The sequence below is a fragment of the Arthrobacter oryzae genome, assembly GCF_031454875.1.
Classification (GTDB): domain Bacteria; phylum Actinomycetota; class Actinomycetes; order Actinomycetales; family Micrococcaceae; genus Arthrobacter; species Arthrobacter oryzae_D.
Genome location: NZ_JAVDRQ010000007.1, coordinates 1 through 56,915, shown reverse-complemented (window position 1 = coordinate 56,915; position 56,915 = coordinate 1). Strand labels below are relative to the sequence as shown.

The window sequence follows — 56,915 nt, the reverse complement described above, 5'->3', positions numbered from 1 at the left end:
CGCTGGCGGTTCTTGTGGTCGGTGTAGGTCTTGAAGGCCTGCCGGGTGGAGTCGAGGTCGGAGACCTGGGAGACGGGAACGTCCCACCATGATTCGGAGCTCGGGGCATCCAGCAGGGGGTCGGACTCGACATGGATCAGGATGGGCCCGCCGCGCTCCGGGGCTGCCTTCGCGTCGCGGATGGCCTGTTCGAGTTCGGCGATGACCTTCTCCCCCGGTTCGATCCGGATGACCTTCACGCCGAGGGACTCGGCGTTCAGGGCCAGGTCCACCGGCAGCGTCTCGCCTTCGTCGAAGCTGTGCTGCTCCTCGTTCAGGGCCCGGTACTGGGTACCGAACCGCTGCGAGCCGAGTGATTCGGAGAGGGATCCGATGGAGGCGTAGCCGTGGTTCTGGATGAGGACCACGATCAGTTTGATCCGTTCGGCGACGGCGGTGACCAGTTCGGTGTGCATCATCAGGTAGGAGCCGTCCCCCACCATGACCACGACGTCGCGCTGCGCACCGCCCGCTGCCGCCTCGGCCAGGGCGGCGCGCTTGACGCCAAGCCCGCCGGGGATTTCGTAGCCCATGCAGGAGTAGGCGTATTCCACGTGGTAGCCGAACGGGTCCCGGACACGCCACATCTTGTGCAGGTCACCCGGCAGCGACCCCGCGGCGCAAATGACGACGTCCGCCGCGTCCATGGCACGGGACGTGGCGCCGATGATCTCGTTCTGGGCCGGCAGCGGCGTGAACCGGGTATCAAAGGCATCGTCCACGGTGGCGTCCCATCGCTTCTTCTCCGCAGCGACCTGCTGTTCCAGGTCGGCACCGACGCGGTAGCCGCCCAGGGCCTGATTCAGCTTGACCAGTGCCTTGCGGGCGTCGGCCACGATCGGCAGCGAGGTGCCGTGCTTGTACGCGTCGATGGCGGCGACGTTGATGTTGATGAACTTCACGTCCGGGTTCTGGAACGCGGTCCGCGAGGCGGTGGTGAAGTCCTCGTAGCGCGTGCCGATCCCGATGATCAGGTCCGCTTCGGCTGCGATGGCGTTGGCCGCCGTCGTGCCGGTGGAGCCGATCGCACCGAGAGAGAACTTGTGGTCCCACGGCAGGACGCCGACCCCGGCCTGGGTGTTGCCCACCGGGATGCCCGTCAGCTCGGCGAACGTCGCGAGTTCGTCGTTGGCGTAGGCGTAGAGGACGCCGCCGCCAGCAATGATGAGCGGGCGCTTCGCGGCACGGATGGCCTCCGCGGCGCGGGCGATGTCCCCGTCGTCGGCGTCGGGGCGGCGGATCCGCCATTCGCGTTCGGCCAGGAATTCCTCGGGCACGTCGAAGGCCTCGGTCTGGACATCCTGCGGCAGCGAGATGGTGACGGCGCCGGTTTCGGCCGGGTCCGTCAGGACCCGCAGGCCGTGGTGGAACGCCGAGAAGAGCTGCTCGGGCCGGGAGACCCGGTCGAAGAACTTGGACAGCGGCCGGAACGCGTCGTTGACGGTGATGTCGTACGCGTAAGGCTGCTCAAGCTGCTGCAGGACCGGGTCCGCGGCCCGGGTGGCGAAGGTGTCGCTCGGCAGCAGCAGCACCGGCAGTCGGTTGGTGGTGGCCAGGGCCGCCCCGGTGAGGAGATTGGAGGAACCGGGCCCGATCGAGGTGCTGATCGCGAACGTCTGGCGGCGGCGGGTGTGGCGTGCGTAGCCCACGGCCTGGTGCGCCTGGGCCTGCTCGTTGCGGCCCTGGTAGTACGGCATGATCGTGGGATCGAGCTGCTGGTACTGCTTGAGGGCCTGGCCGACGCCGGCAACGTTGCCGTGCCCGAAGATGCCGAACGTCCCGGGAATCAGGCGTTCCCGGTATTCCAGCCCGCCGACGGAATCAACGGTGTACTGCTTGGAAAGATATTCCACCACGGCCTGGGCCACGGTCATTCGACGGGTTCCGGCTGCGCTGCCAGTTCTGATCCCCATGGGAATTACTCCGATACTTCTGCGGTGTGGGCTGATGCGGTGTGGGCTGATGCGGTGTGGTGAAGGAGGGAGGCGGCAGTGGCCACGGCGCCGGCAACATCGCCGTCCTGCGGATACAGGAGGGTCCGGCCGACCGTGAGGCCCTGCACGCCGGGGAGGGCCAGGGCGGCTTCCCAGGTGGCGAAGACTTCGTCCTGGGTGCCTTCCGGATCTCCGCCCAGCAGCACCGTGGGCATGGTGGTGGCGGCCATGACGCGCTCCATTTCGGCCACCACGGGTAGCTTCATCCACGTGTAGGCGCTGGTGGAACCCAACCCCTCGGCGATGGCGATGGACTTGATGACGGCGTTGGTGGACAGGTCGTTGCGGACCTTGCCGTTTTCGCGGACGGACAGGAAGGGCTCCACCATCGCGATCAGCTTGCGTTCAGCGAGGGAGTCGATGGCCTTGGCCGTCGCTTCCAGCAGGGCCACGGTGTCCGGGTCGCTCAGGCAGATGCGCGTCAGCATCTTCCCGCCGTCAGCACCCAGGGCTTCCAGTGCCGCGGCGGTGTGCCCGGTGAAGCGGTCATCGAATTCGTTGACCAGGCCGGAGAGTCCGCCTCGGTTCATCGATCCGAAAATCAGTTTGCCGTCGAGTGCCCCGAGCAGCAGCAGGTCATCCATGATGTCCGGGGAGGCGAGCACGCCGTCCACGTCCGGGTTGGCCAGCGCAATCTGCAGCCGGTCCAGCAACTGCCGGCGGTCGGCCATGGCCACGGGGTCATTGCCGACGGCGAGGGCGCCGCGGGCGGGGTGGTCAGCAGCAACGATAAAGTTCTGCCGGCCGTACTTGAGCCCGGGGGGGCGACGCCGCGCCTTGGCAGCACGGGCAACAGCGTCCGGATCCTCCAGGCGGATGGTGCTCAGGTGCGCGTAGCGGCGGGGATCATCGTCCAGGGCATTGTTTGAGGCGACGGGTGTGAGGGTCACAGCGCTGCTCCTTCGGTGATGAACTGACCGGGGACCAGGCGGCCGCGTTCGGCCAGCAGCGAGGTGACTTCGGCCGGCGTCGGCATGGCGTCGGCGCAGGACAGGCGGGACGCGACGATCGCGCCGGCGGCATTTGCGTAGTCCAGGACCTGGGCCAGGGGCCAGCCGGACAGCAGCCCGTGGCAGAAGGCTCCGCCGAAGGAGTCACCGGCGCCGAGGCCGTTGACGGTCTCCACCGGAACGGGGGCAGACACCACGCGTTCGGTGCGGGTCTTGGCCATCACGCCTTCGGGGCCAAGCTTGACGACGGCGATTTCGACGCCGGCAGCCAGGAGCCGGTCCGCCTGCTCGTCCGGGGTTCCCTCGCCCACGGCCACGGCGCATTCCTTGTCGTTGCCGATCGCCACCGTTACATGCGGCAGGATCCTGGCGACCTGGGCCCGGGCTTCCTCTTCCGAGGCCCAGAACATGGGGCGGTAGTCCAGGTCGAGGATGGTGTACTGGCCCTCTTTCAGGCCGGCGTGCGGGCGTGCTTCATGGGCTTTGACGTGTGCCTCGCGGCTGGGCTCCTGGCACAGGCCGGTGACGGTGGACCAGAAGATCCGCGCATCCCGGATGGCGTCCAGGTCCAGCTCTTCGGCCGTGATCTGCAGGTCCGGGGCCGTGGGGAACCGACCGTAGAAGTAGAGCGGGAAGTCTTCCGGCGGCTTGATCGCACAGAAGGTGACCGCGGTGGGCCATTCCTTCACCGGCGTAACGAACGTATCGTCCACGTTGAACTTGCGCAGTTCACGGTGCAGGTACTTGCCGAAAGCGTCATCGCCCGTGCGGGTAACCACCCCGGCCCGGCGGCCGTGCCGCGCGGCTGCGACGGCCACGTTGGCGGGTGAACCACCGAGGTACTTTCCGAAGGACGTGACGTCCTCCAGATCCACCCCGATGTCGTTCGGGTAGATATCAACGCTGATGCGCCCGATCGTGAGCAGTTCATGGGTCACGGTAATCGCGGACCTTTCTGGTTTGAACTCTGTACCTCTGAACAGATAGAGCTCCGGTTCCTGGCGGACCCCCGTGAGCGGGGCCACAACCACTACTTTGCCCTACAATTATTGTCCTGTCAAAGGTTTGTACTGACATATTTACAACTTGCCATAGCTGGCAGATCAAGACCCTTCGAACAGCTCGGCGGCGGCCAAAAGCCCGGGCTATTTACGCGGAACAGCCAGTTCGCCGGTGACATACTGAGCCTGCCCAAAGCCGAACGACCAGTCGCCCGCGCCATTCTCGACGTACCCGATAAACACATCCTCACCAGCCACACCCAGCCCGGCCAGCCGGGCGGCGATCGCGGCAAAGAGGGACTGCTTGGCTTCCTGGCTCCGCCCACCCTGCGTGAAAATCTGAATCATCACCACGTCCGGCGTGCGCTCAAAGCCGAGCCCGGCGTCCTGGGCGAAGATCTGCCCGCGGGGATGTTCGGTGAGGATATGGAAGTAGTCGCGCTCCGGAATCCCGTACTCCGCAAGGATCGCATCGTGGATCCCCCGGCTCAGCCGGCCCAGGTCCTCGGGGCTACGCCCTTGGTTGACATCAATTCGCACGAGCGGCACGTCCGACTCCTTCAAGTAGTTTGTCCTGACATACTAACAAACTAATTCAGCGGACGACAAGCGGTCTGGGGCGAATTGCCTCTTGTGGCGGACCCAAAGTGGGAGTAGCTTTAAACAACCGAAAGGTTGATAAAGCAATTGATTGACTACGTTTGATTGACTACGGGGCGGGGGAATGGCAGGTCATGGACACCGGCGACGATGAACTGCTCGACGCGGCCTTCATGGCCCTCGCTGATCCGGTCCGCCGCCGCATCATCTCCCGGCTCAGCCGGGGACCGGCCACCGTAAACGAACTGGCGGAACCCTTCGCGATCACCAAACAGGCGGTCTCGAAGCACATCCAGGTCCTCGAGCAGGCGCAATTGGTCACCCGCACACGTGACGCCCAGCGCCGGCCCGTCCACCTGAACCCCGCACGGCTGGAGGCGCTCACCGCATGGATTGACCAGTACCGGTTGGTCCGCGAGAAGCAGTTCCGCAGCCTCGATGCCGTGCTCCAATCCAGGGCCGCCGCACGCGGCACACAGGCAAAGGACCCATCATGAGCAACGAACTGAAACTCAGCATCCCTGAAGGGCAGCCCTTCATTGACTACGAGCGGGAATTCGACTTCCCGGTGGCGGACGTGTTCCGCGCACACAAGGAGCCTGATCTGATCGTCCAATGGCTCGGCCCGCGGGGACTCAAGATGGACATCAACCAGTACGACTTCCGCACCGGCGGCAGCTACAGCTACATCCATACCGGCCCGGACGGCGTTGCCTACGAATTCAGCGGCGTGTTCCACACAGTCCGCGAAAACGAGTTCGCCGTCCAGACCTTCGAATTCGGCGGCTACCCGGACGTTGTCAGCATCGAGTTCCTTACCTTTGAGGACCTTGGCGGCAACAGGTGCCGCATCGTGGGCCACTCCGTCTACCCGAGCCAGGAGTCCCGTGACGGCATGGCGCAGTCCGGCATGGAAGGCGGCATGACGGAGGGCTATGAGCGGCTCGATGAACTCCTCGGCGGCGCCGTTGCGGCCAACCGGGATGCCGGGAGTGGAACGGCGTGAGCAATGCACTGAGGCTCGTGGCCCCGGAGGATGTTCCGTTTGTGTACTCGGAGCGGGAGTTTGATTTCCCGGCGGCGGCGGTCTTCCGCGCCCATGTGGATCCCGAACTGTTCCGGCAATGGATCGGACCGCGCGAGCTGACCACTCGGATCGACGAATTCGATTGCCGTCCGGGCGGGGCGTACCGCTTCGTGCAGGAGGGCCGGGACGGCCGCGAGCATGCGTTCCGCGGCGTCTTCCACACCGTCCGCGAGAACCGGTTCGTGCTGCAGACGTTCGAGTACGAGGGCTACCCGGATGTGGTCACCCTGGAGTTCGGAACGTTCGAGGATTTGCCGGATGGACGCTCCAAACTCACCGGCAGGTCCGTCTACCCCAGCGTGGAAGCCCGCGAAAGGTACCTTGCGGACGGCAGGAAGCCGGCATAGCCGCCGGCTACGAACAGCTGGACGAGCTCCTCGGCTCCTAGCGCGAACGGACAGTTGGGGCCCCTCGCCCGCGGGCCCCAACTGTCCGTTCGCGCTGCACCGGAGGTGGGCGGGCAGTAGCACCTGTTAAAAGTACGACGGCGTCCGGTCACCTTCCCTGGGGAAAGCGGCCGGACGCCGTCGTGTCCCCACGCGCTCCCACTGCTCGAAAGCTCGCAGCGGGACCCTCGCACCTGGGGGCCCTTCTTTTGGTGCCTGAAAGAGGCAGGACCTAGAGGGCTGCGAAAACCTCGCGCAGGAGCTTGGCGGTCTCGGACGGCGTCTTGCCGACCTTCACACCGGCAGCCTCAAGGGCTTCCTTCTTGGCCTGGGCGGTGCCCGCGGAACCGGAGACGATGGCGCCGGCGTGGCCCATGGTCTTGCCTTCCGGAGCGGTGAAGCCGGCCACGTAGCCGACAACCGGCTTGGTGACGTTGGCTTTGATGTAGTCCGCGGCGCGCTCTTCAGCGTCGCCACCGATCTCGCCGATCATCACGATCGCCTTGGTCTCGGGGTCGGCTTCGAACGCTTCGAGGGCGTCGATGTGCGTGGTACCGATGACCGGGTCGCCGCCGATGCCGATGGCGGTGGAGAAGCCCAGGTCACGCAGCTCGTACATCATCTGGTAGGTCAGGGTGCCTGACTTGGAGACGAGGCCGATGGGGCCCTTGCCCGTGATGTTTGCCGGGGTGATGCCAACGAGGGCTTCGCCGGGGGTGATGATGCCGGGGCAGTTCGGTCCGATGATGCGGGTGACCTGCTTGCCGTTGGCGTCGACCTTGGACTGCGCCAGCGCCCAGAACTCAGCCGAGTCCTGGACCGGCACGCCCTCGGTGATGACGACGACCAGGCCGATGCCGGCCTCGATGGCTTCAACAACGGCGTCCTTGGTGAACGCCGGCGGCACGAAGACGATGGAGACGTCCGCGCCGGTCTCGGCGATTGCTTCCTTGACGGTGCCGAAAACGGTGATCTCGTTATCGCCGTGCAGGACCGTGGTGCCGGCCTTGCGGGCGTTGACGCCGCCCACCACATTGGTGCCCGCCTTGAGCATCAGGGCGGTGTGCTTGGTGCCTTCGCCGCCGGTGATGCCCTGGACGATGACCTTGGAGTCCTTGTTCAGATAGATAGACATGGTGCGTCCCTTTACTTAGCTGCGTTGGCGAGCTCGGCGGCCTTGTCGGCGCCCTCGTCCATGGTGGCGGCCAGGGTAACCAGCGGGTGGTTGGCCTCGGCCAGGATGCGGCGGCCTTCTTCGACGTTGTTGCCGTCGAGGCGGACAACCAGCGGCTTGTTGGCGGAGTGCCCCAGCTCAGCCAGTGCACCCACGATGCCCTTTGCCACGGCGTCACAGGCGGTGATGCCGCCGAAGACGTTCACGAACACGGACTTGACCTGCTCGTCGCCCAGGATGACGTCCAGGCCGGCTGCCATGACCTCGGCGGACGCTCCACCGCCGATGTCCAGGAAGTTGGCGGGCTTGACGTTGCCGTGGTTTTCACCTGCGTAGGCGACGACGTCAAGGGTGGACATGACCAGGCCGGCGCCGTTGCCGATGATGCCCACTTCGCCGTCCAGCTTGACGTAGTTGAGGTCCTGCGCCTTGGCCTTGGCCTCGAGCGGGTCAGCAGCATCCTTGTCTTCGAGGAGTGCGTGCTTGGGGTGGCGGAAATCGGCGTTCTCGTCGAGGGTGACCTTGCCGTCAAGGGCAACGATCTCGCCGGCGCCGGTCTTGACCAGCGGGTTGACCTCAACCAGGGTTGCGTCTTCCTTCTTGAAAACGTCCCACAGCTTCAGGATTACGTCGGCGACTTTGCCACGCAGTTCCTCAGCGAAGCCTGCAGCGGCAACGATTTCATCGGCCTTGGCCTGGTCGATTCCCACAGCGGGATCGATGGCGATCTTCGCGAGCGCCTCGGGGCGTTCGACGGCGAGCTGTTCGATTTCCATGCCGCCTTCAACCGAGCACATGGCCAGGTAGTTGCGGTTGGCCCGGTCCAGCAGGACGGAGAAGTAGTATTCTTCGGCGATGTCCGCGCCCTGGGCGATCATGACCTTATTGACCGTGTGGCCCTTGATGTCCATGCCCAGGATGTTGGTGGAGTGCTCCAGAGCCTCATCGGCGGTCTTGGCGACCTTAACGCCGCCGGCCTTGCCTCGGCCACCGACCTTAACCTGTGCCTTGACGACAGTTACGCCACCGATCTTCTCGGCAGCTGCCTTTGCTTCTTCAGGGGTGTGCGCCACGATGCCAGCAAGCACGGGTACACCGTGCGCCTCGAACATATCGCGCGCCTGATATTCAAACAGGTCCACGGTTTAGTGTCCTTCTACGTCGAAGTAGTTTCTGTACAGCCGGACCCCACGTAATCGTGGTTACCGGGCTGCGGAATAAACGCACCCTGCGGCAGGTTTGGAAACGAGCCACACGGCGCAATGCTCCTCTCGGAACTCTAGTCCTTTCTGCGGACCGGCCCGTTCCAGAGTACCTGTTATGTGAGTAAGGACACTATTCTATGGAGCGTAGAAAAACCCCTAGATTACGGGCTTTTTGGCGCCTCCGAGGGCGTCGCTGAAGCGTTTTCGGGGCCGCCGGAAACCAGTTCGTAATGGTCCCGTGAGATGAAGAAGGCAACACCCGCCGAAACGTTTCCGCAGGCCACGCCGCTGTTGTAGGCCGAGCAGCGCAGGCCGTTCCGTTCAAGGTTCTGGCCGTCCTCCAGGACGGGCAGCTGGGATACGGGTCCGGCCTTGGTGCCCTTGGGGCCGAATTCGGCTTCCATCTGGGTCACGCCGGAGCGGCATTCCCCGTACGTCGCATTGTCCGGCGTGAGCAGTGCCGCGCCACCCAGGTAGCCAAGGCCGGTGCCGGCGCAGTCGTCTGTGACGTCCGTGACTTCGGGTTTGGGGTACTTGGCCAGCTCGCAGTGCGCCACCGGAACAATGGCGTGCTTGTTGTTTTCCGGGTCGCCGAACCCGTTCTCTTCATACGGCAGGTTGACGTGCTCGCCGCGGGCCGACGTGAGGGAGCAGACGGTGTTGCGGTCCGCCGTGACGAAGCTGAGGGTGTCCTCGCCTGCAGAGAACGGATCGGCGTCCGTCACGGGGGCCTGCTTCAGCTGCTCCAGCACGGGAAGCGGCGGCGGGGGCACGTAGTCAGGGTCCTTCTGGGTGATGGTGCACGCCGTGCAGGCCATCAGGATGAGGGCGGCCAGGATCCCCGGTACAGTCCGTCGCATGGCACCCATTATGCCGGTTCAGTCAGGGGCCGGCAGCGCGTGCTCCGGGTACAGCTCATTGAGGTTGCCCGCGCGGTGTTCGATGGCGCGGCGAAAAGGACCTTCATGGTCCCCCCGGACCTCCGCTCTGGGCTGCGACGCCCCGACCCTGCGCCGCGAAGCTGCGGTGCTATGCGTCCAGTTTGGTCAGCGGCGCGTACCGAAGCAATAGCCGCTTTTCACCGACACTGAACTTCACTTTGGCTACGGTCTTGTCCCCGGCTCCTTCGAGTGCCAGGACAGTCCCGTTGCCGAAGCTCGTGTGGTTAACCTTGTCCCCGACGCTGACGGCAACGATTTCCTTTTGCGGCTGGACGCGGTTCTTTGCGACGGCGGCCGGAACATCGGCATTGAAGCCGGCGGAAGGGCTGGCCGCGTTGCCGCGGGCCGTGCCCGCACCCCAGAACGATCCGCCGTACCGGCTGGATCCGATGGAAGCCCCGCTCCCCCAGCCGCCCACCTGCCGGGACGTGCCTTCACGCCGCCACTCCACCAGTTCTGCGGGGATTTCCTCGATGAACTGGCTGGCCGGGTTGTACTGGCTCTGGCCCCACATGCTGCGGACTTCCGAACGGGTCACATAGAGGCGCTTCCGGGCTCGGGTCAGGCCCACATAGGCCAGCCGCCGTTCCTCCGCGAGCTCCTTGGGATCCGTGGCCGAGCGCTGGTGCGGGAAAAGCCCGTGTTCCATGCCGGTGAGGAACACCACCGGGAACTCCAGCCCCTTCGCGGTGTGGAGGGTCATGAGCGTCACGACGCCCAGGCGTTTGGCCTCGGCAACCGCGGCCGCCAGGTCATCGGCGGTGCCCGCCGGCGCATCCGGGATCTGGTCGGCGTCGGCCACCAGGGACACCTGCTCCAGGAAGGCGCCCAGGGACCCCTCGGGGTTCTCCTGTTCATATTCCCGCACGACGGCGACGAGTTCCGCGAGGTTCTCCACCCGGGACTCGTCCTGGGGGTCGGTACTGGACCGGAGGCCGGCCAGATACCCCGTTTGTTCCAGGACTGCTTCCAGGGCAGCAGCCGCGCCCGAGCCGCTGGCCACCTCGGCGAGGTCGTCCAGGAGCTTCACGAAGCCCAGCACTGCGTTGACGGAGCGGGTAGCCATGCCCGGGGCCTGATCGGCACGGCGGGCAGCGTCCATGAACGAGGTCCGTTCACGTTCGGCCAGCGCGGCCACGGCGCCTTCGGCGCGGTCGCCGATGCCGCGCTTGGGTTCGTTGAGCACCCGGCGCAGGTTGACGTCGTCGTCGGGGTTCACCAGGACGCGCAGGTACGCGAGGGCGTCCTTGATTTCCTTGCGCTCGTAGAAGCGGGTACCACCCACCACCTTGTACGGCAGGCCGACGCGGACCAGGACGTCTTCGATGGAGCGGGACTGTGCGTTGGTGCGGTAGAAAATGGCGACGTCGCCGGGGCGCAGATTGTCCTCGTCCTGGAGCCTGTCGATTTCCTTGGCGATGAACTGGGCTTCGTCGTGTTCGTTTTCGCCCACGTAACCGATGATTTTGTGGCCTTCGCCTTCGGCGGTCCAGAGCCGTTTATCGGGCCGGTTGGGATTCCGGGAAATCACCGAGTTGGCGGCCGTGAGGATGTTCTGGGTGGACCGGTAGTTCTGCTCCAGCTTGAGGGTGCGGGCGTTCGGGTAGTCCTTTTCGAACTCCACGATGTTGCGGATGTCGGCGCCACGGAAAGCGTAGATGGACTGGTCCGAGTCGCCCACCACAGTGAGTTCGGAGGCCCCGGGACCCTCGCCCACAATTTCGCGGACCAGTGCGTACTGGGCGTGGTTGGTGTCCTGGTATTCGTCCACCAGGACATGCCGGAAGCGCCGCCGGTACGATTCGGCGAGCGCCGGAAACGCACGGAACATGTAGACGGTTTCGGCGATGAGGTCGTCAAAGTCCATGGCGTTGGCCTGGCGCAGCCGCTGGGTGTAGCCCTTGAAGACGTCGGCCACGGCAGATTCGAAGGGATCGTTATGGTTGGCGGACGAGGTATAGGAATCGGCGTCGATCAGCTCATTCTTGAGCGCCGAGATCTTGTGCTGGATGGCCTTGGGCGCGAACTTTTTCGGGTCCAGGTCAAGGCTCTTGGACACCTGCGTGACCAGCCGCAGCGAATCCGCGGAATCGTAAATGGAGAAGTTGGACTTCAGGCCAACATTGGCGGCTTCCTGCCGGAGGATGCGCACGCAGGACGAATGGAAGGTGGAAATCCACATGATCTTGGCGCGGCCCCCCACCAGCGCCTCGATGCGTTCCCGCATTTCCGCCGCAGCCTTGTTGGTGAAGGTGATGGCCAGGATCTCACCGTGATGCGCCCTCCTGGTGGCGATCAGGTACGCAATCCGGTTACTGAGCACACGGGTCTTGCCGGATCCCGCGCCGGCGACGATGAGCAGCGCGCTGCCGGTGTGCTTGACTGCCTCTTCCTGCTGGGGGTTGAGGCCCTGCAGGAGTTCGTCCACGCCGGGCAGCTTCGGACGTGCCCGTTCACCCTCGGATTCCGGCCCGCCGTTCCCGTAGCGAGCCGGATCTTCCCCGGTCCCGGGGCGCGACTTGGTGAGCGCTGCCGCTTTCGGGGCAGCCTTGAACGGTCCGTCAGCATACGGGTCAAACAACATATCCATGGTGCTATAAGTCTAGGCGGTGGGGCCGACACTCACTTCCGGGCCGGGCCGCGTTCGCCTCAGCCGATGAACCGGCCTTACTCCACGGAGCCGGACTCCAGGGCGGCGCGGAGCTGCCGGACCGCCGTCGTGCCCCCTGCGATGAACCACTCAAGTCCGTTGACGCGGACGACGTCGACGGCGCCGCCGGCAGCCACCACAATGGCTTTGCCGGGGAGCCAGTCCCATTCGGGGCAGCTGTGCTGGAACCAGCAGTCGAGCTCGCCGTCGGACACCCGGCCCAGGTCGCAGGAGCCTGATCCAAACATCCGCAGCGACGCGGCAGCCGTTGCCGCCGCGTGCCAGGGCATGGCGCACAGCGGGTCCGCGAGCCAGGTGGGATGGATGTACGTTGCGGCGCCCTGCTCGGCCAGCGGGTTCACGGTACGCGCGGCGCCGTCAGCGTGGAAGGAGGTCAGCCGTTCACCGTTCAGGGTGGCGGGCCGGGTGGTTCCACCCAGCCAGAGCTTGTCCTCTTCGGGCTGGAAAATGGCTCCCAGAACCGTCCCGGCTGCGTCCTTGAGGGCGAGCGCGGAGCACCAGTAGGTAGAGCCGTGCAGGAAGTTGTAGGTGCCGTCCACGGGGTCGATCACCCAGGTCCGGCCGCTGGTCCCAAGCACGGACGCGCCTTCCTCCCCCAGGATGCCGTCGTCCGGTCGGCAGCGCCGCAGCTGTTCAAGGACGTAGGCTTCGGCGGCGTGGTCGGCAGCGGTGACGACGTCGGACACCGAGGTTTTCTGCTGCCCCTCCAGTCCGCCCTGGCGCATCATGAGGGCCAGCATGCCCGCTTCCCGGACAAGTGCCTCGGCCAGCTGGTAGTCGTCCAGTCCCGCGTTGAGTTCCGCCGCGCTGTGCCTGCCAAGTTTGTGTCTTCCAAGTTCCGTCACGCGTCCCAGCCTATCCGGGGCCGCACACACGGAACAGGAGCAGCGATAATGAACCCATGGCCAAGACCCCAGCACAGCGGATCAAGAAACACGGCGCCAACGCCTCCGTTCCCCAGCACCATCTGCCGCCGGTAATCAACCCCACCACCCAGCGGTCGCCGGAGAAGGCGCGGAACAACAGCAACGTGATCCTCATAGCCGGCGTGGTGGCCAGCCTTTTCCTGTTCTGGTACCTGAATCTGCTGACGCTGAACCAGCTCACGCAGCTATCCGGCGGCCTGCCCATGCCCGATTCGCTGATCGGCGGCTTTGACCAGGGATTCGCGGACCAGCTCAGGGCGGCCATGAATGAGGAAGCCCGCGGCCAGCTCAACTATGTCCACAAGACGGCAGGCACCCTGTTTCCGCTGATCTTCGGCTTCACGTGGCTCCTGCTGATCGGGACCAGTGTTGCCCGCAAAACGCTCCGGTGGGCACTCTGGGCGCTCCCGCTCCTCTTCGCCGCAGTCCGGCTGTGGGGAAATGTCGCCATTGATTCCATGATGTCGGCGTCCACGGCCGACGGCGGCCAGGTTGCCTTGGCCTCGGCCCTCACCGTTGCCGGCTGGGTGCTCCTGGTGCTGAGCCTCCTGGCGGGCGGCGTTGCGGTGTTCCTGGGACGCAAGGCCGGGAAACAGCAGTAGGCACGCTCCCGGCTGCCCGGCGCACCCCGCCACGTCTCCGGACCTCTGTCTCCGGGGGACCTCTCCCCATACCGATTTTGCTTTTCGCCGCGTAGCGTGGCGGATACAGCTGTCCATTGGGGTGGACAACTCAACATTGGGGGAACCATGGGGGAAGTACGGTCGGATCCGCATCTCAATATCTTTGAGATCAGCGGTCTCGCTTGGGCAACGACAGTCAACAAAGCGGCCGCCGTCCTGGCGGCCGAACCCGGCGGCTTCGCCAGCGCCGCTGATGTATTGGCCGCCGGGGCCGCCGGTGAACTCAGCCCGGAGGACACCCGGATGGTCGATACCGAACTGGCACGTGCCGGGATCGTGGATGCGGCCGGCAACATATCAGCGCAATGGGTGCTGGCGGTCTGGACGTCGGCTTTCGCTCCCATCAAGGTCACCACCGTGTCCCAGGCCGGGCTGGAATCTTCGCACTGCGAGCTGGGACTCGCTGGCGGCCGCGGCGTCGCGGTGTCCTACCGGCGCCGCCTCAGCCGCACAACAACGCTCGGCGCAGAGGTAGCGGAAGTCAGGAACGCCGTCGAAATCTCCTTTTTCCGGGCGGAAAACGCCTGGGCTGCGGCGGCCCGCAGCCTGCCGGCCATGGCCGAACTGCATGCCGCCCCGTCCGAGGACACCGGCTTCGACGGCGAGCGCACAACGCTTCCGCTGGCAGCCGATGCTTGCTCCCCCACGGCAGTCACTGACGGTGTACCGGCCGCCATCGCACATGCCCGCTGTACCGTGCGTTTGGGCGTGGCGGCGTCGGACCCCGGCAGCGGACGGACGCGCTACAGCGCGGCAGTGTGGGCGCTGGCGGACCGGCTCTATTCGCTGCGCACTGAGCCGGGCACAGAGAACCTGTCCGCCGTCCACGTGCCGGCGGGCGACGTCGGCCGTGATTTCGCTTGGCGGATCCTCGGTGCCCGCGAATTCCTTGCCAGCTCCTCGGCGCAGGCGGCCTGACGATGACTCTTTATGGAATGGACGTTGAGTCCGGCCGGCGCCTCAGCGAAGACTTCGCCCGGGCCAGCGAGCGGCTCCTTGCACTGAGCGGCAGCATCACACCTCTGGTGAAGACCACACCGTGGCACGGGCCCGACGGGCAGAAATTCCAGGAGGACTGGAAGGGGCATCGGCAGCAGCTGATCGGAACGGCGCATGCCCTCAAGGCGGCGTCGAACGCGGTGAGGCGCAACGTCGAGGAGCAGCTCGTTGCCAGCGAAACACGCGGCGTGGAGGCCGGGCAGCCGGGGAACGCGGGCGTCCCCTCCTTGTTCGACCGGCTGGTCGGTGGCATCGCAGGCGGAGCCGGGGATCTCTGGGACGGCGCCGGCGACTTCATCAGCACCGTGGAAGATTCGGCCAGGGCGGGCTGGAACCTTTTGCAGGACGTTGCTCCGCCCGGGATCGGAAACCTCATGGATGCCCACGCAAACCTTCATGACCGGCTCGGCAATTTCGGCGACATGGGCTGGCGCTGGTTGAGCACAGGCGAACCGCCGTCCATTACCGAGTTCGGCTCCAATACTGTGTTGCTGGCCGCTGCGGCCGCCACCTTGGGCATCACCGCCAGGACCTTGGGAGCCTATAACCCGCACCTGTTCGACGACGGGCGGCCCGTGGCCGGCGATCCGATTCCGGTGGGCGTGGGCGACCCGGGCGCAGCCGACGAAGGCGTCCGCCTGAACACTCCGGTCCCGTCAACGGTCAGCGCCATCATGGACGGCACCATCGCCGCCTACAGTGACCAGGGCCAGCCGGGGACCCCGGACACCGGAGTCCGCATCACCGCCGTCCACAAGCCAGGCGAGCCGGACGCCTACATCATCAGTATTCCCGGGACCACCCGTTGGTGGCCGGACGGTGCAAACAACCCGACGGACCTCACCGGGAACCTGGAGCTTGCCGGCGGGAACCTCTCCACCGCGGCCGAAGCGGTCCGGTTGGCGATGGAAAAGGCAGGTATTCCGCCCGGAGCCCCTGTGATGCTGTCCGGACACTCGCAAGGCGGCATGATCGCCGTTAGCCTGGCGTCGAATTCCGAATTCACCGACAGATTCAACGTCACGAATGTCGTGACCTTCGGCTCACCAATAGATTCGACGCCGATCCCTGCCGATATCGATGTCCTTGCCTTGCAACACGCTGGAGATCCTGTTCCAAAGGTGGATTTGGGTGACGCCGCCGTGGCCCCTGACGGCCGAATATCCCTCACCCAGGACAATGTGGCCACGAAGGTCACGCTGCCCAACCCTGCCGGCGATCCCGGTGTGGCGAATATGAATTACCACGATGGCGGCAAGTACGTGGAGTCCGTCGCTGAGCACGAGGCAAGCGGGCAGATCGCCGAGTACAGTCAAAAGGCGTCAACCCAACAATTCACCACCTCGGATCCCGGCCAGGTAACATCCACGGTGTCCAATTTGTCCCGAAAGCAGTGAGTATGCGCGGCTTCCGTAAAATCATCACCCGAGCACTGATCTTGGGTGCGCTGGCCATTGCGCTCTCAGGGTGCATTTTCGGCGGGGCATCGCGGGCTGACCGCCTGGAGTCTTCCTTGCGGGACGCCGCCATGTCCGTTCCGGGGATCAAGTCCGTCAGCGTCAATGCAAACGCCAACACGTCGGGGAACTTCATCGTCGTGAAGCTCGTCGGGGATACCGATGACAAGTCCGAGCTCACGGAAATCCTCAGGGACGCGATCCCTGCCCTCCTGGACAGCATCAAGGATCTGGAATCCGGTACCTTCGGCGTCAGTATATTCTCCCCGGACGACTCCGTGTCGGCAGAGCCGGGCGAGCTCGGATATTCCGGGTCAAGCTCGCTGGTCCGTTACCGCGAGTTCTTTTCCGAATAGGCGCCCCGCGCGGCAGCCTTCCGGGCTTTCAGTTCCTGACGCACCCGCTGGCCGATCACCAGGCCCACAGTGGCCAGGCCGATGGTGACGGGATAGCCCATGAACCGCTCCAAGGTCCCCGGCTCCGGCACGTCCATCCCGGTGACACCGCCGAGGCCCAGCGCCACGAATGAGGTGGCCCCGCAGGCCAGGATGAACCAGCCGAGAGGCGACTGCCGCAGCCAGAGCGCACCCAGCAGCAGCAGCGCGAGGGCTCCCCCGATGAAGAACATCAGGGCACCGGCCAGGTGCACGCCGAAGAATCCGGCATCCTCGGGGACCACTCCCACGATGATGGTCCCGGTGCCCGCGACGAAGGTCAGAACCTTGGCTCCCACAGCTGCGAACCACGGCGAACGGCGGGCCGGCGCGACGGGGATGCGGACGCCGGGCCGGGCGGCAATGCACAGCAGCGCCGAACTGAGGAGCAGCGCTCCCAGCAGCATCCCCAGTCCCTGCACCACGAACGAGGCGTTCATCAGCACATGCAGGGGCGAGCAGACATTCCTGTCCTCGTGGATTCCACAGTGAATGGCGCCGAGGTCGCTGATGAATCCGGTCCTGCGGCTGTACGGTTCCGGTCCCGCCCATGCACCGATCACCGCGGCTTCGGCAACGAAATACTGCAGGACACTCAGCTTCGCCCAGGCCCCGAAGTACTCCCGGGTAGAGGCGATGTCCGGGAGGAACCCGGCCCGGGAGGACGTTGCTGGTGTTGCTGCAGTCATGCCAAGAGCGTAGTACGCGCTTGTACCTTGTATGCTTGTATCCGTGCCCGAACAGGACGGCCTGTGCCAGCCGGTTCGGACGCCCGCCCTCGTAGCTCAGTGGATAGAGCACGGCTCTCCTAAAGCCGGTGTCGTTGGTTCGATTCCAATCGAGGGCACTTGAACTTCCAGCCGCAGGATGCAGCGAAGAGTGCACCGCCGAACGACCTGCTGCGAGAGCCGCAGGATTTCGGTCTGCGTGCCTACCTGCTGGGCAGCTGGTCGGTAGAGCGCACCCTCTGGGACCGCAGCGCCGACGCCAGGGGGACCTTCACCGGTGTCGTCCGCTTTTCCCCGAATGACGACGGCGGCCTCGTCTTCCACGAAGAGGGCACCATGCGCTGGCCTACCCCGGCGGGCGGCTCGTTCACTGGCCCCGCGAGCCGCGACTACATCCTGCATTCCACCGCTGACGCCGATGCCATGGACATGACGTTCCCCGACGGCCGGCCGTTCCACCGGATGAGCTTCCGGGATGAGTCCAGCCATGATGAGCACTGGTGTGACCCGGACACCTACCGCGTCACCTATGCGCTCAAAGGGCCCGATGAATTCAGCTATTCCTGGGACGTACATGGGCCACGCAAGGACCAGCTCCTGGTATCCGTCCTGCGCCGGCTGGGGCAGGACGGGCCGGCACCGGACGTGGCCGGCCCCAATGGGCTAGGGTCGTAGCCGTGAAAGACCGAATCATTGTTTCCGCCGTCTGCGTCTATGACGGCACCGGCCGCCTGCTGACCGTCCGCAAGCGCGGGACGGACAAGTTCATGCATCCCGGCGGCAAACCCGAGCCCGGCGAAACCGCAGCCCAGGCCGCTTCGCGCGAACTGCTGGAGGAGGTCGGCATTGACGTCGCCCCCGAAGACCTCCGGCACATGGGCGTCTGGCTGGCCGACGCCGCCAACGAGGCCGCTACGGACATCGAAGCAACGGTTTTCACCGCCCCCGGTGCCTGGACCGCGCACCCCTCGGCCGAGATAGCCGAAATCCGCTGGCTGGACCTGGCGGCCGACCTGCCGGATGACCTTGCTCCCCTGCTGACCGACCACGTCCTGCCGGCCCTGGCGGCGGACCGCAGGTAGTTTGCGGCCCTAGAACTCCGGGACGGCCTCCTGCACCACAGCATTCGCCTCCGCGAACTGCGTGCGGTACAGCTCCGCATAACGGCCTTCCTCCGCCAGCAGCCCGGCGTGGGTGCCGCGCTCCACGATGCGGCCGTCCTCCACCACCAGGATCATGTCCGCGGCGCGGATAGTGGACAGCCGGTGGGCGATCACGACGGCGGTACGGCCCTCGAGCGCTGCCCCCAGCGCAGCCTGGACGGCGGCTTCATTGGTGGAATCCAGGGCTGCCGTGGCCTCGTCCAGGATGACGACGCGCGGCTGCGCAATCAGCAGCCGGGCAATCGTGAGGCGCTGGCGTTCGCCGCCGGACAGTCGGTAGCCGCGCTCCCCCACCACAGTGTCGAGGCCGTCCGGCAGCGACCGGATCATGTCCTCGAGCCGGGCCTGCCGAAGCACCTCCCACATGTCCTCTTCAGTGGCCTCCGGACGGGCCAGCCGCAGGTTGGAGGCAATGGATTCGTGGAACAGGTGTCCGTCCTGCGTCACCATGCCCAGCGTCGCCCGCATCGAGTCAAAGGTGGCGTCGCGGACGTCCAGGCCGCTGCCGGGCACTGTGCCGCCGAGGCGCACGGCGCCGGAATCGACGTCGTACAGCCGTGACAGCAACTGGGCGATGGTGGACTTGCCGGCCCCCGAGGAACCCACCAGGGCAACTGTCTGGCCCGGTTCCACGCGGAAGCTGATGCCGTGCAGCACTTCTTCGCCGCCGCGGGTATCCAGCGTGGAGACGTCCTCGAGCGATGCCAGGGACACCTTGTCCGCGGACGGGTAGGCGAACCGGACGTCGTCGAACTCCACCGAGACGGGACCCGGCGGCACCTCGACGGCGTCGGGCTTCTGCTGGATCAGCGGCTTAAGGTCGAGGATCTCGAAGACCCGCTCGAAACTGACCAGGGCGCTCATGATTTCCACCCGGGCGTTGGAGAGCGCGGTGAGCGGCGCGTACAGACGGGTGAGCAGCAGCGCCAGCACCACGACGTCGCCCGCGGCGAGCTGACCGCCAAGCGCAAGCCAGCCGCCCAGCCCGTACACCAGGGCAAGCGCCAGTGCCGAGACCAGCGTTAGCGCCGTGACGAATGTGAACTGCAGCATCGCGGTGCGCACGCCGATGTCCCGGACACGGCCGGCACGGACGGCGAACTCGCGGGATTCCTCATCGGGTCGGCCGAAGAGCTTGACCAGGGTGGCACCCGGAGCTGAGAACCGCTCGGTCATCTGCGTGCCCATGGCGGCGTTGTGCTCGGCGGCCTCGCGCCGCAGGTCAGCCAGCTTCGAACCCATCCGGCGGGCCGGGATGAGGAAGATCGGCAGCAGGATCATTGCCAGCACGGTCACCAGCCAGGACTTGCCCAGCATGACCACGAGGGTGAGCGCCAGGGCCACCACGTTGCTGACCACGCCGGACAGGGTGCCGGCGAAGGCCGACTGGGCGCCGATGACGTCATTATTCAGCCGGCTGACCAGGGCCCCGGTGCGGGTGCGGGTGAAGAAGGCGATGGGCATTTTCTGGACGTGGTCGAACACCTTGGTGCGCAGGTCCACGATCACGCCCTCGCCGATGGTCGAGGAGAGCCAGCGGGTCACGAGTCCCAGTCCGGCTTCCGCCACGGCCACGACGGCGATGAGCACTGCCAGCCGGATCACAACGTCGGCACCCACGCCGGCGATGATGGCATCCACCACCTGGCCGGCCAGGACCGGGGTGGCCACGGCCAGCACGGCCATGGCGATGGACAGCAGCACGAACGCGATCAGTTTGCCGCGGTGCGGCCGGGCGAAGCCGAACACGCGCTTCAGCGTGGCCTTGGAGAACGGCTTGGAACCGCTGGAGGCCCGCGTGATGTTGTAGAGGGAGCTCCACGCTACCCGGTCCATGCTCATCGCGACTGGCCTTTCATGGTGAGCAGTTCGGTCACAACACCGTCCTCCACGTTCCAGCGGACGTCCAGGCGCACGTTTTCCAGCAGCCTGCGGTCGTGCGTCACCAGGAGCAGGGCGCCTTCGTAGCTTTCCAGGGCCTCTTCGAGCTGCTCGATGGCGGGCAGGTCCAGGTGGTTGGTGGGCTCGTCCAGGACCAGCAGGTTCACGCCGCGCGCCTGCAGCAGCGCCAGGGCCGCGCGGGTCCGTTCGCCCGGGGAGAGCGAGCCGACCGGGCGCGACGTATGGTCCGCTTTGAGGCCGAACTTGGCCAGCAGGGTCCGGACCTCCGCCGGCGTCAGCTCGGGCAGGACAGCTTCGACGGCATCGCCCAGGTTGAGGTCACCGGCCAGCAGGCCACGGGCCTGGTCGATCTCGCCAATGGCCACGGAGGCGCCCATGGCGGCGTTCCCGGAATCCGGCTCCCGGATCCCCAAGAGGAGGCGGAGCAGCGTGGACTTGCCGGCCCCGTTGGGACCGGTGATGCCGATGCGCTCTCCGGCGTTGAGCTGCAGGTTCACTGGCCCCAGCGTGAAGTCACCCTGGCGCACTACGGCGTCGCGCAGCGTTGCCACCACGGCACTGGAGCGCGGCGCCTGGCCGATGCTGAACTGCAGCTGCCACTCCTTGCGCGGCTCCTCCACCTCGTCGAGACGGGCGATCCGCGACTCCATCTGCCGCACCTTCTGGGCCTGCTTCTCCGATGATTCGGTGGAGGCCGCGCGGCGGATCTTGTCATTGTCGGGGCTCTTCTTCATGGCGTTCCGGACGCCCTGGGAGCTCCACTCACGCTGCGTCCGGGCGCGCGAAACGAGGTCCGCCTTCGTGGAGGCATACTCCTCGTACCTCTCCCGGGCGTGGCGGCGGGCAACGGCACGTTCCTCCAGGAACGCCTCGTAGCCGCCGTCGTACACCGCCACGGAGTTCTGGGCGAGGTCCAGCTCCACGATGGTGGTGACACAGCGGGCCAGGAACTCACGGTCGTGGGACACCAGGACCACGCCGCCGCGGAGCCCCTGAACGAACGCCTCCAGCTTGGCCAGGCCGTTGAGGTCAAGGTCGTTGGTGGGTTCGTCGAGCAGGACCACGTCGAAGCGGCTCAGCAGCAGGGCAGCCAGCGCCACGCGTGCGGCCTGCCCGCCCGAGAGCCCTGTCATCGGCGCCTCCGGCCCCACGTCCAGACCCAGGTCGGCGAGGACCGGCGCGATCCGTTCGTCCAGGTCCGCCGCGCCGGAGGCCATCCAGCGGTCGAACGCCAGGGAGTAGGCGTCGTCCGCGCCGGCGGCACCCGAGCCCAGGGCCTCCGCCGTGGACTCCATATCTGCCGTTGCCTGTGCGCAGCCGGTCCGGCGGGCGATGTAGTCCGCCACGCTCTCGCCGGCAATGCGTTCGTGTTCCTGCGGCAGCCAGCCAACGAAGGCGTCGGCCGGGGCCAGGCTCACCGATCCGGCCAGCGGCTGGTCGACGCCTGCCAGCAGTCGGAGAAGGGTGGATTTGCCGGCACCGTTCGCCCCGACAACGCCCACGACGTCGCCCGGGGCTACGGTGAGGGAAAGTTTTGAGAAGAGTGTGCGGTGGTCGTGACCGCCCGAAAGATCTTTGGCAACAAGGGTTGCAGTCATTAGTCCATCCTCTCACTGCGGCCCAAAACGGCCTGAATTCCCGCCGGGCATGAAAGAACCCGCTGGTCCGGACTTGGGGGGTGTACGGACCAACGGGTTCGACCATCTAGCATAGTTCATATACCCCCCGCCGTAAAATCGTCTGTCGCTACTCCAACCGCCGCACCCCGCAGGAAGCCATCCATGCCACTCCCCGCCAAGGCGTTTCAACGCTGGCTTCACGGAATAGCGCCGCAGGCGAGCACTGCCGATATCTGCAGGATTTCCGGGATCAAGCGGACCACGCTGGCGCAGCAGCTGGTCCGCGGCAAGGTGACGGAAAGCACCGTTGTCAGCATCAGCCGGGCCTTCAACATCAATCCCGTGACGGCGTTGGCCACTTTCGCAAATTACAGCGAGCTTGCCGGAAGCCCCGTGCTGCCCACGTCCGCGGAGCTGGTCAGCCAGATCGCCACCATGGACCTCCTGAGTGCAGTCATTGCCCGCTCCGCCGGTGCTGCGGGCGGCGGCGATGCGGCCGGCGGCGATGCGGACAAGCCGCCTGCTCCGCCGCTCACGTCCGCGCCGCATGCGACCTCCGTGAAGAACTGGGTTGACGCGATCGACGACGGCGAACTCCGGCACCGGGTGTCCGCCGCCACCGGGATTGCTCCCCAGAACTACTCCGCACAGCTGACAGCCAACCGGCTGACCCCGGAGCTGGCCATCGCCACGTCACGGGCAGCCGGCGTCGGGCTGACGGGCGGGCTGGTGGCCACGGGGATGATCACCGAGTCGGAGGCCGGCTGGCCGCCCGGCGCGCGGCAGGCCGCCCTGGATGCCCTGACCGACGGCGAGCTCGCAGCCCTGGCCGGCGACCGGCTGCAGGCCCTGGGGAAGACCCTCAAGCGCCAGGAACAAGACCAACAACAAACCAAAACGATCTGGGAGAACCTCGGATGATCGAGATCCTGCAATGGTCCACCCTGGCCGTCTGCTGCGCCGCTGCGGTGGCACGAATTCCCAGTGCGGTCAGGGGCGAAAACAGGTCACTCTTCTACATCTTCGTGCTGGCCACACTGGCGATCCTCCTGAGCATTGACGGCCCGTACGTTGCCATCGACAGCCTGCTCGGCGGCAGGAATATCGCCAACCTCATACTGCGCTTCGTGCTCTTCGCGGTCATCTTTTTCATCGGGCTGCGTTGCGTCAACGCCTTCGGCGCCCATCAACAAAAACGCTGGCTGGTAGGCAGGCCGGGAATGCTGGTATTTGGCCTCACAGCCGGCGTCATGGTCATTTTTTTCGCCATGATGGATGCGTCCGGCTCCTCGGCCGGGCTCACCGGGGTCTACGAGCGGAGCACCCGCAACGCCCACCTGGTGGAGTATTACGGTGCAGCCGGGCGCGCCTACCCGGCCTACGTTTCCCTGGTCCTCCTCCCGGCCATGGTGAAGGCGGTCGGCAGCCGGCTGCCGGTGCTGGTGCGGGTGGGCGCGCTCCTGCTGGCCGTCGGCGGTGTCTGCCTGACCGTGAGCCTGCTGTTCCCCTTCTTCCCCGCGCCATTGACGCCGCTGAAATTCATCATCAACTACGGAGCCGCACTGTGCTTTGTTGTGGGCCTTGCTGCCTTCTGGATTGCCCGGGTCCGGGCAACCCAAGCCGCCCCGCAAAAGTCATCTACCGCAAAGTAGATACAGGCCTTTCACAAAATCATTAGAACGTGAGAGAATCATGAATGTGTGAAAGTGGCCCCTGTCTGGAGTCGCGAATGGGGACAATCCGTTCGACGCCGGGCGGCCGCTGAGCGCTATTGGGGGGATGAGTGGTGGCGGGCCGTTGGGGACCGCCCCCACTCAGCCGCTTAACCGGCCAGGCCCGTCAGCGGGCGAATCGCAAGGTCACCAGTTGGAACGGGCGGAGCGTCAGCTTCGCGGAATCCAGGCCCGCCGTCACGCCTTGCCCCGCAACCGGACGCTCCAGCAGATCCACTGCGTGCACTTCCCGGGTGTCGAAGTTGGCCGTCACCATTCCTTCGGACCGCTCCCCCAGGGATTCGTACAGACGCACGATCACGTCGCCGGAGCCGTCTTCGGCCAGCTTCACCGCCTCCACCACGATCCCCTGGTTGAACACCGTGAACAGCGGACGGACCGCGTGGCCGCCTGTCACGATGCGCGGGGCAAGATTGGTCCGGTAGCCCTCTTCCACGGCATCCGCGATGCCCGCCCCGGGCCTGATGGTCACGAGGAGCTCATGCCGGCCGCGGTCCGCGCCGGGATCCGGGTACTTGGGCGCGCGCAGCAGCGACGTGCGCACCGTGGTGGTGGTGCCGCCGTCGTCCCGCACGCTGCGGGTGACATCGTGGCCGTAACTGGAAGCGTTGGACACCGCCACGCCATAGCCCGGCTCCGCTACGTGGATCCAGCGGTGGGCGCAGATTTCGAACTTCGCCGCCTCCCAGGACGTGTTGGTGTGGGTTGGCCGGAAGACATGCCCGAACTGCGTCTCCGACGCTGAGCGGTCCGCCCGGATGTCCAGCGGGAAGCCGATCTTGAGCAGCTTTTCCCGTTCCTGCCAGTCCACGGCGGTCAGGATGCTCAACGAAGCGGACCCCGCCTCCAGCGAAATCCGCTGGGTGATGGCTGACGATCCCGCCAGCCGTTCCACCACCACGACGGCGTCCCAGCCGCCGCGCTCCAGCGTCACCGAACGCGCCTCGGTCAGTGAGGTGACGTTCCGGCGGTAGAACTCGTCGATGTCCCAGGCGTCCCACTCATTGGGTGTATCGCGGTGAAGTTCCAGGTGGTTCCCGAACTGGCCCGGGGCGATCGCTTCGCGGCCGCTTGCATGATCGAGCAGCGAGGTCAGGAGTCCGTTGGCGTCCAGCACAGCCCTGATCACGCCGTTATCCAGGATGTAGCCCCCGCCGGACTCGGTCACCGTCACCGGGCTGTCGCTCCGGACGGGTTCGGCAGCGGCCAGCGCCGGAACACCGCTGCGTTCGTGCGGTGCCGCGTTGAGCAGGAACTCGCTGCTGCCCTCTCCGAGTGCCGCCCGCGCGGCCCGGGCGATGATGGCCTCAAGGGCGTCCCCGATGGCTGCATAGTTCCGCTCTGCGTCCTGATGGACCCAGGCGATCGAGCTGCCGGGCAGGATGTCATGGAACTGCTGAAGCAGGACCAGCTGCCACAGGCGCTTCAGTTCGGCCGCCGGGTAAACGAAATCGCCCGCTGTGCGGACGGAGGCGGTGGCGCACCACAGCTCGGCCTCCCGGAGCAGGTGTTCACTGCGCCGGTTGCCCAGCTTGGTCTTCGCCTGGCTGGTGTACGTTCCGCGGTGCAGTTCCAGGTACATCTCCCCCACCCACACAGGCAGGGACGCGTACTCAGCCTGGGCCTGTGAGAAAAAGCTGGCGGCAGATCCGATCCGCACTTTCGGCGAGCCTTCAAGGTTTGCCGTGCGGTGGGCTGCGGCAATCATCTCCCGGGTGGGTCCGCCGCCGCCGTCGCCGTATCCAAACGGGACCAGCGAGACGGTGCCGCGGCCGTGGTCCCGGTAGTTCCGTTCGGCGTGCGCCAGTTCGCGGCCGCTCAGTTCCGAATTGTAGGTGTCAACCGGCGGGAAATGGGTGAACAGCCGGGTGCCGTCGATCCCTTCCCAATTGAAGGTGTGGTGCGGCATCCTGTTGACCTGGTTCCAGGAGATCTTCTGGGTCAGGAACCACTTGCTGCCGGCCGCCTTCACAATCTGGGGCAGCGCGCCGGAGTAACCGAAGGAATCAGGCAGCCAGGCCTCCTGGCAGTCCACGCCAAATTCATCGAGGAAAAACCCCTTGCCCTCGATGAACTGGCGGGCCATGGCCTCGCCGCCTGGCATGTTGGTGTCGGATTCCACCCACATGCCGCCCACGGGTACGAATTGGCCGGCCTTGACCTTCTCCCGGATCCGGCCGAAAAGCTCCGGGTAGAACTCCTTCATCCACGCCAGCTGCTGCGCGGAGGAACAGGAGAAAACGAAGTCAGGAAATTCGTCCATCAGGGCCACGACGTTGGAGAACGTGCGGGCACATTTGCGCATGGTTTCCCGGACCGGCCACAACCAGGCGGAGTCGATGTGCGCATGCCCCGTAGCGACCAGCTGATGGGCCGAGGCGTACGCAGGGCGGGACAGCACTTCGGCCAGGGCCGCACGGCCGGCCGCCGCGGTCCCGGAAACGTCGTCCGGATCCATGATGTCCAGCATCCGTTCCAGGGCGCGGAGGATCTCGTGGCGGCGCGGCAGTTCCATGGGGAGTTCGTGCATGAGGCCGCTTAGGGTCCAGACGTCCTGCTGCAGAGCCCAGACAGTCTGGTTGAGTTCGGCGATGGCGATGGTGCCCAGCCGGTAGGTCGGTTCCTGGCCCGCGGTCGCCTTGTCGCCGTACGGCATGGCGGCAAAGGTCCAGCCCTGCGCCACGTCAGGGTTGGCGGCGGCCTCGACGTAGAAGTCCACTGCCATTCCGCTGCCCAGGAGCTTCAACGGAATGTACTGGTTCCGCGGCGAAATAGCCTTGATGATGGTCCCGTCCGGCCGCCACGCGATACCCTCGCATTGAAAGCCCGGAAGCTCCCGGGTGAAGCCGAGGTCCACCACGATTTCCACGGCGGTATCAGGCGCCGTTCCCCATGAATCGGGCACCTCGCCCTGCAGCCTCAGCCATTTGGTGCTCCACGGGCGGCCCCACGGTGCCCCGTGTTCCAGAGGTGTGAAGTCTTCGCGCAGGGCCTCCATGACGGAAACGGGCTCGTCCGGAACGTCCCAGCTGCTCAGGTTCAACGGGACGCTGCGGGTATATACCGCGGTGTCCACGCGTTCGCGCATGAAGCGGTCGAGACGGACTTCCGTGATGCGGCGGTCGTCGTGCAATGTGGTCCTCTTTAATGCCGGTGGCCTGGGAGCTGACAGCTGGTTCGCGGTACGTGCCTGGCCGCTAGGCCCAGCTTATGCGCACGCCCCGGAACTCAGCCGAAAGAGCGGTCCGGCGCGTCCATTCGATGGATAAAATCTACTGCGCCCGGCCCGATAATCCAAGCACTCTGACCTATCCGGACACAGGCGCGGGGGCCGTGATCCGCTGCTGTCCGGCATAGACATTGATCGTGGTGCCCCTGCTGAAACCGGCCAGCGTCATGCCGCTGGCTTCAGCCAGTTCCACAGCCAGGCTGGAGGGCGCACTGACCGCCGCCAGCACCGGGATGCCAGCGAGGGCCGCCTTCTGCACGAGTTCGAACGAGGCCCGGCCAGACACCTGCAACACCGTGCCCGACAGTGGCAGCAACCGTTCCCGGAGCGCCCAGCCCACCACTTTGTCCACGGCGTTGTGCCGCCCCACGTCTTCACGCAGGCACAACAGCTCAGTGCCGCCGTCGTCCGTGATCCTGAAGAGCCCGGCGGCGTGGACGCCTCCGGTGGCCTCGAAGACCGCCTGTGCCGCGCGAAGTTTGTCCGGCAGCCCGGACAGTGTTTCCACGGGCACAGTCAGCGGGTCCCCCGCCGGGCTGAAATGCGAGGACTTCCGGACGGCGTCGATGGAATCGGTGCCGCAGATGCCGCACGAGCTTGAGGTGAAGATGTTGCGGCCCCTGTCGGGGAGGACGACGTCGGGGCGCAGCTGCGCTTCCACCACGTTGAAGGTCTGCACGCCGTTTTCGTCCTCGCCCGCGCAAAAACGCAGCGAAACGAGCTGCTCGGGCGCCCAGATAATGCCTTCGGAGACCAGGAATCCGGCCACAAGGTCGAAATCGTCGCCCGGCGTCCGCATGGTGACGGTAAACGGAAGTGAGCCCAGCCGGATCTCCAGCGGCTCCTCCACCGCCAGCACGTCCTCCCGGTGCCGCACGGGGAATTCGAGGGACTGCGGTGAACCATCCAGGACAAACCGGTGGATCTTGCGGCGTTGGGTCATGCGGGCCACGATGTGCTCCTAACAGTGCGGGATATGACCATCATTGCAAGCCGGGACCGGATTAGCCCAGCAGCGCACTCCAGTCCACGGGACCGTCGGATGCTGCGGGCTTTCGGGTGGCCTTGCGGGGAGCGGCCTTGGGTTTCGCAGCGGCCGGTTCCGCCGGCTGAAGCGGCGCGTTCCAGGGCAGCGCGAAGGCGGGTACAGCCTCCCCCAGCTGCACGCCGTGCGGCGGAACCACAAGGACGCCGTCTGCCGCCGCCAAGCCTCGCATCATGCCCGGACCGGCGTGCCGCGCCGGTGATGCCATGCCGTACAGGAGTCTGTACGGCATGAGCCGGGTCCGGCCCGGATCCGGTTCGATCATTGTTCCGCAAGGCACTTCGACTACCGGCGGCAGCGTTCCGTGGTCCAGGGCGGCCAGCAGCGGCGCCCCCACGGTGCAGAGCGCCATCATCGCGGCAAGCGGATTGCCGGGCAGGCCCAGGATGAAGCGGCCGTCGGGCAATTCGGCCAGGACCGCCGGGTGCCCGGGGCGCATGGCGATGCCATCGATCAGCAGGCGGCCGCCCAGTTCCGCGACAGCCCGGCGGAGGTGGTCGGTTCCGGAACGGCCGGTTCCGCCTGTGGTGATGACGACGTCGGCAGGCGCCTCTTCCGCTGCAGGCTCCCCTGCTTCCTGGGCGAGTCCTGAGCCTTCATCCGGGCCGGTGTCTTCCAGGGCGGCAAGCCACTCGTCGTAGTCGTCGCCGATTTTCTCCTGCCCCGCGCTGATGCCGCCGAGCATCTCAACCACGGCTCCAAGCTGCGGGCCGAACGTGTCGCGGACTTTGCCCGGCGCGGGGAGGCCTGCGGTGACCACTTCCGATCCCGTCAGCAGGATCTTCACCACGGGTTTTCCCTGCACGCGCAGGGCGTCATGGCCGGCGAGCGCCGCGAGGGCAAGGTGGGCCGGGTTGAGGACTGTGCCGCTTTTGACCAGGACGTCACCGGCGGCTGCTTCCTCGCCCGCCTTCCGGATGTGCTGGCCGTTCTTCGGTTCGCCGGGCCGTGCTGCCCCGCCAAGCGCCAGGACCGGGAGCCCCTCGTCGTCGGTGGTTATCGCCCCGCTCTCGCTTCGGAGTACAGCCTTCGCTCCGGGCGGAATGAGGCCGCCGGTGACGATGGGGCTGGCCTGGTGCGGTGCGAGCCGATGACCCGGCTCCGCCAGGATCCAGGGCCCCGTGCCGTTGACCGCCCAACCGTCCATGGCGGACGATGCGTAGTGCGGCATGTCCTGGAGCGCGGTTATGTCCGACGCGAGTGTCCGGCCCAGTGCTCTCCTGAGCGGCACCAGCCCGGGGGGAATGGGTGTTGCGCAATCGAAGGACGCCTCCCGGGCTTCCTTCCAGGTGTGCGCCAAATGGCTGTGCCCGGCATCGGCGGATCGGGAGGCCGCTGATCCGGCATCCCCTGGTCCGGCCCCTGATTCGGGAACCTCAGATCCGGTATCGTCGGAAGCACCGCTGGCGCCTCCACTACGAAGGGGATCGGCGGGCGCTGAGCCTTCCTCCCGTTCAGGTACGTCGCTGGCGGCGTCGCGGCCGTCCGGCGGCGCAGCCGTCATGCGCCGGTGTTCCCAGTGCTGACCGACGGTCCGGTGGCAGCGTCGGTCGGCAAGGAGCCGGACCCTGCCGGATCGGCCGGTGAGTCCGATGCGTAGTCCATTGCCAGTGCCCGTGCCACTCCCAGGGCCGCCTGCATTGAGACCGAGTCAGGGGCCTGCCCCGATCCCGATGCCATTCCCGCGGCGAAGCCCGCGATGAAAGTGGTCAGCGGCGCCGCCGGCCGCACCACGGAGTGTGCCGCGACGCCGGCCAGCGCAAGCACTTCATTGACGTCCACCTCGACGTCCTCCAGCTCGAAGGCCTGCAGCAGTGCCCGGCACCAGTCCTCCAGCGTTTCTTCCTGGCTTTTCACTGTTGCCTCCAAACTCAAATTCAGTTGCGGCGCCACTGCACGGTCCCCCACCAGTGGTGGATTATGATCCCTGGCGGGACACCCCTAACGCGGTGGCATCGTCCCATGTGTCCACGTCATCCGTGGCGCCCTCAGGGACGGTAACAGCCCGCACGTCAAGCCTAGCAAGGAGGGCGAAGACTGATGCCCCCGTCAGCCCCCCGCCGCTCTCCATTTCGCCTACAGCACGTTTTAGCGCAGCCGTGCCATAAAAGCCGGCAAGCGGCTGTTTGCGGCCGTCCGGCGAAACGGCCATGACTCCTTCAGTTTTCGTCGGGTGCGGGCCGTCATGGGCCAGGGCGGCCCGCAGGGCGGCGACCGCCTGGGCCGCTTTGGGCATGTCGCAGGCAAGGATCAGGGTCATTGATGCCCGGAGCGGGCCGCGGGCGCCATCAAGGGCCGCCAGACCCGCAGCAATGGCCGCAGCAGGTCCCGCGAATGCCGGTTCCTCGCGGCACGACAGAACGCCCGCGGGCAACGTCCCCGGGTCCGGTCCCACCACTACCGTGGCGCCGGCACCGGCGGACGCTGAGAGCGACAGCGCAAGGAGGGTGGCGCCGTCGTACAGCAGCTGGGACTTGGGCACGCCGCCGAGCCGCGATGACCGCCCGCCGGCCAGGATTAAGGCATCAAACTCCACATGGCCAGCCTAGCCCCGGATCCCCGGGGCGGGCGCCACCGGTCAGGCGGCCGATTCGGGCAGGAGAAAGGGGTCCCACGCAGGCGTGGGCTTTTCCAGCTCCTTGATCTGCCAGATGGTGCCGTGCGGAGGCGCCGGCACAAACCGGAGCTTCCAGCCCATCTCCGCCGGCGTGTGGTCCCCCTTGACGTTGTTGCACCGCAGGCAGGCGGCCACGAGGTTTTCCCACGAGTCGGCGCCCCCTCGCGATTTCGGGTGGACGTGGTCAATGGTGTGTGCTGCCTTACCGCAATAGGCGCAGCGGTGGCCGTCACGGCGGAGCACGCCCCGGCGGCTCACAGCCGTGATGGTGTTGTACCGGGGCCGGATGTAGCGGTTGAGGAGAATCACGGACGGACGGCCCAGAATCTCCTGCGGCCCGACGACGGGATCGTCGCCCTCGGCCACCACGCTAGCTTTTCCGGTCAGCACAAGAACCAGCGCCCGGCGGAAGGTCACAACCGCCAGCGGTTCATATCCAGCATTAAGAACGAGAGTGCGCATGCACATACCTCTTCACGGCCGCACCCGTCAGGGGCTCGAGGGCCGGCTGCCCTCTGCTTGTCCGGGCTATGGATCGACAACACAAGAGTAAACACTCAAGTGCCCGATCACCGAATCGCGCCATTACCATACACTCAGTGTCGGTAAAAATTCACCTGCCGTAAACGCAAAAGAACCCCTGCCTGATGGCAGGGGTTCTTCTGGCAAACGTTAGCCGGAGGCTTTAGCCGCCAACGCGGATGAAGACGGGGCCGGAGCCGACGTTGACGCTGAACAGTGCGGTGGTTCCACCGTTCCAGCCACCGTGTACGGCCTGGCCGTTGCCTACGTAAACAGCGATGTGGGCCATGCCCATGCCGCCGTTCTGGTAGTAAGCGAGGTCGCCCGGCTGTGCCTCGGCAGCGCTGACGGTGCGGCCCAGGGACAGGTAACCTGCCGGCCAGCCGTGGTAGTTGACGCCCACAGCGGCAAGCGCGTTGGTGGCCAGGGCGGTGCAGTCCTGGGCGACACCGAGCTGGGCGTATGCGGCGGCTGCAATCGAGGCACCGTTTCCGCTGGCGGCGGCGGGAGCTGCCGGGGCGGCCGGGGCGGATACGGTTGCTGCAGCAGCAACGGGAGCGGGAGCGGCTTCGGCGGGGGCCTCGGGAGCAGCTTCCTGAACTTCGACGGCCGGCTCGGGAGCCTCAACGACCGGGGCCGGGGAGGTGGAGACGGACGGCTTCTCGAAGGAGATGGCGATGCTGGAAGCGGCCGAGATGTTGGCCGGAGCGGAAGACTGAACTTCCAGGGTGGAAGCGGAGGTTGCTTCGCGCTGGACGTTGGTGTCAGCAGCGTTGGCTGCAATACCGCTCGTCAGGACCAGACCGGAAGCAGCAGCGATAACTGCAGCCTGACGGCCCATGCCGCCGGCGTTGTTGCCGACAGCCTTTGCAATGACAGCAAGCGAGTTGGTTTTGGCAACCTCGGCGCGGTGCCGTGCGATGGCACGTGTAGTCATTATTACTCTCTTTCGTTTTCCTCAGACTGCGTGGCAGGCCGCGGTTTTTGGACGCTCCGGCATCTTGGGGGTAAGCCGGAACGGCCCGAATGGATTTTTAGCGAAGTACGCGCACTTCAGCGAAGTGAAGCGCGTGTTTTAGCGAAGCGTGTAGAACGCAGACGTGCCCGTGGCGGACACAGCGTGCAGGATGGTGCCCTGCGAGGGGTTCAGCGCGCTGATCATCATGCCGTTGCCGACGTAGATGCCCACGTGAGCGCCGCCGTTCTGCATGACCAGGTCGCCCGGCGCCGGGTTGGCGGTAGGCGTCATGGCGGTCCATGCGTTAGTGCGGGGGATGCTGATGCCGGCCTGGGCGTAGACCCACTGGGTGAAGCCTGAGCAGTCCCAGCCGCTGGGGGTGGTACCGCCCCAGACGTAGGGGCTGCCGATCCCGGTGTAGGCGATCGCGGCGAGGCCCGATGCGGCAGCGGAGGAAGCGGCGTCGGCGAGCTTGCCGGCTTTCGCTTCTCCCTCAGCCTCAGTTGAGGTCTCGGTGGCTTCTGAACCGGTTGACTGGGCGCTTACGGTTTCAACCTTGGGCGCTGCCTTCGTGGTCACTGCCGGACGCTCGAAGGTAACAGTCGCTGTAGGTTCCGCGGTGACGGCCAGCTGGACCGACTGTGAGCCGGACTCGGTGGAAGCGGAAACTCCCAGGTTGGAGTCTGCGGCGTTTGCCGGCATTCCAACGCTGAGGATCAGTCCGGACGCAGCTGCAATGACAGCCGCCTGGCGACCTACGGTCCCGGCGTTGGCAGTAACAGCCCTGGACACGGAGTTCAACGGGTTCGTACGAACCGTTTGCGCACGGTGGCGCGCGGAATTGTGACGTGAAGACACGAAGGTAGCCTCTCCCAATGCCTACGAGGTGAGCTGTCGGATTCGGATGGGAGTCACCCGGCCGCTCGGCTTCCTGGGAAGCTTCGCGACTTAACCCCAAGGTCTTCTTGCGAAGACCAAAATTGGTTCCCCCGCCTCTGCCAGACGATGTAATGCGAACGGACCTTGAGCGGTGGCAGAGTTAGGCAATCCACTCAAGAGCGCCAACTTCGGAAAAGTTGGCGTGCTTTAGACGGTACAGGAATTCCGCACGAATGTCACATTCAGGTCACGGCATGTCACAGGAATGCGAGAGTGTTCCATCGGCTTGGGTTAGAGCCAGCCAGTGGGGTCGACGACTTCGCCGTTGACCATCACTTCAAAGTGGAGGTGGCAGCCGGTGGAGGCGCCCGTGGTCCCGCTCAGCGCCACAACGTCTCCGCGGCTGACCTTCTGGCCCACCTGGACGCTGGAGGACGAGAGGTGGTTGTACGTGGTTTCGAGCCCGTTGCCGTGGTCGATCACCACGCGGTTTCCGCCGCCGTAGGGGTGCCATCCGGAGAAGGTTACTGTTCCGCTGGCCGCCGCCATCACGCCGGTACCGCATTGTGCGGCGTAGTCCTGCCCGCGGTGGAACTCACCGGCGCCGCCGGTGATCGGGCTGACCCGGAAGCCGAAGGGTGAAGCGGAGACCATCTGCTCCAGCGGAGCCCCGAGGCTTCCGGTGGACGCCGCCCGGGTGATGGTGCCCGCGGATTGTGCGCTCAGCAGCTGTTTGAGCTTGCCGTCGGGATCGCCCTTGGTGGAGACGTTGGTCCGGTTGAAGTCGATCTTGGCGCCGGCTGCCGCGGAAATCTCGGGCTGCGCCGTGACAGATGCGGCAGCAGACGTGTTTCCGGTGTCCGACGTGCTCATCATGGGTCCGGTTGACGGGACGGTCACAGTGAGGACCAATCCGGTGGCGGCCAGGGCAATGCCGGCTTTCTGACCCACACCGCTCGCGGAAGCGAAGTCCGTAACCTGGCTGAACAGGCTCCGGCGCCGGCGCGCATCACGATGTGCATCGCGTGGCCTGACCGTCATTACGGCTTCGGCCACAGGGTACTCCGAAGCGGGACCAGTCGCCCTGCGGCGGCCCCTGACGGTCTGCGTGGTCAAGAAATATCCTCTCTGGATAGCCTGCGAAGTTAGCTGTCGGATTCGGGTCAGAGAGATCAAAGACCCGGCCCGCCACTGCAAGGCATCCGGCACAGGGGTATCCCTAAGGATTCCTTCGTCGGAGTTGACTTGCCGCTAGCGGACTTCACCCCAAGGCCGTCGCTTAACGGCCGGTTGTGGTTCCCCCGCCTCTGCCAAGAGGTATTTCGTACGCTGATCCGCTGGCAGAGCTCGGCTTCGGATCAGGTAACGCTTTAGTATCGGCGCTAGTCCCCAACTATAGGTGATTAATCAGCGCGGTAATAATTCCGTTATCTGCGTCTCAGTTGGTTGTAGGTGGTCCTACGAGATACACGGTTAGCTGACGGTAACAAATACGTGCGCCGCAACTTCCGGCGGCAGTTCGAGGGCACCTTCGATCTCGGGCACGCGCACCGAGATGTACTCCCCTACCCGCTCCAGGGCGAGCGTGGCGCCCGGCCGGATTCCGCCTTCATCGAGCTGGACCAGCAGCTCCGGTTCAACCTGGATGGGCTCGGCCAGACGGCTGACGGTAACGCGCGAGTCGGCCCCATACCCCGTCATGGCGTCGAGCAGGTTTACGGCACCGTCGGTGAACGAGGGAGCGGGCCGGCCGCCGAGTGCCGCCAGGCCGGGAATGGGATTGCCGTAGGGGGATACCGTGGGGTGGTCCAGGAGTTCGTAGATACGCCGCTCTACGCGCTCGCTCATGACGTGTTCCCAGCGGCAGGCTTCGTCGTGGACGTAGGCCCAGTCCAGGCCGATGACATCAGCCAGGAGGCGCTCTGCGAGCCTGTGCTTGCGCATGACTTCAGTGGCCCGTTTCCGGCCGGTTTCGGTCAGCTCAAGGTGCCGGTCGCCGGAAACAACCACCAGGCCGTCGCGCTCCATCCGGCCGATGGTCTGCGAAACGGTCGGCCCCGAATGGCGCAGCCGTTCGGCAATCCGGGCACGGAGAGCCACAATGTTCTCTTCCTCAAGCTCCAAGATTGTCCGAAGATACATCTCCGTGGTGTCGATCAGATCCGTCATCCAGCTCAGCTCCTCGAGCACAGTCCTTGCGTCAGTCCCACCGTACCGCGCGGAGGCGTTCTCCGTCGGTGTCGTCGAAGTGGATCCGCATCCACCGATCAGCCTTGGGACAGCTTCCCGGGGATCAGCCCGACCGGCGTCGCGGCCCGCTGTACGTCAAGGTCAAGCCTAGCCTATTTTGAATTACTCTGGATAATGCGCCCGCGGAACGGACCCGGCGAACGGATGGGGAATAGAACCCTGCCCGCCGGCGTGATGTCTCAGTGACTGGACTATGACGGATGCCGTTCAGCCCCCCGCAGACATGTCAGGCAGAATATAGGGGATTCCCCCGGAAAGAACCCGTGTACTGCCGGGCATTCCCCACGTCCACGCCGAAAAATTGGAGCCATCGTGAGCGACACCAGCATCACTATCCCCGCCAACCTCCTGCCCAAGGACGGACGGTTCGGCGCCGGGCCTTCAAAGGTCCGCCCGGAACAGATCGAGGCCCTGTCCGCCGCGTCTGCCACGTTGCTGGGTACGTCCCACCGCCAGGCTCCGGTGAAGAACCTCGTGGGATCGGTACGCAACGGCCTCAGCGAATTTTTCCGGGCCCCTGAAGGCTACGAGGTGGTTCTTGGCGTGGGCGGTTCCACCGCGTTCTGGGATGTCGCGGCGTTCGGCCTGGTGGACAGCAAGGCACAGCACCTTTCCTTCGGCGAGTTCGGCTCCAAGTTTGCCTCCGCCACGAACAAGGCTCCGTTCCTGGACGCCTCCACCATCATCAAGGCAGAGCCCGGCACACGCCCCACAGCCCAGGCAGAAGCGGGCGTGGACGTTTACGCCTGGCCGCAGAATGAGACGTCCACGGGTGTGGCAGCCCCGGTCAATCGGGTTGCCGGGGCGGATGAAGGATCCCTGGTCCTGGTGGACGCCACGTCCGCCGCAGGTGGCCTGGATGTGGACGTCTCCGAAGCCGACGTTTACTACTTTGCGCCGCAGAAAAACTTCGCGTCCGACGGCGGGCTGTGGCTGGGCCTGTTCTCCCCTGCCGCCCTCGAGCGTGCAGCGCGGATCAAGGAAAGCGGCCGGTGGATACCGGACTTCCTGGATCTGCAGACAGCCATCGACAACTCCCGCCTGAACCAGACGTACAACACGCCGGCGCTGGCGACCCTGGTGACGCTGGACGCGCAGGTGCAGTGGCTGAACACCAGCGGCGGCCTCGATTTTGCCGCTGCCCGCACCGCCGATTCGGCAGGACGTATCTACTCCTGGGCCGAGGCCTCCGAGTACGCCACACCCTTCGTGGCCAAGGCCGAAGACCGTTCCAACGTGATCGCCACCATCGACTTCGACGACTCGATTGATGCTGCGGCCATCGCCAAGGTCCTCCGCGCCAACGGGATCGTGGACACGGAGCCTTACCGCAAGCTGGGTCGCAACCAGCTTCGCATCGCCACATTCGTTGCGATCGAGCCGGACGACATCTCCGCCCTCCTGTCCAGCATCGACTACGTGGTGGGCGAACTGCGGAAGTAAGGCTTCAGCCGGCGCTGACCGCCTCAGCACTCAAAAGGCGCCGTCCGGGTTTCGATCCCGGGCGGCGCCTTTGTCTTTGGGCTCCTCACGCGGAAACCGCAGCTACAGCCTTGGACCAGCGGGCCGCGGCATTTCAGATGCCAACTGGCTAGTCGGCCTCGCGGAGTGTGTGGCCGGTGTCGGCTTTCGGCTCGTCGTCGGAAACGGGTACGTCAGCCGGCAGGTCCGGGGACGTGTCGTCGGCGGCTGCGTCGTCCGCAGCATCCACGGCGATAGCGTCGACTGCCGCATCGGCGTCCTCAGTATCTACGTCCGCAATCTCGGCGTCCGCAATCTCATCTTCCTGCGCGTCCTCCGGGCGCACCCGTTCAGCCCATGGCACCCACTCCGGTGCAAGGATTGAATCCTCCGAAGGCAGCAGGCCGAGTTCGTTCACCGTGATGACCTTGGAACGCGAATTGCGTGTAAGTACCGCGTACCACTGCCACCCCTGGTATCCGGCCAGCTTGGACTCAAAGAGGTGCGTCACAACACGGTCCCCCTCGGTCTTTGCGCCGAGATGCCGTCCGATCTGTGCGGCCGGGGCGATGCCCTCAACCGCAGTCCGGGCAAAGTCCACGGCAGCAGCCAGCACGGCATCCGGTTTGCCGGTGCGCCATACGGGAACGCCGGCACGCGGCTTTGAGGCCGGCTTAGGGGCGCTCTGCTCAGGTTCGGAAGTCATACGGATGCCTAAGCGTCCAGCTCGTCGGCAACCTTACGGAGGGCGGCTGCAATTGCCTTGGCCTTATTGCCTTCCGGGTACTTTCCGGCGGACAGCGTACCGGACAGGTTGTCCAGCACGGTCACCAGGTCCTGGACAAGGGGCGCCAGATCCTTTGCGCTGGGACGCTTTGCCTTGGCGATGGACGGTGTCTTGTCCAGCACACGCAGCCCGAGGGCCTGCGCGCCCTTGCGGCCGTCAGCCACGCCAAACTCCACCCGGGTGCCGGCCTTGAGCTCCGTTACACCCTCCGGGAGGGCGGACTTGGGCAGGAATACTTCCTGTCCGTCCTCGCCCGCGAGGAATCCGAAGCCTTTTTCCTTGTCATACCACTTGACCTTGCCGGTAGGCACGTAATCAACCTTCTTCGTTCTGGACTTCCTGAGACATGGCCGGCGGCCACCGCATCCGCATTGATATGCGGGTTCAGGGTGTGACTGCCTGGACCATGTTGGTCTGTAACTTCAAGGTTATCCTGCCGGGACCCGGTTTCCCGCTTTGCGGCACGGGCACAGCGGGGCTGTTAGCGTTACTTCCATGACACCCTCCCGCTACCGGCGGCCACTGATGATAGTTGCGGCGGTCGTCGCCGTTTTTTCCCTGGCGGCCGTAGGCGCGGTGATGGCCATAGCCTTTGCCGGCAGCGCCGCCCCGGTGTGGGTGACGTCCTTTGCCCTCTACGGCCTGCCGCTGGCATTCCTCCTGATGATTTTCCTGGTGATCGACGGCGTGGCCGCCCGGCGCCGGGCAGGAAAGTCCGGCGGGCGGTAACGTTGAACTGATGTCCCTTATTCGCGCGCTCAGCAAGGAACTGGAGGCACGCAGCGATGACTCGTTGCGGGCCTTGTTCTCCGCGCGGCCGGACCTCATCTCCCCGAACGTTCCGGACTTCCCGGCCCTTGCGGCCCGGGCCAGCGCGCGGGTCAGCGTGCAACGGGCGCTGGAGCGGCTGAACCGGCCGCAGATGCAGGTCCTGGAAACTCTCCACCTCTGCACCAACACGGATACGGCCCACAGCGCGTCCGCTGCGGGACTGAAGAAATTTATCCACGGCGGGTCGCTGTCCGCCATCGAACGCATCCTGCATTCCCTGGAGGAACTGGCCCTTGTGCACCGCGCCGAACCGCCGCACGGTGCGGCGCTGCCGGCAGGTCCCCGCCAGCGGTTCTATCTTCCGGTGGGGAGCCTCCGGGACGTCGTCGGGATTTATCCGGCAGGGCTGGGCCGGAGCTACACCGAGCTGGTGCGGCTGCAGCCGGCCTTCGCCCAACGCGTGGTGCAGCTCGTGGGCGAATTGCACCACAGCGGTGCCGCCATCCACCCCGCAACCACACCCATGGAAGCGGCCCTGTCGTTGCAGCACTGGACGGCCACCCCGGATGCGCTGAACCGGATCCTCGCTACGGCACCGGACCGGACCACAGCGCTCCTTGCCCGCTTCGGCAACTGGGCCATGGGAGCGGTTCCCCAGGCGCAACGGCGCGCGTCGGTCCTCAACGAAGGCTCCGACGTCGGCCCTGTGGACTGGCTCCTGGCCAGGGGCCTGCTGGTGCCGCTGGACGCCGCGCACGTGGAACTGCCGCACAGTGTGGGCATTTCCCTCCGGGGCGGCGCCGTGATCGAGGACTTCACGCTGTCTCCCCCGGTCCCGAAACTGGGACAGACCACGGCAGCGCGACGGCGTAATGCCGCTTTGGGTGCCATCGCTGAAACACTGCGCCTGACAGGCGAACTCCTCTACAGCGTGCGCGAGCAGCCGCTCATCACGTTGCGGAGCGGCGGCGTCGGGGTCCGCGAGATGAAGCGGCTGGCCGACTCGCTCCGGATCGAACTGCACAGCGCCGGCCTGCTGCTTGAGCTCTGCGCACTGGCGGGCCTGATCCGGCTTGACGTTGACAGCTCGGCGTGGGTCCAGCCCGAGCAGCTGGAGTGGCTCACACTGCCGCGCCAGGAACAGTGGCTGTGGCTGGTCAATGCCTGGCTGGCCAGCGAGCGTGCACCGTCATTGGTGGGCCAGCCCATCACCGGCCCCGGCGCAGGCCCCGCCCAGCATCGGGCGGCTGCCGGCAGCACCATCAACGCACTGTCCGCTGAAGCCCAGCGGCCCGATGCCCCCGTGATCCGGAAACGGATCCTGGAGATCCTCAACGAACTTACGCTTGAGGCCGCGGAGGCGGACGGCAAGGCGCCGGTGCTTGACGCAGCAGCGGTGCTTCAACGGGCCGAGTGGACCCAGCCGCGGATGGCCAGGCGCTTCAGTTCACTGATCCGGGGCGTCCTCGCGGAAGCCGAACTGCTTGGCCTCATCGGTTCGGGGGCCCTCAGCCAGCTGGGCTCGGCCATTGCCGCGGAACGCCCTGATGAGGCCCTGGACATCCTGGGAGAGCACCTTCCGGCCGCGCTCAACCACGTCCTGCTCCAGGCCGATCTCACCGCCGTGGCGCCGGGATACCTGGCGCCTGAGCTGAGCGAGAAGCTCCTCATGATGGCCGACGCCGAGGGCCAGGGGCCGGCTACCATCTACCGCTTCTCGGTGTCCTCGATCCGTCGCGCCCTCGACGCCGGCCACGACGCCGCCAGCGTGTTGGGCTTCCTGCGGGAACATTCGGCCACCGCAGTCCCGCAGCCGCTTGAGTACCTGGTGGAAGACACCGCGGCGCGTCACGGCAGGCTCCGCGTGGGGGTGGCTGCCAGCTTCATCCAGAGCGACGACGAAGACGCCCTGCTGGAGCTGGTCAAGGAATCCAGCGCGTCCGGTCTTGGGCTGGTACGCATCGCACCCACGGTCCTCGTCTCCCGCGCGGGCCCCAAGGAAACAGCCCAGGTTTTGCGGACGCTGGGACTCTCGCCGGCCGTCGAGGAACCGGAGTCAGCGCTGGTCCGGCTGCGCCGCACCACTGCTGTTCCGGGCAGCGGGCGCCCGGTGTACAGCGCGCCGCGGACGGCCCCTCCGGAGGCCGACGTCGACGCCCAGCTGGCGATTCTGCGCAGCCAAAAGACCTCCCACGGCGGGAACGGCAACGGGAGCCACCGCCCGCCGGCCGGAACCACCGGCGAGGAAGCAACCCAACTCGGGCTCGAAACCCTGCAGAAAGCCATCCGGCTCCGGCAGGCGGTGGTGATGAACGTTGTGGACAGCCAAGGGAATTCCAGCAGGGAAACGGTTGTTCCCGTGTCTGTGACCGGAGGACGGGTCAGGGTGTTCGACCCCGCCCGGGAAACCGAGCGAGTGCTCTCCATTCACCGGATCATCGATATTGAGGCGGAAGAGGAATTCCAGCAGTGACCAGCATCCACCCGACCGGCAGCCCAGGGGCGTTGGTGCCGTGAACGACGGCCCCCTGATCGTCCAGAGTGATAAAACGATCCTGCTCGAGGTGGACCATGAGCAGGCAACGGAGGCCAGGCACGCCATCGCCGCCTTCGCAGAGCTTGAGCGCGCGCCGGAGCATGTGCACAGCTACCGCCTCACCCCTCTGGGCCTGTGGAATGCCCGCGCCGCCGGGCTGGACGCCGAGCGCGTACTGGACACCCTCCTGAAGTATTCTCGTTTCCCCGTGCCGCATTCCCTGCTCATCGACATCGAAGAAACCATGTCCCGGTACGGCAGGCTGCGGCTGGAAAAGGATCCGCAGCACGGACTGGTGATGCGGACCAACGATTACCCCGTGCTCGAGGAAGTCTGCCGTGCCAAGAAGATCCAGCCGTTGCTGGGTCCGCGCATCGACGGCGAAACCGTAGTGGTCCACTCCTCGCAGCGGGGGCAACTGAAGCAGCTGCTCCTCAAGATCGGCTGGCCCGCAGAAGACCTGGCCGGATACGTGGACGGCACGCCGCACCCCATCATGCTCAACGAAACCGGCTGGAAGCTCCGGCCGTACCAGAAGCTGGCCACGGAGAACTTCTGGGCCGGCGGCAGCGGCGTCGTCGTACTCCCCTGCGGTGCCGGAAAGACGCTGGTGGGGGCGGCAGCCATGGCTACCAGCTCCACCACCGTGCTGATCCTAGTGACCAACACGGTGTCCGCCCGGCAGTGGAAGGACGAGCTGATCAAGCGGACCTCGCTCACCGCCGACGAGATCGGCGAGTACTCCGGGTCAGTGAAGGAAGTCCGCCCGGTCACCATCGCGACATACCAGGTCCTGACTACCAAGCGCGGCGGAATCTACCCGCACCTGGAACTGGTGGACGGCCACGACTGGGGCCTGATCATCTACGACGAGGTCCACCTGCTGCCGGCACCCATCTTCCGGATGACGGCGGACCTGCAGGCCCGGCGCCGGCTGGGGCTGACGGCAACCCTGGTGCGCGAGGACGGCCGCGAAGGCGAAGTCTTCAGCCTGATCGGACCGAAGCGCTACGACGCCCCGTGGAAGGACATCGAGGCCCAGGGCTACATCGCGCCGGCGGACTGCGTGGAAGTCAGGGTGGACCTGCCGCACGACGAACGTGTTGCATACGCCATGGCCGAGGACGCCGACAAGTACCGGCTGTGCTCCACCTCCGAAACCAAGACCGCCGTGGTGGAACAACTCGTTGAGCAGCACCGGGGCGAGCAACTCCTGGTCATCGGCCAGTACCTGGACCAGCTCGACGAGCTGGGGGAACGGCTGCAGGCTCCCGTGATCAAGGGCGACACGTCCGTGAAGGAGCGCCAGAAGTTGTTTGATGCCTTCCGGGCGGGCGAGGTGCAGACCCTCGTGGTGTCCAAGGTGGCCAACTTCTCCATTGACCTTCCCGAGGCCTCCGTAGCTATCCAGGTGTCCGGCTCGTTCGGTTCCCGGCAGGAAGAAGCCCAGCGCCTGGGCCGCCTGCTGCGCCCCAAAAAGGACGGCCGCGCGGCGCGCTTCTATTCGCTGGTGGCACGGGACACGCTGGACCAGGACTTCGCAGCGAAGCGCCAGCGGTTCCTGGCCGAGCAGGGCTACGCGTACCGGATCATGGATGCCAAGGACGTCGGGCGGAACCCCACGGCCACTTAGCGGACCACCTAAAGCCGAGGCCCATGGGACACACAACATTCATTCAGAAAACTCCCAGATTCTGGGAGCATCATGGGAGATATGAAAAAGAACGGTCCCGAAGCCAAGCTGCTCGTCGTCGATGATGAACCAAACATCCGCGAACTGCTCTCCACGTCGCTGAGGTTCGCAGGCTTTGAGGTCGTCTCGGCCGGCAACGGACGCGACGCCCTCGCCGCCGCCGAACTCCATGCGCCCGACCTTGCCGTGCTTGACGTCATGCTGCCGGACATGGACGGCTTCACTGTGACGCGCCGGCTGCGTGCCGCCGGCAAACACTTCCCCGTCCTCTTCCTCACCGCCAAGGATGACACCGAGGACAAGGTCACCGGCCTCACGGTCGGCGGCGACGACTACGTCACCAAACCCTTCAGCCTGGACGAGGTGGTAGCCCGGATCCGTGCCGTGCTGCGCCGCACCCAGCCCATGGTCGACGACGACGCCGTGATCCGGGTGGATGACCTGGAGCTCGACGACGATGCCCACGAGGTGCGACGCGGCGGAACCGTCATCGAGCTCTCACCGACCGAGTTCAAGCTACTGCGCTACCTCATGCTGAACCCGAACCGGGTCCTGTCCAAGTCCCAGATCCTGGACCACGTGTGGGAATACGACTTCAACGGCGACGCTTCGATTGTTGAGTCCTATATTTCCTACCTGCGCCGCAAGGTTGACATCGATCCCGACGCCCCCGCCCTGATCCAGACCAAGCGCGGGGTGGGCTACGTACTGCGGACAGCAGAGAAGCGCTGACCTTGCTGCACCGTTGGAAGTCGGCCTCACTGCGTTCCCAGCTGGTGGCCATCATGATGGCGCTGATGCTGGTGGCACTCGCCGTGACCGGGTCCGGCACGCTGACTCTCCTGCACAGCTACCTGCAGGGGCAGGTGGACGACAAGCTCAAAGTTGCCGTCAATTCCGTCAAGCAGCAGCAGTCCTTCAGCCAGCTGCTGCAGCAGAATCCGAACATCCCCACGGACTACTCGCTGATGCTCCTGCGACAGGACCAGGAGGCGTTCCCGTTCGGCGGCAGCAAGGATTCGCACCCTGACATCGACAGCCTTTCCCCGGCGGAAGCCAACAGGCTCGATCTGGCCCCCTTCCAGGTCCGCGGTACAGACGGCCGGAACTGGCGCGTCGTGGCGCTGCCCGTGCTGGACGGCAACCAGCGCAACGCCGTCGTGATCATCGGCCTGCCGCTGGCCCCCGTGGATTCCGTCGTGGAACACGCGTCACTGGTGGTCGTCGGAGTGGGCTTCCTGACTTTGGTGCTGGCCTTCTTCATTGCCACCTGGACAGTCTCCAGGTCCTTCCGTCCGTTGGCACGCGTGGAACGCACCGCCGCAGCCATCGCGGCGGGTGACCTTTCCCGCCGCGTCGATGTGGAGAATCCAGCGACGGAAGTGGGCCGGCTGGGCGGCTCCCTTAACGCGATGCTCAGCCATATTGAGTCCGCCTTCGCGGCCAGGCTGGCCTCCGAAGAGCGGATGCGCCGGTTCGCCGCGGACGCATCCCATGAACTCCGAACACCCCTCGTGACAATCCGGGGCTTCTCCGAGCTTTACCGCCAGGGTGCACTCTCGACTGAAGAGGATGTGGCCACGGCGATGGGGCGGATTGAAAGCGAAGCGAAGCGGATGGGCTCCATGGTGGAGGATCTCCTGCTCCTGGCCCGGCTGGACGAGCAACGCCCCCTGCAGCAGAAACCCGCGGACCTGCTTCTTCTCGCCAACGACGCGGTGGTGGACACCCAGGCCAGCGATCGGGACCGGACCATCTCGCTCACGGGCCTCGACGGCGGACCGCCCCTCCCCGCGCCGGTGCTGGGCGATGAGGCGAAGCTGCGCCAGGTGGTGGGTAACCTGGTGGGCAACGCCCTGCGCTATACCCCCGCGGGGACGCCCATTGAGCTCGCAGTGGGCGTGCGGACCGGCGACGCCGGCCAGCGCTTCTCGGTCATCGAGGTGCGCGACCACGGACCCGGGATCTCCGCGGAGGAGGCTCCCCGGATCTTTGAACGCTTCTACCGGGCGGACACGTCCAGGACCCGCGAAACAGGCGGCAGCGGCCTGGGCCTGGCCATCGTGGCTGCCATCGTGGGGTCCCACTCCGGCTTTGTCCGAGTGGAACAGACCGACGGCGGGGGTACCACCATGGTGGTCGGACTTCCGTTCCAGGACCCCGCAGCGGAAGGGGCAGCCACCGCGGTCAATGCCGGCGACACGGGCCATCGGGAGGACGACGGCGGCGAGGTTGTCCACATATAGGCGACGGCTGTAGCGGGGATTTCGGCTGTTTTCCTAGGCTCGACGTAGCGGCCCGGACAGCAGGGCCGTCCGGGGGTTGGCACAAGCTTCCGAACTGCGTCGAAGGGCATAACCATGAGCATCATCTCTGTTGATACCGAACTCCTCCAGCTCAAATCAGCGAACGTCAAGGCCACGGTGGACCGCATCAGCGCGGACGTCCAGGCGATGAAGCGCGGACTCGATGAACTGCAGGGCACCTGGCGCGGATCGGCTGCCACCAACTTCCAGGCGCTGATCACGGAATGGACCCTAACCCAAGGCAAGGTGGAGGCTTCGCTCGCCTCCATCAACCTGGCCCTCACCTCTGCTGCCGCCACGTACGCGCAGGCAGAGCAGGGCAATACCCAGCGGTTCAGCTGAACCGGACTACACCTCCGGTGTTCCCTGGTGGAACCGCAGGCGCCACTGGGTACCGTCGAGCACCCAGAGCGAACTGCGGAGAGAGGATCCCGTCCTGCCCTTGCTGCGGTAGGTCAACAGGACTGCCTCAGCCCCCACCCGGTCAGCACTGATAACGTCCAGTTCGGCTCCACCGCCGGGGCTCTCCTCGAGCGCCATCATCATGGAGTCCCGTGTCCACAGCCGCCCTGACGTGCCGATCTCCGTGAACTCCGGGTGCAGCAGCACTCCTGTACGCCCGATGTCGGCGCGGGTGTCCGGCCGGAGCAACTCCCGCTCCAGTCCTTCAACGATGGCCTCGGGAGCTGCTTCCGGACCGGCCTGCACGGCGAACGGATCAGCATCCAGCTCACTGAAAAGGTCCGGCTCGCTAAAAAGATCGGGCTGACTGCGGCTTCCCGCCATGGTGAGCGACTCCTGGCGCTCAGGCACCCGGGCCGCGGCAGCAGTGGGGACCCCGTCCCCGCGGACGAAACCCGGCCCCGACCGCACTGCAACGCCCTGCTGGTATGCAGTGGCTGCAGCCCGGGCGCGCTCGTCAGCGGCCTCGTTCAGGTCATGGCCGGCGTGACCCCGGACCCATTCAAAGCGGTACCTGCGTCCGGCCAGCGCCTGGTCGATTTCGCGAAGGATCTCCACGTTCAGCACGGGCTTGCCATCGGCCTTGCGCCAGCCCTTGCGCTTCCATCCCGGCATCCATTTGGTGACCGAGTTGATCACGTACTGGCTGTCGCACAGGATGTGCAGTTCCTCATCCGGAAGGTGTGCCGTGCAGCGGAAGAGGTCCAGCACAGCCATCAGCTCGCCCTGGTTGTTGGTGCCATGGGGCCAACCGCCCGCCCGCCAGCAGTCATCGTCCACGTACCAGGCCCATCCGGCCGGACCGGGATTTCCTAAAGCCGAACCGTCGGCTGCTGCAGTAATCGTCACCGCACTATCCTGCCAGACCAGCCTGACATTGTGGTTATGCGGCCCCTGCCGGCCACAACAAAAGTGCGGCCCCCTCGAATCGAGGGAGCCGCACTTGGTGTGCGCGTCAGGCGCGGTAGGGCAGGTTAGAAACCGCCCATGCCGCCCATCTCGTCGCCGCCACCCATGGCCGGAGCGTTCTTCTCCGGCTTGTCTGCCACTACGGCCTCGGTGGTGAGGAACAGGCCCGCGATGGAAGCGGCGTTCTGCAGGGCAGAGCGCGTTACCTTGACGGGGTCGTTGATGCCGGCAGCCAGCAGGTCAACGTACTGTCCGGTTGCAGCGTTGAGGCCGTGGCCTGCAGGCAGGCCGCGGACCTTGTCCACAACAACGCCCGGCTCGAGGCCGGCGTTGAATGCAATCTGCTTCAGCGGTGCGTCGATGGCAACGCGGACGATGTTCGCGCCCGTTGCTTCGTCGCCTTCGAGCTGCAGGTTGGCGAATGCCTTGGCACCGGCCTGGATCAGTGCAACGCCACCACCGGCAACGATGCCTTCTTCAACAGCAGCCTTGGCGTTGCGGACAGCGTCCTCAATGCGGTGCTTGCGTTCCTTGAGCTCAACTTCGGTAGCGGCACCGGCCTTGATGACTGCAACGCCGCCGGCCAGCTTGGCCAGGCGTTCCTGCAGCTTCTCGCGGTCGTAGTCCGAATCGGAGTTTTCGATCTCGGCACGGATCTGGGACACGCGGCCGGCGATCTGGTCGGCGTCGCCGGCACCTTCGACGATGGTGGTCTCGTCCTTGGTGACAACAACCTTGCGTGCCTTGCCCAGGAGTTCGAGGCCGGCGGTCTCAAGCTTGAGGCCGACTTCCTCGGAGATGACCTGGCCACCGGTGAGGATGGCGATGTCAGCGAGCTGCGCCTTGCGGCGGTCGCCGAAGCCCGGCGCCTTGACGGCGACGGACTTGAAGGTGCCACGGATCTTGTTGACGATCAGGGTGGCCAGGGCCTCGCCCTCGATGTCTTCGGCGATGATCAGCAGCGGCTTGCTGGACTGCATGACCTTCTCCAGGACAGCAACCAGTTCCTTGACGTTGGAGATCTTGGAGTTGACGATCAGGATGTACGGATCCTCGAGGACCGTTTCCTGGCGCTCAGCGTCGGTGACGAAGTAAGCGGAGATGTAGCCCTTGTCGAAGCGCATGCCTTCGGTGAGCTCAAGCTCCAGGCCGAAGGTGTTGGACTCCTCGACGGTGATAACACCTTCCTTGCCGACCTTGTCCAGCGCTTCAGCGATCAGCGCGCCGATTTCGTCGTCACCGGCGGAGATTGATGCCGTAGCGGCGATCTCTTCCTTGGTTTCGATTTCCTTGGCGGAGGCGAGCAGTTCGGTGGTGACGGCTTCAACAGCCTTCTCGATGCCGCGCTTGAGGGACAGCGGGTCAGCGCCGGCCGCGACGTTGCGCAGGCCTTCCTTGACCAGGGCCTGCGCCAGCACGGTTGCCGTGGTGGTGCCGTCGCCAGCGACGTCATCCGTCTTCTTGGCAACTTCCTTGACCAGCTCGGCGCCGATCTTCTCGTAGGGATCGTCCAGCTCGATCTCCTTGGCGATGGAAACACCATCGTTGGTGATCGTGGGGGCGCCCCACTTCTTTTCGAGGACGACGTTGCGTCCACGCGGGCCGAGGGTGACCTTGACGGCGTCGGCGAGGATGTTCAGGCCCCGCTCAAGACCGCGGCGTGCCTCTTCATCAAATGCAATGATCTTGGCCATAACGGCAGTAGTCCTTTCGGGACAGTCGTTAAGAATGAACCTTCGCTGCGGTGCCCGCGACGGACGACCCTTCACCGTCGGCCTATGTATGCCGCGCGGATGGGATCTCACCCCAGCAAGGTATTTCTTTCGCTCCTTGTCCTTACTGCTTACTCCGCAACCGGCCGGAACCGGGGCGTCGATTTAGCAGTCAGTCCGTGGGAGTGCTAAATCAATAATTAGCACTCCCCCGGGGAGAGTGCAAGCAGGGACCGCGGGAAATCGTCCGCCTGCGGGCCACACTTCGCTAGGAGCGATCAGCTGCCGGCGCGGGCAGCGGTTTCGCTGCCACTCATCCTGGCCTTGTTGTCCGGGGCATAAGTGAACACCATGTAGTTGGCTGACGTGACGTCCCCGTTGGAATCGAAACCGATCCGGCCGGACTCGCCGTCGTAATCGGCGGGCTTTCCGGCGCTGACAGCCCCAACGCATTCCTTGTAGTTTTTGCACACCGAGGCCGTGTCCGCGGGCTCCCCCACCGCTGCGGACGGCACGGTTCCGCCGGATGTAGCACTCCCGCCGGAGACCGTGATCAGCTTGGCTGCAATGGACGATCCGGCGTCGTCCTGGGCCGCGGCCGCGGCAATGGCCGCCAGGTTCACGGCGTCGTACGTCTCGGCGGCGAACGTCATGTCCTTGAGTTCGGGATCAACGGCCACGAGTTCAGCCTGGAAGTGGGCCGAGGGGAAAACCCCGGGGAGGATGCCGCGGGCGCCATCGAGTGCCTTGGATCCGAGAGCGGAACCATACTGGTTGATGGCACCGTCGCTAAGGATCAGCTTCTTGCCGGCAAGGGCAGCGTTGTTGAGTTCCGCGATTGCGCCCTGGGCCCCGGAGCGCGCCACCAGGATGACGGCGTCCGGGCCTGCTGCCTTAGCGGCCGCCGCTGCCTGTTGTGCCTGGCCCGGCGTGAATTGGACGTCTGCCACGATGCCAAGACCGGCCGTCCTGGCGGCGGCTGCCACGGCCACTGAGACGTCCTTGCCGTAGCTGCCTTCCTCGTGCATCACCGCCATTGTCCGCGCACCGCCCTCCTTGGCCAGCTTGACCAGAACGGGGGCCTGGGCCACGTCGGCTGCCGAGGTGCGGAAGTAGTACCCGCCGCTCCTGTACCGCGAGAGTCCGTGCGCGGCGTTCGCCGGAGAAATGACTGCCACCTTGGCGCGAGCCAGGACATCAATCGCCCCTGGAGCGCGGCTCGAGTCAGTGGGACCGATGACTACATCCGCCTTCGCGGCCACGAGTTCCTTGGCCAAGGCAGTAGTGTCCTCGCCGATTTCCTCGGGGAGCAGTTCCACCGGTCGCCCTTTGTGGCCCCCTGCGGCGTTGATCTCCGCGACGGCGAGCCTGGCCGCCGCGAGCTGCGAGGAATTCAGGAACGACTGCTTGCCCGTATTGTCCAGGATCAGGCCGATGCGCAGCGTGCCGTCGCCGCCGGCATCAACGGTGTCGACACGCGCGTTTCCGGTCTGGCCAGAGCAGCCGGCCAGCACCAGCGCCGTGCTCGCGGCCAGCACGGCAGCGGAGAATCGCCGCCGCACTCCCCTGGAGGGGCCGGGGGTCGCTGTGCCGTGCGCTGCCGCGAGAGGAAGCATCAGGCCGGCCGGACGTTCTCTGCCTGGGGACCCTTTTCGCCCTCGCCGACCTCGAACTGGACACGCTGCCCTTCGTCCAGGGCCCTGTAGCCCTCACCCTCGATGGCCGACCAGTGGACGAAGACGTCGTCGCCGGAGCCGTCCACGGTGACGAAGCCGTAGCCTTTTTCGGCGTTGAACCATTTGACGGTTCCCAATGCCATGTTGCCCACACTTTCCGGTTGCTTCTGCACGGCCCACGTCACTGTGCGCCGTCGGGACGGTCCGCGCGTCAGGCACGGCATCCGGAATCACTCTAGCTATTGCCGTTGCCGGGCGCAGGACCGAGGCCTGCGAGCCACTAATAGTTATTCAGGCGTAACCGGATCCTTACTGGAAGCCGGGCCCGAGAACCACTACGACGGGCTGCTGGAAATCGGCGGAGTCCACCAGAGCTGTGATGTTCAGGAGCTCGCCCAACGCCTCGGCGTTGGCCTTTTGCTCGGCTCCGCTGTAGTAGATCACGGATGACTGCTGCGGCATTCCGCCCCAGTTGCCCACCGGCCCCAGTGTCCAGCCATCCGCCGAAACGGTGCTGCTCACCCGGCCCGCCAGTCCTGCGGTGGTGGTCCCGTTGTACACGGCCACAGGCTGGGACTTGTCCACAGCCGGTGCCTCTTCGTCGGGAGCGGTGGAGGGAGTACCGCTGTTCGCGAGGGCTTCAGTGGCAGCGGGAGTTGCACTTGGCTCCGCGCTGGGCTCGGCGCTTTGGGACGCGGTGCTCTCCGGCGTCTCTGCGGAAGGGGAAGCGGAGGGGCTTTCCAGGGCAGACCCCGCCGCCAGAAGCGGGCTGCCGGAGGGCGCGAATCCCAGCTTGGGCAGGAACAGGAAGGCAACAACGCCGATGGCGAGAGCCAGAACGCCGACAGCCAGAATGGGCGCCAGCCGCCGCCGGGGAGCATCGGAAGCGACCCGGTGGACACCCTGTCGTGAGGAGGTCTCCGGGACCCTGTCGAATTCATCCCGAGCGTATTTGGTCATGTAAAAACTGTCCTTGCTGGTACTTGCCGGTACTTGCTGATTGCCCAGCCCTGACTCCTACGCGTCAGAGCCCAAACGGCGCGCCGTGCGCGCCCGCTGGCGTGACGTACGTAGTCTACGCAACCGCTTCACGAGCATGGGGTCGTGCGCCAGGGCGTCCTCGGTATCAATCAGGGTGTTGAGGATCTGGTAATAGTGGGTGGCTGAGAGGTCGAACAGCTCCCGGATGGCCTGCTCCTTGGCCCCCGCATACTTCCACCACTGGCGCTCCAGCCCCAGCATCTGCTGGTCCCGCTCGCTGAGCCGTGAGCCCGGCTGCAGGGCAGGCAGAAGGTTCGTGGTTTCCGTGGTTTGGCTGGCGGCATCCGCAAGTGACAGCTCATCGCGCACAGGTTCGGCCACGGCAAACTCCTTCACTTGATCCGGTCAAAGTCTCTTTCAATGGTACGGGCGAATAACACCCCTGTCATTTACGCCGTGTGACGCGCCGAGGGTGGCGCGGCCAACACTGCGAGAATGGACACGTGTTTGATTCTGAAGCTTTGTTCGAGCTGGAGCCGGCTGCGGGTGCTGCTCCGGGTTTCGCTGAGATGGCACAGATGCCGTTGGAGGAGTTGGTGGCTGCCGACTGGGCCGCCGCCCTTGCGCCTGTCGAAGCGGAGCTGCGCAGTGTCCTGGAGTTCCTGGCAGCTGAAGTGGCGGCCGGGCACCCGGTACTTCCGGCGCCGTCGAACGTATTGCGCGCCTTCCGGCGGCCCCTGGCTGACGTCAGGGTACTGATCGTGGGCCAGGATCCCTACCCGACGCCGGGCCACCCCATTGGGCTGTCCTTCGCAGTTGAAGGGCACACCCGGCCCATTCCGCGCAGCCTGGCGAACATCTACAAGGAACTTGAAGCGGACCTGGGCTTTCCGGCCCGTATCCACGGTGACCTGTCGCGATGGGCGGAGCAAGGAGTGCTCCTGCTGAACCGGGTCCTCACAGTCCGCGCCGGCGCGGCGGGATCCCACCGCGGCAAGGGATGGGAACCCATCACGACGGCGGCCATCGCCGCCGTAGCCGGACGGCTTGCCGCCGACGGCAGCCCCGTCCCGCTCGTGGCGGTCCTCTGGGGCAAGGATGCGGAGAGCATTCGCCCCTTGCTGGGGAACGCTCCAGTGCTGGCCAGCGCCCATCCCAGCCCGTTGTCAGCCTCGCGGGGATTCTTCGGCTCCCGCCCATTCAGCAGGGCCAACGAAATCCTCCGGTCGCAGGGCGCCGAGCCGGTTCTCTGGGAGCTGCCCCCAGTTTCTTAGCCTATCCTTACTTCCATGACTTCACTGCCCGCTGCCACTTCCGCCAGTCGAAAATCGCGCCCCCAGACGAATCTCACGGTCCTCCGGCGCGAGGAACTCTCACCCCACATGGTGCGCATCGTTGCCGGCGGCGAGGGCTTTTCCAGCTACGTGAACAACGATTACGTTGACCGCTACGTGAAGATCGCGTTTCCCCAGCCGGACGTCGAATACCCGCTGCCCCTGGACCTCTGGGCCGTCCGGGAGTCCATGCCGCGCGAAAAATGGCCGCACACCCGGACTTACACGGTGCGGTGGGTCGATGAAGAAAAGCGTGAGCTGGCCATCGACTTTGTGATCCACGGCGACGAGGGCCTGGCGGGCCCGTGGGCGGCCAAGGCACAGCCGGGCGACAGCCTGGTGTTCACCGGGCCGGGCGGTGGCTACAACCCTGACCGGGCCGCCGACTGGCACCTCTTTGCCGGTGACGAGGCCGCGCTGCCGGCCATCGCCGCCGCCATCGAGTCCTTGCCGCAGGGTGCCCGCGGCCTCGCGTTCCTGGAAGTGGACAGCGACGCCGAGATCCAGCCCATAGCCGCTCCGGCCGGGCTGCAGATCCGCTGGCTGCCGCGAGACGGCGTTCCGGCCGGAAACAGCGAACTGCTCATCAGCGCCGTCCGGGATGCCGAATGGCCGGGCGGCCGCGTGCACGTATTCGCCCACGGCGAGCGAGGCTACATGAAGTCCCTCCGGGAGGTCCTTTTCCGTGAGCGCGGCCTTGAGCGGGGGCAGGTATCGCTTTCCGGGTACTGGGCCTACGGGCGCGTGGAAGACGACTTCCAGGCCGAAAAGAAGCTCCCCATCGGACAGATCTAACGGAGTACCCGGCAGTCCGTCGTCGATGTCCGTCCGTGACAGTCCGCCCGGCTGGCCGCACCCGCTAGCGGCGGCGGGCGCGGCGGCGTTCGTTGCTGGCCAGGCTGCGGGTCAGCGGACGGGCCAGGGTGTCGCCCAGGACGATTCCGGCCGCGACGCCGAGAACGATCGCCCCTGCGTTCAGCATGCCCCCGGCACCCAACAGAATTTCCGATTCCTCAATCGTCAACACATACATGGAACGGAATATGGTGAGTCCGGGCAACAGGATCAGTGCGGCGGGAACAGCAACCACCAACTGCGGGGCGCCCATCCGCAGCGCCACCACGCGGCCGAGCAAGCCGATAACCACCGCGGCCAGAGCCGGAGAAAAGCGCGGACCGATTCCCAGCGCCTCTCCCCCGATGAGGACCAGGTAGCCTATGACGCCCACCGCCGCCGTGGGGAGGAGAAGCTTCCAGCTCGTCTGTTCGGTAATCCCGATCGCAACCACGGCGATGGCAACCAGGATTCCAACTGCCCACCACGGATACGCCGGCGGGAAGGTTTTAGTTACGTCGATCGGCTCCATGCCGGTCATTGCCACCACCACGAAGCCGACGGCGATGCCGGACACCAGTGCGCCGAACGTCAGGATGGTCGACAGGAAACGGCCCGCCGCCGTGACCGGGAACCCGTTGATGGCATCCTGTACCGACGAGACGAGGCGTCCGGTCGGGAGCAGCAGCAGGATTCCGCCCACCACCACAATCTCGGGGGCGATCTGTATCCCCACCGGACCGCCGAAACGCGACAGCAGCAGGGCGATGAAGGTGACCAGGAAGGCGCAGGACGCGGTAATAAAGAAGTCCGGCGTGCGCCATCGGCCCAGTTGCCGGGCCAGCAGGCTGACCAGCAGGTTGGAGCCGAAGGCAACCGCGGACGCTCCGAGCCCGCCGCCGAGCACACCGACGAAGACGGCGGCGAACACTGCAAACGCGACCGTCACCATCCAGCGCGGGAACGGCTTGGAACTTCGGACGATTTCGTCCAGCCGGCGCACAGCTTCATCGCGTCCCACACCGCCTGCCACGATGTCCGTGACCAGCTGATGCACCTGGGCCAGGCCCGCATAGTTGTTGGTCCAGGACCGCACCACCCGCAGCAGCGTGATGGGCGTCTGGTCCTTGGGAGCGTAGTTGATGGCTACGGACTGGTTGGTGATGTCCACTTCGATGTGTTTCAGTCCCAGGGCGGCGGTGATCGCGATGATGCTGGTTTCCACTTCCAGGGCGCCGGCGCCGTACCGGAACATGGACTCGGCAAGGTGGAGAGCGAAGTCGATGGTTTTGCGCGCGGACGTGTCCACTCCCCCGACCTGGATCATGGGGTTGGCGTACGGGCTGCCCGCCAGCCTGTCCACGATGCTCATGGGGGCCGTGGGCGGGCTTTCGCTCTGAACCAGCCTGCGGAGCATGCGCTTGGCGGCGGCGTTCTGCCGTATCTGGGACGCGGTGAGTGGTTCGGTCGGGGGCAGGGCCCCCGTGGGCGGCCTGCGGCGACCGTCCGGTGCTTTGGTCATTGCGGCCTCCTCAAGGGCATCACAAGTCTTTTAGTAGAACTGCTGGCCGGTGCGGCGCGTGTACAGCTGGCGCGCCACGCGTTCGCCGGCGGCCATCCAGGCCTTGTACTTCAGCGGGCTGATCACTTGGTCGTAGCAGCCTACGAAGTCGGTCACGGTCTTGCTGAAACTCGTCTTGAACAGGCCCAGTCCGTGGAACGGGTTGGAGGTGTCCTTGAGTTTGTCGCTCGGCGGCGTGCCGCAGAAATCGTATTCGGTGCACCCAAGTTCCTTGACCTGGTTGATCGCCGTCCATTGAACCAGATGGGAGTCCCCGTACTGGCTGCGCTTCTGGAGCGACCCGCCGTCTTTGTACGTCCCCTTCCGCCCATAGTTGATCACGAAGGCACCCACTGAAGGGACCCCGTTCTCGTAGACGAAGAGCAGCCGGCCCTGGCCGCGCTCGATGAAGTTGGTCCAGAACTTCCGGTAATACTCGTATTCCCGGACCCTGACCTGTGACTTTGCTTCCACCGTGGTGGTCATCAGGCCATACATTGCCCGGAAGTTGTCCTCGGTGGGCTCCGCGTCGTGGACTTCGACGCCCTCCCGGATGGCCCGGCGGACAGCGTTACGTCCCCTGGAATGGAGGTTCCGCAACAGCTGGTTCTCTTCCGGCGCAATGTCCAGCAGCGCCGTGGAGTCGTTGGGCTGCAGGTTGTGGGTCTTGACGAAGCCGGCGCCCTCGATCACCCGTTTGGCATCTTCGGAGAGGATGATGTCGGGCTCGATCTTGATGGCGAATACGCCGAGTTTTGCACGCCTGACGAACTCGGCGTTTGCCGCCGCGATTCCCGGGATGTCCTCCACTGATTCCACGTCCGGCCCCTTGATGAGGTACCAGAGCTTGCCGAGGACCGGGAAGGACTTCTCCAGCACCAGGTTGTAGCTCGTGTAGTCAGCGGTCTCGTAGACAAGGTAGAGGGGCTTCCAGCCGAAGTGTTGCTTGACCTGGGCGAAGGCCTCGGACTGAAGCAGGTTTCCGCCGTTCGGGTTCGCGGTGACGTGGGTGTCCCAGTTGGCGACCTCCTCGGCGGAGGCAAAGCGGGCGGTAAATTCTCGCAAGTGCGCGGTGTCCAATCTTTGCGGGCGGTGCGTCGACTGCATGCCGGGCATGCAATCCATAAGTCTATCGGCCCTCCCTAGGAGCACGCTTACCGGGCACCTTCCCGCGGGGCAGCCTCAGAGCCGGACCTGCTCCATGGACTCGAGCCGTACCGCCATGGGTTCCTTGCCCCCGGAGCGCTGGCTTTTGACAAGCCGATCCCCGTTTTCCAGTCTGGCAAGGCTCAGCCCGGTCAGCTCGGCGATCTGCCGAACCGGGACCTGGAAGGTGCGGAAGGGGCCAAGCGGGGGCGGTTCATCAGCCAGGAGCCGTTCCCGGATAGCTTTCTTAAGCTCCACTTTCCCCAGCATCGGCGACTGGTCCAGCAGGAAGCCCGCGGAAGCGAGCTTTCCGTCCATAGTCCAGGCGGCCACCTTCCAGAACTTCCTGGGAATCTGGACACCCCGGTATGGCAGGTCGTCCTCCGCAAGCACGGGGCCGGTGAAGACGCTGAGCTTGGCATCGTTGAGATCGGCATGGTTGAGCATGTGGTCCTCCAGCCCTACCCACAGCTCCTTGCCCTGGTTGAAGTCGTCGATTTGGGGCGCAGCGTTGGTGAACGCGAACGTGTCCTGGTTGGCCGCCCGGGCCGTGGCGTCGTCGCCCCAGACCGGATCCAGCCGGCGCACCAGATGCCCGCGGTCGAACGCGTTGTTTTTGTACACGTCCGGGCCTGCCTGGTGCTCCTTCAAAATCCGGGGGTCGAAATGCCAGGTGCCCTGCCGTGGCAGCGGGACAAGCTCCCGCCCGTGAATGTTGACCCCGACGACGGCGGCGAGTTTGCGCGCGGTGCGCAGCCGGACCGAAAAGTGAATGTAGTCAAGCAGAACCGTTGCTGCCGGTGGACTGGGCAGCTCAACGCGCGCCCGCAGAAAGTCCCGGTCATATCCCCCACTCATAGCTCCATAGTGGCACTGCGTCCTGAGTGTGAATAGGTCCTGAGTGTGAATAGATAGGACTATGAACAGACAGGGTGTGTACGGGTCCCAGCATGGCTCCGAAAGCCACCGTCCCGGCGTACAGGTGCTGGGACTGGCGGTGTTCCTGGGAGCTTCCTCGCTGGTCGCCTGGCTGGGCGCGTTCGCCACGGTAAGCAACGTCAACGGCTGGTACGTGGCCGCGGACAAGGCGCCGTGGTCACCGCCCAACTGGGTGTTCGGCCCGGTCTGGACGCTGCTCTACATCGCCATGGCAGTGGCCGCTTGGCTCGTCTGGCGCCGCCGTGCCGAACGCACCACACCGGCACTGGTTGCCTACGGAATCCAGCTGCTGCTGAATCTGCTGTGGACGCCGGTGTTCTTCGGCCTCTACCCGGTGATGGGCACGGCGGCACTCTGGCTGGGCTTCGCCGTCATCATCGCCCTGACAGTTGCCGTGACCGTAACCGTGCTGTTCTTCGGCCCCATCAGCCGTGCCGCCGGCCTTTTGCTGCTGCCCTACATCTCCTGGCTGGTGTTCGCCGCCAGTTTGAACCTGTGGGCGGCGCTGCACAACTGAGTCAGCACTCCACGACGTTTACGGCGAGGCCGCCCATGGCGGTTTCCTTGTATTTGGAGGACATGTCCTTGCCTGTTTCGCGCATGGTCACGATCACC

At 65.7% G+C, this 56,915-nt stretch carries 54 protein-coding genes, 1 tRNA gene and 2 riboswitches (1 of these 57 running past the window's edge); of the genes, 22 read left to right on the top strand and 33 right to left on the bottom strand.

All coding sequences use genetic code 11. The features are described 5' to 3' along the window. From iolD to J2805_RS13805, 4 genes are all read right to left on the bottom strand, one after another. Positions 1–1,913, bottom strand: partial view of a 3D-(3,5/4)-trihydroxycyclohexane-1,2-dione acylhydrolase (decyclizing) gene (gene iolD, locus J2805_RS13820; RefSeq protein ID WP_309977576.1) — the 5' portion only. The gene continues 16 nt to the left of window position 1, outside the view; only the first 1,913 of its 1,929 coding nucleotides appear in the window; the start codon lies at positions 1,911–1,913; the stop codon falls past the left edge of the window. Between the two features lie 44 nt (positions 1,914–1,957). Further along, the gene (locus tag J2805_RS13815) at positions 1,958–2,923 is read right to left on the bottom strand and encodes a Cgl0159 family (beta/alpha)8-fold protein (protein WP_309977127.1); all 966 of its coding nucleotides are present in this window, start codon (positions 2,921–2,923) and stop codon (positions 1,958–1,960) included. Next, positions 2,920–3,921, bottom strand: a complete 1,002-nt coding sequence (gene iolC, locus J2805_RS13810; RefSeq protein ID WP_309977125.1) for a 5-dehydro-2-deoxygluconokinase — start codon at positions 3,919–3,921, stop codon at positions 2,920–2,922. Before iolC ends, J2805_RS13815 begins: the two co-directional genes overlap by 4 nt. A gap of 207 nt (positions 3,922–4,128) precedes the next feature. Then, positions 4,129–4,533, bottom strand: coding sequence for a tautomerase family protein (locus tag J2805_RS13805; protein WP_309977573.1), 405 nt, complete (start codon positions 4,531–4,533; stop codon positions 4,129–4,131). A gap of 185 nt (positions 4,534–4,718) precedes the next feature. Here J2805_RS13805 and J2805_RS13800 point away from each other — a divergent pair, with 185 nt between their 5' ends. From J2805_RS13800 to J2805_RS13790, 3 genes are read left to right on the top strand one after another with little or no spacing between them, the layout of a single operon-like run. Beyond that, positions 4,719–5,081, top strand: a complete 363-nt coding sequence (locus tag J2805_RS13800) for an ArsR/SmtB family transcription factor (protein ID WP_309977572.1) — start codon at positions 4,719–4,721, stop codon at positions 5,079–5,081. Then, the gene (locus J2805_RS13795) at positions 5,078–5,590 is read left to right on the top strand and encodes an SRPBCC family protein (protein WP_309977124.1); all 513 of its coding nucleotides are present in this window, start codon (positions 5,078–5,080) and stop codon (positions 5,588–5,590) included. The genes J2805_RS13800 and J2805_RS13795 overlap by 4 nt, the downstream gene beginning before the upstream one ends. Further along, positions 5,587–6,018, top strand: a complete 432-nt coding sequence (locus J2805_RS13790; RefSeq protein ID WP_309977122.1) for an SRPBCC domain-containing protein — start codon at positions 5,587–5,589, stop codon at positions 6,016–6,018. The genes J2805_RS13795 and J2805_RS13790 overlap by 4 nt, the downstream gene beginning before the upstream one ends. 271 nt (positions 6,019–6,289) lie before the next feature. Here J2805_RS13790 and sucD read toward each other — a convergent pair whose 3' ends face one another. The 5 genes from sucD to J2805_RS13765 all read right to left on the bottom strand — a co-directional run bounded on the left by sucD (position 6,290) and on the right by J2805_RS13765 (position 12,893). Continuing rightward, positions 6,290–7,192 carry a succinate--CoA ligase subunit alpha gene (sucD, locus tag J2805_RS13785; RefSeq protein WP_214840935.1) on the bottom strand — a complete coding sequence of 301 codons (903 nt, stop codon included), beginning with the start codon at positions 7,190–7,192 and terminating at the stop codon, positions 6,290–6,292. 11 nt (positions 7,193–7,203) lie between these two features. Next, complete coding sequence (gene sucC, locus J2805_RS13780; RefSeq protein ID WP_104173615.1) at positions 7,204–8,373, bottom strand: ADP-forming succinate--CoA ligase subunit beta; 1,170 nt, start codon at positions 8,371–8,373, stop codon at positions 7,204–7,206. 224 nt (positions 8,374–8,597) lie between these two features. Continuing rightward, complete coding sequence (locus tag J2805_RS13775; RefSeq protein ID WP_396134368.1) at positions 8,598–9,296, bottom strand: hypothetical protein; 699 nt, start codon at positions 9,294–9,296, stop codon at positions 8,598–8,600. 169 nt (positions 9,297–9,465) lie between these two features. Then, on the bottom strand, positions 9,466–11,961 hold the full coding sequence (gene pcrA / locus J2805_RS13770) for a DNA helicase PcrA (RefSeq protein WP_396134364.1): 2,496 nt from the start codon (positions 11,959–11,961) through the stop codon (positions 9,466–9,468). 83 nt (positions 11,962–12,044) lie between these two features. Then, positions 12,045–12,893: an inositol monophosphatase family protein gene (locus J2805_RS13765; RefSeq protein WP_309977114.1), complete on the bottom strand. Its 849-nt coding sequence runs from the start codon at positions 12,891–12,893 to the stop codon at positions 12,045–12,047. Between the two features lie 56 nt (positions 12,894–12,949). Here J2805_RS13765 and J2805_RS13760 point away from each other — a divergent pair, with 56 nt between their 5' ends. From J2805_RS13760 to J2805_RS13745, 4 genes are all read left to right on the top strand, one after another. Next, positions 12,950–13,576 carry a hypothetical protein gene (locus J2805_RS13760; RefSeq protein WP_309977112.1) on the top strand — a complete coding sequence of 209 codons (627 nt, stop codon included), beginning with the start codon at positions 12,950–12,952 and terminating at the stop codon, positions 13,574–13,576. A gap of 147 nt (positions 13,577–13,723) precedes the next feature. Next, positions 13,724–14,575 (top strand): hypothetical protein, encoded by an 852-nt coding sequence (locus J2805_RS13755; protein WP_309977110.1) that lies wholly within the window; start codon positions 13,724–13,726, stop codon positions 14,573–14,575. 2 nt (positions 14,576–14,577) lie between these two features. After that, entirely contained in the window at positions 14,578–16,053 is a 1,476-nt protein-coding gene (locus J2805_RS13750) for a PGAP1-like alpha/beta domain-containing protein (RefSeq protein ID WP_309977108.1), read from the top strand. Between the two features lie 2 nt (positions 16,054–16,055). Further along, positions 16,056–16,469, top strand: coding sequence for an Asp23/Gls24 family envelope stress response protein (locus J2805_RS13745; RefSeq protein ID WP_309977106.1), 414 nt, complete (start codon positions 16,056–16,058; stop codon positions 16,467–16,469). On the opposite strand, the gene J2805_RS13740 is transcribed toward J2805_RS13745, so the two are convergent. Next, on the bottom strand, positions 16,445–17,236 hold the full coding sequence (locus J2805_RS13740) for a DUF998 domain-containing protein (RefSeq protein ID WP_309977104.1): 792 nt from the start codon (positions 17,234–17,236) through the stop codon (positions 16,445–16,447). The genes J2805_RS13745 and J2805_RS13740 overlap by 25 nt on opposite strands. An 85-nt stretch (positions 17,237–17,321) precedes the next feature. Here J2805_RS13740 and J2805_RS13735 point away from each other — a divergent pair. The 3 genes from J2805_RS13735 (at position 17,322) to J2805_RS13725 (ending at position 18,357) form a co-directional block, all read left to right on the top strand. Further along, positions 17,322–17,394, top strand: a tRNA-Arg gene (locus J2805_RS13735). 49 nt (positions 17,395–17,443) lie between these two features. Further along, on the top strand, positions 17,444–17,950 hold the full coding sequence (locus J2805_RS13730; protein ID WP_309977570.1) for a DUF6314 family protein: 507 nt from the start codon (positions 17,444–17,446) through the stop codon (positions 17,948–17,950). Between the two features lie 2 nt (positions 17,951–17,952). Next, positions 17,953–18,357, top strand: a complete 405-nt coding sequence (locus tag J2805_RS13725; RefSeq protein WP_309977103.1) for an NUDIX hydrolase — start codon at positions 17,953–17,955, stop codon at positions 18,355–18,357. Positions 18,358–18,366: 9 nt separating this feature from the next. Here the strand turns inward: J2805_RS13725 and J2805_RS13720 are convergent, their stop codons facing one another. Together J2805_RS13720 and J2805_RS13715 are read right to left on the bottom strand one after the other, a co-directional pair. Continuing rightward, positions 18,367–20,280 (bottom strand): ABC transporter ATP-binding protein, encoded by a 1,914-nt coding sequence (locus tag J2805_RS13720; RefSeq protein ID WP_309977101.1) that lies wholly within the window; start codon positions 20,278–20,280, stop codon positions 18,367–18,369. Continuing rightward, complete coding sequence (locus J2805_RS13715; RefSeq protein WP_309977099.1) at positions 20,277–21,938, bottom strand: ABC-F family ATP-binding cassette domain-containing protein; 1,662 nt, start codon at positions 21,936–21,938, stop codon at positions 20,277–20,279. Before J2805_RS13715 ends, J2805_RS13720 begins: the two co-directional genes overlap by 4 nt. 183 nt (positions 21,939–22,121) lie before the next feature. On the opposite strand from J2805_RS13715, the gene J2805_RS13710 reads away from it, so the two are divergent. Both J2805_RS13710 and J2805_RS13705 read left to right on the top strand, forming a co-directional pair. Further along, a complete protein-coding gene (locus tag J2805_RS13710; RefSeq protein ID WP_309977096.1) occupies positions 22,122–22,880 on the top strand; it encodes a hypothetical protein in 759 nt (252 codons plus the stop codon). Continuing rightward, positions 22,877–23,611 carry a hypothetical protein gene (locus tag J2805_RS13705; RefSeq protein ID WP_309977093.1) on the top strand — a complete coding sequence of 245 codons (735 nt, stop codon included), beginning with the start codon at positions 22,877–22,879 and terminating at the stop codon, positions 23,609–23,611. The genes J2805_RS13710 and J2805_RS13705 overlap by 4 nt, the downstream gene beginning before the upstream one ends. A gap of 187 nt (positions 23,612–23,798) precedes the next feature. On the opposite strand, the gene J2805_RS13700 is transcribed toward J2805_RS13705, so the two are convergent. From J2805_RS13700 to J2805_RS13655, 10 genes are all read right to left on the bottom strand, one after another. Next, on the bottom strand, positions 23,799–26,825 hold the full coding sequence (locus tag J2805_RS13700) for an alpha-mannosidase (RefSeq protein ID WP_309977091.1): 3,027 nt from the start codon (positions 26,823–26,825) through the stop codon (positions 23,799–23,801). A gap of 175 nt (positions 26,826–27,000) precedes the next feature. After that, complete coding sequence (gene fdhD, locus J2805_RS13695; RefSeq protein WP_309977089.1) at positions 27,001–27,873, bottom strand: formate dehydrogenase accessory sulfurtransferase FdhD; 873 nt, start codon at positions 27,871–27,873, stop codon at positions 27,001–27,003. Between the two features lie 52 nt (positions 27,874–27,925). Beyond that, positions 27,926–29,470: a molybdopterin molybdotransferase MoeA gene (locus J2805_RS13690; protein ID WP_309977087.1), complete on the bottom strand. Its 1,545-nt coding sequence runs from the start codon at positions 29,468–29,470 to the stop codon at positions 27,926–27,928. Beyond that, positions 29,467–29,823, bottom strand: a complete 357-nt coding sequence (locus J2805_RS13685) for a DUF6457 domain-containing protein (protein WP_309977085.1) — start codon at positions 29,821–29,823, stop codon at positions 29,467–29,469. The genes J2805_RS13690 and J2805_RS13685 overlap by 4 nt, the downstream gene beginning before the upstream one ends. A gap of 61 nt (positions 29,824–29,884) precedes the next feature. After that, positions 29,885–30,502, bottom strand: a complete 618-nt coding sequence (gene mobA / locus J2805_RS13680; RefSeq protein ID WP_309977083.1) for a molybdenum cofactor guanylyltransferase — start codon at positions 30,500–30,502, stop codon at positions 29,885–29,887. Positions 30,503–30,544: 42 nt separating this feature from the next. Beyond that, a complete protein-coding gene (locus J2805_RS13675; RefSeq protein WP_028271305.1) occupies positions 30,545–31,045 on the bottom strand; it encodes an HNH endonuclease in 501 nt (166 codons plus the stop codon). A 223-nt stretch (positions 31,046–31,268) separates the two neighbouring features. Further along, positions 31,269–32,042, bottom strand: coding sequence for an NlpC/P60 family protein (locus J2805_RS13670; protein ID WP_309977079.1), 774 nt, complete (start codon positions 32,040–32,042; stop codon positions 31,269–31,271). Positions 32,043–32,180: 138 nt separating this feature from the next. After that, a complete protein-coding gene (locus tag J2805_RS13665) occupies positions 32,181–32,921 on the bottom strand; it encodes a C40 family peptidase (protein ID WP_309977077.1) in 741 nt (246 codons plus the stop codon). A 4-nt stretch (positions 32,922–32,925) separates the two neighbouring features. After that, positions 32,926–33,103: riboswitch (cyclic di-AMP (ydaO/yuaA leader) on the bottom strand. Between the two features lie 130 nt (positions 33,104–33,233). Further along, positions 33,234–34,058, bottom strand: a complete 825-nt coding sequence (locus tag J2805_RS13660) for a M23 family metallopeptidase (RefSeq protein WP_309977074.1) — start codon at positions 34,056–34,058, stop codon at positions 33,234–33,236. Between the two features lie 3 nt (positions 34,059–34,061). Beyond that, positions 34,062–34,272: riboswitch (cyclic di-AMP (ydaO/yuaA leader) on the bottom strand. Positions 34,273–34,415: 143 nt separating this feature from the next. After that, entirely contained in the window at positions 34,416–35,111 is a 696-nt protein-coding gene (locus tag J2805_RS13655) for a metal-dependent transcriptional regulator (protein WP_309977071.1), read from the bottom strand. A gap of 393 nt (positions 35,112–35,504) precedes the next feature. Between J2805_RS13655 and serC the strand changes: the two genes are divergently transcribed. Continuing rightward, the gene (gene serC / locus J2805_RS13650) at positions 35,505–36,635 is read left to right on the top strand and encodes a phosphoserine transaminase (RefSeq protein ID WP_309977068.1); all 1,131 of its coding nucleotides are present in this window, start codon (positions 35,505–35,507) and stop codon (positions 36,633–36,635) included. A gap of 148 nt (positions 36,636–36,783) precedes the next feature. Here serC and J2805_RS13645 read toward each other — a convergent pair whose 3' ends face one another. Together J2805_RS13645 and J2805_RS13640 are read right to left on the bottom strand one after the other, a co-directional pair. Further along, entirely contained in the window at positions 36,784–37,359 is a 576-nt protein-coding gene (locus J2805_RS13645) for a DUF3027 domain-containing protein (protein ID WP_309977066.1), read from the bottom strand. An 8-nt stretch (positions 37,360–37,367) separates the two neighbouring features. Further along, on the bottom strand, positions 37,368–37,751 hold the full coding sequence (locus J2805_RS13640; protein WP_011690655.1) for a cold-shock protein: 384 nt from the start codon (positions 37,749–37,751) through the stop codon (positions 37,368–37,370). 184 nt (positions 37,752–37,935) lie between these two features. On the opposite strand from J2805_RS13640, the gene J2805_RS13635 reads away from it, so the two are divergent. The 6 genes from J2805_RS13635 to J2805_RS13610 all read left to right on the top strand — a co-directional run bounded on the left by J2805_RS13635 (position 37,936) and on the right by J2805_RS13610 (position 45,088). Continuing rightward, the gene (locus J2805_RS13635) at positions 37,936–38,169 is read left to right on the top strand and encodes a hypothetical protein (protein WP_309977062.1); all 234 of its coding nucleotides are present in this window, start codon (positions 37,936–37,938) and stop codon (positions 38,167–38,169) included. A gap of 10 nt (positions 38,170–38,179) precedes the next feature. Next, the gene (locus J2805_RS13630) at positions 38,180–40,684 is read left to right on the top strand and encodes a helicase-associated domain-containing protein (protein WP_309977060.1); all 2,505 of its coding nucleotides are present in this window, start codon (positions 38,180–38,182) and stop codon (positions 40,682–40,684) included. A gap of 40 nt (positions 40,685–40,724) precedes the next feature. Further along, positions 40,725–42,380 carry a DNA repair helicase XPB gene (locus tag J2805_RS13625; RefSeq protein WP_309977058.1) on the top strand — a complete coding sequence of 552 codons (1,656 nt, stop codon included), beginning with the start codon at positions 40,725–40,727 and terminating at the stop codon, positions 42,378–42,380. 81 nt (positions 42,381–42,461) lie between these two features. Continuing rightward, complete coding sequence (locus tag J2805_RS13620) at positions 42,462–43,172, top strand: response regulator transcription factor (protein ID WP_307049284.1); 711 nt, start codon at positions 42,462–42,464, stop codon at positions 43,170–43,172. 2 nt (positions 43,173–43,174) lie between these two features. Continuing rightward, positions 43,175–44,686: a sensor histidine kinase gene (locus J2805_RS13615; RefSeq protein ID WP_309977056.1), complete on the top strand. Its 1,512-nt coding sequence runs from the start codon at positions 43,175–43,177 to the stop codon at positions 44,684–44,686. A gap of 114 nt (positions 44,687–44,800) precedes the next feature. Next, positions 44,801–45,088 (top strand): WXG100 family type VII secretion target, encoded by a 288-nt coding sequence (locus J2805_RS13610; RefSeq protein WP_309977054.1) that lies wholly within the window; start codon positions 44,801–44,803, stop codon positions 45,086–45,088. 6 nt (positions 45,089–45,094) lie between these two features. On the opposite strand, the gene J2805_RS13605 is transcribed toward J2805_RS13610, so the two are convergent. The 6 genes from J2805_RS13605 to J2805_RS13580 form a co-directional block, all read right to left on the bottom strand. Beyond that, positions 45,095–46,057, bottom strand: coding sequence for a ribonuclease HI family protein (locus J2805_RS13605; RefSeq protein ID WP_309977052.1), 963 nt, complete (start codon positions 46,055–46,057; stop codon positions 45,095–45,097). A gap of 125 nt (positions 46,058–46,182) precedes the next feature. Then, positions 46,183–47,811, bottom strand: a complete 1,629-nt coding sequence (gene groL / locus J2805_RS13600) for a chaperonin GroEL (protein ID WP_028271321.1) — start codon at positions 47,809–47,811, stop codon at positions 46,183–46,185. Between the two features lie 296 nt (positions 47,812–48,107). Beyond that, positions 48,108–49,445 carry an ABC transporter substrate-binding protein gene (locus tag J2805_RS13595; protein ID WP_309977050.1) on the bottom strand — a complete coding sequence of 446 codons (1,338 nt, stop codon included), beginning with the start codon at positions 49,443–49,445 and terminating at the stop codon, positions 48,108–48,110. After that, complete coding sequence (locus tag J2805_RS13590; protein ID WP_309977048.1) at positions 49,445–49,648, bottom strand: cold-shock protein; 204 nt, start codon at positions 49,646–49,648, stop codon at positions 49,445–49,447. Before J2805_RS13590 ends, J2805_RS13595 begins: the two co-directional genes overlap by 1 nt. 166 nt (positions 49,649–49,814) lie before the next feature. Further along, complete coding sequence (locus tag J2805_RS13585) at positions 49,815–50,465, bottom strand: LytR C-terminal domain-containing protein (RefSeq protein ID WP_309977046.1); 651 nt, start codon at positions 50,463–50,465, stop codon at positions 49,815–49,817. Between the two features lie 57 nt (positions 50,466–50,522). Beyond that, entirely contained in the window at positions 50,523–50,795 is a 273-nt protein-coding gene (locus J2805_RS13580) for a DUF3263 domain-containing protein (RefSeq protein ID WP_309977565.1), read from the bottom strand. Positions 50,796–50,989: 194 nt separating this feature from the next. Here J2805_RS13580 and J2805_RS13575 point away from each other — a divergent pair, with 194 nt between their 5' ends. Together J2805_RS13575 and J2805_RS13570 are read left to right on the top strand one after the other, a co-directional pair. Further along, the gene (locus J2805_RS13575; protein WP_309977044.1) at positions 50,990–51,760 is read left to right on the top strand and encodes a uracil-DNA glycosylase; all 771 of its coding nucleotides are present in this window, start codon (positions 50,990–50,992) and stop codon (positions 51,758–51,760) included. A gap of 15 nt (positions 51,761–51,775) precedes the next feature. Next, positions 51,776–52,615: a siderophore-interacting protein gene (locus J2805_RS13570; protein WP_309977042.1), complete on the top strand. Its 840-nt coding sequence runs from the start codon at positions 51,776–51,778 to the stop codon at positions 52,613–52,615. Between the two features lie 64 nt (positions 52,616–52,679). Here the strand turns inward: J2805_RS13570 and J2805_RS13565 are convergent, their stop codons facing one another. From J2805_RS13565 to J2805_RS13555, 3 genes are all read right to left on the bottom strand, one after another. Continuing rightward, positions 52,680–54,176: a threonine/serine exporter family protein gene (locus tag J2805_RS13565; RefSeq protein ID WP_309977040.1), complete on the bottom strand. Its 1,497-nt coding sequence runs from the start codon at positions 54,174–54,176 to the stop codon at positions 52,680–52,682. 30 nt (positions 54,177–54,206) lie between these two features. Next, positions 54,207–55,280, bottom strand: coding sequence for a lipid II:glycine glycyltransferase FemX (locus J2805_RS13560; RefSeq protein ID WP_309977038.1), 1,074 nt, complete (start codon positions 55,278–55,280; stop codon positions 54,207–54,209). Positions 55,281–55,397: 117 nt separating this feature from the next. Beyond that, the gene (locus J2805_RS13555) at positions 55,398–56,219 is read right to left on the bottom strand and encodes a DNA/RNA non-specific endonuclease (RefSeq protein WP_309977036.1); all 822 of its coding nucleotides are present in this window, start codon (positions 56,217–56,219) and stop codon (positions 55,398–55,400) included. A 61-nt stretch (positions 56,220–56,280) separates the two neighbouring features. On the opposite strand from J2805_RS13555, the gene J2805_RS13550 reads away from it, so the two are divergent. Next, positions 56,281–56,817 (top strand): TspO/MBR family protein, encoded by a 537-nt coding sequence (locus J2805_RS13550; protein WP_309977034.1) that lies wholly within the window; start codon positions 56,281–56,283, stop codon positions 56,815–56,817. Positions 56,818–56,915 lie beyond the last annotated feature (98 nt).

Bases quoted from the DNA above. Each gene is read 5' to 3' on its own strand.
- J2805_RS13800 (WP_309977572.1), top strand. From the start codon at position 4,719: ATGGACACCGGCGACGATGAACTGCTCGACGCGGCCTTCATGGCCCTC.
- J2805_RS13795 (WP_309977124.1), top strand. From the start codon at position 5,078: ATGAGCAACGAACTGAAACTCAGCATCCCTGAAGGGCAGCCCTTCATT.
- sucD (WP_214840935.1), bottom strand. From the start codon at position 7,192: ATGTCTATCTATCTGAACAAGGACTCCAAGGTCATCGTCCAGGGCATC.
- J2805_RS13775 (WP_396134368.1), bottom strand. From the start codon at position 9,296: ATGCGACGGACTGTACCGGGGATCCTGGCCGCCCTCATCCTGATGGCC.
- pcrA (WP_396134364.1), bottom strand. From the start codon at position 11,961: ATGTTGTTTGACCCGTATGCTGACGGACCGTTCAAGGCTGCCCCGAAA.
- J2805_RS13760 (WP_309977112.1), top strand. From the start codon at position 12,950: ATGGCCAAGACCCCAGCACAGCGGATCAAGAAACACGGCGCCAACGCC.
- J2805_RS13755 (WP_309977110.1), top strand. From the start codon at position 13,724: ATGGGGGAAGTACGGTCGGATCCGCATCTCAATATCTTTGAGATCAGC.
- J2805_RS13750 (WP_309977108.1), top strand. From the start codon at position 14,578: ATGACTCTTTATGGAATGGACGTTGAGTCCGGCCGGCGCCTCAGCGAA.
- J2805_RS13745 (WP_309977106.1), top strand. From the start codon at position 16,056: ATGCGCGGCTTCCGTAAAATCATCACCCGAGCACTGATCTTGGGTGCG.
- J2805_RS13740 (WP_309977104.1), bottom strand. From the start codon at position 17,236: ATGACTGCAGCAACACCAGCAACGTCCTCCCGGGCCGGGTTCCTCCCG.
- J2805_RS13720 (WP_309977101.1), bottom strand. From the start codon at position 20,280: ATGAGCATGGACCGGGTAGCGTGGAGCTCCCTCTACAACATCACGCGG.
- J2805_RS13715 (WP_309977099.1), bottom strand. From the start codon at position 21,938: ATGACTGCAACCCTTGTTGCCAAAGATCTTTCGGGCGGTCACGACCAC.
- J2805_RS13710 (WP_309977096.1), top strand. From the start codon at position 22,122: ATGCCACTCCCCGCCAAGGCGTTTCAACGCTGGCTTCACGGAATAGCG.
- J2805_RS13705 (WP_309977093.1), top strand. From the start codon at position 22,877: ATGATCGAGATCCTGCAATGGTCCACCCTGGCCGTCTGCTGCGCCGCT.
- J2805_RS13690 (WP_309977087.1), bottom strand. From the start codon at position 29,470: ATGACGGCTGCGCCGCCGGACGGCCGCGACGCCGCCAGCGACGTACCT.
- J2805_RS13675 (WP_028271305.1), bottom strand. From the start codon at position 31,045: ATGCGCACTCTCGTTCTTAATGCTGGATATGAACCGCTGGCGGTTGTG.
- J2805_RS13670 (WP_309977079.1), bottom strand. From the start codon at position 32,042: ATGACTACACGTGCCATCGCACGGCACCGCGCCGAGGTTGCCAAAACC.
- J2805_RS13655 (WP_309977071.1), bottom strand. From the start codon at position 35,111: ATGACGGATCTGATCGACACCACGGAGATGTATCTTCGGACAATCTTG.
- J2805_RS13645 (WP_309977066.1), bottom strand. From the start codon at position 37,359: ATGACTTCCGAACCTGAGCAGAGCGCCCCTAAGCCGGCCTCAAAGCCG.
- J2805_RS13635 (WP_309977062.1), top strand. From the start codon at position 37,936: ATGACACCCTCCCGCTACCGGCGGCCACTGATGATAGTTGCGGCGGTC.
- J2805_RS13630 (WP_309977060.1), top strand. From the start codon at position 38,180: ATGTCCCTTATTCGCGCGCTCAGCAAGGAACTGGAGGCACGCAGCGAT.
- J2805_RS13620 (WP_307049284.1), top strand. From the start codon at position 42,462: ATGAAAAAGAACGGTCCCGAAGCCAAGCTGCTCGTCGTCGATGATGAA.
- J2805_RS13610 (WP_309977054.1), top strand. From the start codon at position 44,801: ATGAGCATCATCTCTGTTGATACCGAACTCCTCCAGCTCAAATCAGCG.
- groL (WP_028271321.1), bottom strand. From the start codon at position 47,811: ATGGCCAAGATCATTGCATTTGATGAAGAGGCACGCCGCGGTCTTGAG.
- J2805_RS13595 (WP_309977050.1), bottom strand. From the start codon at position 49,445: ATGCTTCCTCTCGCGGCAGCGCACGGCACAGCGACCCCCGGCCCCTCC.
- J2805_RS13590 (WP_309977048.1), bottom strand. From the start codon at position 49,648: ATGGCATTGGGAACCGTCAAATGGTTCAACGCCGAAAAAGGCTACGGC.
- J2805_RS13585 (WP_309977046.1), bottom strand. From the start codon at position 50,465: ATGACCAAATACGCTCGGGATGAATTCGACAGGGTCCCGGAGACCTCC.
- J2805_RS13570 (WP_309977042.1), top strand. From the start codon at position 51,776: ATGACTTCACTGCCCGCTGCCACTTCCGCCAGTCGAAAATCGCGCCCC.
- J2805_RS13565 (WP_309977040.1), bottom strand. From the start codon at position 54,176: ATGACCAAAGCACCGGACGGTCGCCGCAGGCCGCCCACGGGGGCCCTG.
- J2805_RS13555 (WP_309977036.1), bottom strand. From the start codon at position 56,219: ATGAGTGGGGGATATGACCGGGACTTTCTGCGGGCGCGCGTTGAGCTG.
- J2805_RS13550 (WP_309977034.1), top strand. From the start codon at position 56,281: ATGAACAGACAGGGTGTGTACGGGTCCCAGCATGGCTCCGAAAGCCAC.